At 43.8% G+C, this 56,609-nt stretch carries 60 protein-coding genes (1 of these 60 cut by a window edge); 23 read left to right on the top strand and 37 right to left on the bottom strand.

Annotated elements, in window-relative coordinates; translation table 11 throughout:
- The first annotated feature begins 8 nt into the window (after positions 1-8).
- The 4 genes from O3627_RS01445 to lysS all read left to right on the top strand — a co-directional run bounded on the left by O3627_RS01445 (position 9) and on the right by lysS (position 3,625).
- Positions 9-857: a DUF368 domain-containing protein gene (locus O3627_RS01445; RefSeq protein WP_023916480.1), complete on the top strand. Its 849-nt coding sequence runs from the start codon at positions 9-11 to the stop codon at positions 855-857.
- On the top strand, positions 850-1,335 hold the full coding sequence (locus tag O3627_RS01440) for an aminoacyl-tRNA deacylase (protein ID WP_111675581.1): 486 nt from the start codon (positions 850-852) through the stop codon (positions 1,333-1,335). Before O3627_RS01445 ends, O3627_RS01440 begins: the two co-directional genes overlap by 8 nt.
- A gap of 63 nt (positions 1,336-1,398) precedes the next feature.
- Positions 1,399-2,034, top strand: coding sequence for a histidine phosphatase family protein (locus O3627_RS01435; protein ID WP_111675580.1), 636 nt, complete (start codon positions 1,399-1,401; stop codon positions 2,032-2,034).
- A gap of 100 nt (positions 2,035-2,134) precedes the next feature.
- Positions 2,135-3,625, top strand: coding sequence for a lysine--tRNA ligase (gene lysS / locus O3627_RS01430; protein ID WP_111675579.1), 1,491 nt, complete (start codon positions 2,135-2,137; stop codon positions 3,623-3,625).
- Between the two features lie 97 nt (positions 3,626-3,722).
- On the opposite strand, the gene O3627_RS01425 is transcribed toward lysS, so the two are convergent.
- From O3627_RS01425 to O3627_RS01415, 3 genes are read right to left on the bottom strand one after another with little or no spacing between them, the layout of a single operon-like run.
- Entirely contained in the window at positions 3,723-4,991 is a 1,269-nt protein-coding gene (locus tag O3627_RS01425; RefSeq protein ID WP_061592583.1) for an ABC transporter permease, read from the bottom strand.
- Positions 4,991-5,689, bottom strand: a complete 699-nt coding sequence (locus O3627_RS01420; RefSeq protein ID WP_002897232.1) for an ABC transporter ATP-binding protein — start codon at positions 5,687-5,689, stop codon at positions 4,991-4,993. The genes O3627_RS01425 and O3627_RS01420 overlap by 1 nt, the downstream gene beginning before the upstream one ends.
- On the bottom strand, positions 5,673-6,836 hold the full coding sequence (locus O3627_RS01415) for an efflux RND transporter periplasmic adaptor subunit (RefSeq protein WP_343091917.1): 1,164 nt from the start codon (positions 6,834-6,836) through the stop codon (positions 5,673-5,675). Before O3627_RS01415 ends, O3627_RS01420 begins: the two co-directional genes overlap by 17 nt.
- 209 nt (positions 6,837-7,045) lie before the next feature.
- Here O3627_RS01415 and gorA point away from each other — a divergent pair, with 209 nt between their 5' ends.
- On the top strand, positions 7,046-8,395 hold the full coding sequence (gene gorA, locus O3627_RS01410) for a glutathione-disulfide reductase (RefSeq protein WP_343091918.1): 1,350 nt from the start codon (positions 7,046-7,048) through the stop codon (positions 8,393-8,395).
- Positions 8,396-8,748: 353 nt separating this feature from the next.
- Here gorA and O3627_RS01405 read toward each other — a convergent pair whose 3' ends face one another.
- The gene (locus tag O3627_RS01405) at positions 8,749-9,480 is read right to left on the bottom strand and encodes a cyclase family protein (RefSeq protein ID WP_268701757.1); all 732 of its coding nucleotides are present in this window, start codon (positions 9,478-9,480) and stop codon (positions 8,749-8,751) included.
- A 470-nt stretch (positions 9,481-9,950) separates the two neighbouring features.
- Here O3627_RS01405 and O3627_RS01400 point away from each other — a divergent pair, with 470 nt between their 5' ends.
- Complete coding sequence (locus O3627_RS01400; RefSeq protein ID WP_125382722.1) at positions 9,951-10,496, top strand: biotin transporter BioY; 546 nt, start codon at positions 9,951-9,953, stop codon at positions 10,494-10,496.
- 24 nt (positions 10,497-10,520) lie between these two features.
- On the opposite strand, the gene O3627_RS01395 is transcribed toward O3627_RS01400, so the two are convergent.
- The gene (locus tag O3627_RS01395) at positions 10,521-10,733 is read right to left on the bottom strand and encodes a YdbC family protein (RefSeq protein WP_002897227.1); all 213 of its coding nucleotides are present in this window, start codon (positions 10,731-10,733) and stop codon (positions 10,521-10,523) included.
- A 90-nt stretch (positions 10,734-10,823) separates the two neighbouring features.
- Here O3627_RS01395 and O3627_RS01390 point away from each other — a divergent pair, with 90 nt between their 5' ends.
- On the top strand, positions 10,824-11,180 hold the full coding sequence (locus O3627_RS01390) for a hypothetical protein (RefSeq protein ID WP_002899965.1): 357 nt from the start codon (positions 10,824-10,826) through the stop codon (positions 11,178-11,180).
- A gap of 26 nt (positions 11,181-11,206) precedes the next feature.
- On the opposite strand, the gene O3627_RS01385 is transcribed toward O3627_RS01390, so the two are convergent.
- From O3627_RS01385 to O3627_RS01375, 3 genes are all read right to left on the bottom strand, one after another.
- Entirely contained in the window at positions 11,207-11,530 is a 324-nt protein-coding gene (locus tag O3627_RS01385) for a CHY zinc finger protein (protein ID WP_002923994.1), read from the bottom strand.
- Between the two features lie 72 nt (positions 11,531-11,602).
- Complete coding sequence (locus O3627_RS01380; protein WP_125382723.1) at positions 11,603-12,889, bottom strand: U32 family peptidase; 1,287 nt, start codon at positions 12,887-12,889, stop codon at positions 11,603-11,605.
- 167 nt (positions 12,890-13,056) lie between these two features.
- Entirely contained in the window at positions 13,057-13,986 is a 930-nt protein-coding gene (locus O3627_RS01375) for a peptidase U32 family protein (protein WP_176798671.1), read from the bottom strand.
- Between the two features lie 130 nt (positions 13,987-14,116).
- Between O3627_RS01375 and O3627_RS01370 the strand changes: the two genes are divergently transcribed.
- A complete protein-coding gene (locus O3627_RS01370) occupies positions 14,117-14,419 on the top strand; it encodes a DUF3270 family protein (RefSeq protein WP_002894977.1) in 303 nt (100 codons plus the stop codon).
- Positions 14,420-14,546: 127 nt separating this feature from the next.
- Here the strand turns inward: O3627_RS01370 and O3627_RS01365 are convergent, their stop codons facing one another.
- From O3627_RS01365 to O3627_RS01330, 8 genes are all read right to left on the bottom strand, one after another.
- Positions 14,547-15,026 (bottom strand): YtxH domain-containing protein, encoded by a 480-nt coding sequence (locus O3627_RS01365; RefSeq protein ID WP_371621245.1) that lies wholly within the window; start codon positions 15,024-15,026, stop codon positions 14,547-14,549.
- 15 nt (positions 15,027-15,041) lie between these two features.
- A complete protein-coding gene (locus O3627_RS01360) occupies positions 15,042-15,440 on the bottom strand; it encodes a DUF948 domain-containing protein (protein WP_002897219.1) in 399 nt (132 codons plus the stop codon).
- A 57-nt stretch (positions 15,441-15,497) separates the two neighbouring features.
- Positions 15,498-16,283, bottom strand: coding sequence for a prolipoprotein diacylglyceryl transferase (lgt, locus tag O3627_RS01355; RefSeq protein WP_002909314.1), 786 nt, complete (start codon positions 16,281-16,283; stop codon positions 15,498-15,500).
- Entirely contained in the window at positions 16,276-17,211 is a 936-nt protein-coding gene (gene hprK / locus O3627_RS01350) for an HPr(Ser) kinase/phosphatase (RefSeq protein ID WP_002894971.1), read from the bottom strand. The genes lgt and hprK overlap by 8 nt, the downstream gene beginning before the upstream one ends.
- Positions 17,212-17,349: 138 nt before the next feature.
- Entirely contained in the window at positions 17,350-17,841 is a 492-nt protein-coding gene (locus O3627_RS01345) for an NUDIX domain-containing protein (protein WP_002906107.1), read from the bottom strand.
- Between the two features lie 205 nt (positions 17,842-18,046).
- Complete coding sequence (locus O3627_RS01340; protein WP_032907817.1) at positions 18,047-18,322, bottom strand: PspC domain-containing protein; 276 nt, start codon at positions 18,320-18,322, stop codon at positions 18,047-18,049.
- A gap of 137 nt (positions 18,323-18,459) precedes the next feature.
- The gene (locus O3627_RS01335; protein WP_371621244.1) at positions 18,460-18,897 is read right to left on the bottom strand and encodes a SprT family protein; all 438 of its coding nucleotides are present in this window, start codon (positions 18,895-18,897) and stop codon (positions 18,460-18,462) included.
- Complete coding sequence (locus O3627_RS01330; protein WP_371621243.1) at positions 18,884-21,016, bottom strand: Tex family protein; 2,133 nt, start codon at positions 21,014-21,016, stop codon at positions 18,884-18,886. Before O3627_RS01330 ends, O3627_RS01335 begins: the two co-directional genes overlap by 14 nt.
- A 178-nt stretch (positions 21,017-21,194) precedes the next feature.
- Between O3627_RS01330 and O3627_RS01325 the strand changes: the two genes are divergently transcribed.
- The 4 genes from O3627_RS01325 (at position 21,195) to zwf (ending at position 24,684) form a co-directional block, all read left to right on the top strand.
- Positions 21,195-21,332 carry an SPJ_0845 family protein gene (locus O3627_RS01325; RefSeq protein WP_002897213.1) on the top strand — a complete coding sequence of 46 codons (138 nt, stop codon included), beginning with the start codon at positions 21,195-21,197 and terminating at the stop codon, positions 21,330-21,332.
- On the top strand, positions 21,329-22,234 hold the full coding sequence (locus O3627_RS01320) for a permease (protein ID WP_002897212.1): 906 nt from the start codon (positions 21,329-21,331) through the stop codon (positions 22,232-22,234). Before O3627_RS01325 ends, O3627_RS01320 begins: the two co-directional genes overlap by 4 nt.
- On the top strand, positions 22,231-23,049 hold the full coding sequence (locus O3627_RS01315) for a TIGR03943 family protein (protein ID WP_227963741.1): 819 nt from the start codon (positions 22,231-22,233) through the stop codon (positions 23,047-23,049). The genes O3627_RS01320 and O3627_RS01315 overlap by 4 nt, the downstream gene beginning before the upstream one ends.
- A gap of 174 nt (positions 23,050-23,223) precedes the next feature.
- Complete coding sequence (gene zwf, locus O3627_RS01310; protein ID WP_371601528.1) at positions 23,224-24,684, top strand: glucose-6-phosphate dehydrogenase; 1,461 nt, start codon at positions 23,224-23,226, stop codon at positions 24,682-24,684.
- A gap of 51 nt (positions 24,685-24,735) precedes the next feature.
- Here zwf and ftsY read toward each other — a convergent pair whose 3' ends face one another.
- The 9 genes from ftsY to yycF all read right to left on the bottom strand — a co-directional run bounded on the left by ftsY (position 24,736) and on the right by yycF (position 35,498).
- On the bottom strand, positions 24,736-26,232 hold the full coding sequence (ftsY, locus tag O3627_RS01305; RefSeq protein ID WP_371621242.1) for a signal recognition particle-docking protein FtsY: 1,497 nt from the start codon (positions 26,230-26,232) through the stop codon (positions 24,736-24,738).
- A gap of 3 nt (positions 26,233-26,235) precedes the next feature.
- Entirely contained in the window at positions 26,236-27,054 is an 819-nt protein-coding gene (locus O3627_RS01300; RefSeq protein WP_371621241.1) for a Cof-type HAD-IIB family hydrolase, read from the bottom strand.
- Positions 27,054-27,848, bottom strand: coding sequence for a Cof-type HAD-IIB family hydrolase (locus tag O3627_RS01295; protein ID WP_371621240.1), 795 nt, complete (start codon positions 27,846-27,848; stop codon positions 27,054-27,056). The genes O3627_RS01300 and O3627_RS01295 overlap by 1 nt, the downstream gene beginning before the upstream one ends.
- A gap of 1 nt (position 27,849) precedes the next feature.
- Positions 27,850-31,386: a chromosome segregation protein SMC gene (gene smc / locus O3627_RS01290; protein WP_371621239.1), complete on the bottom strand. Its 3,537-nt coding sequence runs from the start codon at positions 31,384-31,386 to the stop codon at positions 27,850-27,852.
- Positions 31,377-32,075, bottom strand: coding sequence for a ribonuclease III (rnc, locus tag O3627_RS01285; RefSeq protein ID WP_002899941.1), 699 nt, complete (start codon positions 32,073-32,075; stop codon positions 31,377-31,379). The genes smc and rnc overlap by 10 nt, the downstream gene beginning before the upstream one ends.
- Positions 32,076-32,196: 121 nt before the next feature.
- On the bottom strand, positions 32,197-32,556 hold the full coding sequence (locus O3627_RS01280) for a YbaN family protein (protein ID WP_002906095.1): 360 nt from the start codon (positions 32,554-32,556) through the stop codon (positions 32,197-32,199).
- Between the two features lie 91 nt (positions 32,557-32,647).
- Complete coding sequence (locus O3627_RS01275) at positions 32,648-33,448, bottom strand: MBL fold metallo-hydrolase (RefSeq protein ID WP_002906094.1); 801 nt, start codon at positions 33,446-33,448, stop codon at positions 32,648-32,650.
- Positions 33,449-33,457: 9 nt separating this feature from the next.
- Complete coding sequence (gene vicK, locus O3627_RS01270; RefSeq protein WP_002894938.1) at positions 33,458-34,804, bottom strand: cell wall metabolism sensor histidine kinase VicK; 1,347 nt, start codon at positions 34,802-34,804, stop codon at positions 33,458-33,460.
- Positions 34,797-35,498, bottom strand: coding sequence for a response regulator YycF (yycF, locus tag O3627_RS01265; RefSeq protein WP_002894937.1), 702 nt, complete (start codon positions 35,496-35,498; stop codon positions 34,797-34,799). The genes vicK and yycF overlap by 8 nt, the downstream gene beginning before the upstream one ends.
- Positions 35,499-35,838: 340 nt before the next feature.
- On the opposite strand from yycF, the gene O3627_RS01260 reads away from it, so the two are divergent.
- From O3627_RS01260 to O3627_RS01240, 5 genes are all read left to right on the top strand, one after another.
- Positions 35,839-36,600 carry an amino acid ABC transporter ATP-binding protein gene (locus tag O3627_RS01260; protein WP_032913415.1) on the top strand — a complete coding sequence of 254 codons (762 nt, stop codon included), beginning with the start codon at positions 35,839-35,841 and terminating at the stop codon, positions 36,598-36,600.
- A 14-nt stretch (positions 36,601-36,614) separates the two neighbouring features.
- Complete coding sequence (locus tag O3627_RS01255) at positions 36,615-37,427, top strand: transporter substrate-binding domain-containing protein (RefSeq protein WP_002906091.1); 813 nt, start codon at positions 36,615-36,617, stop codon at positions 37,425-37,427.
- Positions 37,428-37,439: 12 nt separating this feature from the next.
- Positions 37,440-38,120: an amino acid ABC transporter permease gene (locus tag O3627_RS01250; RefSeq protein ID WP_002906090.1), complete on the top strand. Its 681-nt coding sequence runs from the start codon at positions 37,440-37,442 to the stop codon at positions 38,118-38,120.
- Positions 38,121-38,130: 10 nt separating this feature from the next.
- Positions 38,131-38,790, top strand: coding sequence for an amino acid ABC transporter permease (locus O3627_RS01245; RefSeq protein ID WP_002912899.1), 660 nt, complete (start codon positions 38,131-38,133; stop codon positions 38,788-38,790).
- 108 nt (positions 38,791-38,898) lie between these two features.
- Positions 38,899-39,297: a hypothetical protein gene (locus O3627_RS01240; protein WP_125382742.1), complete on the top strand. Its 399-nt coding sequence runs from the start codon at positions 38,899-38,901 to the stop codon at positions 39,295-39,297.
- Between the two features lie 38 nt (positions 39,298-39,335).
- On the opposite strand, the gene O3627_RS01235 is transcribed toward O3627_RS01240, so the two are convergent.
- Entirely contained in the window at positions 39,336-39,713 is a 378-nt protein-coding gene (locus O3627_RS01235; RefSeq protein WP_004186112.1) for a carboxymuconolactone decarboxylase family protein, read from the bottom strand.
- A 77-nt stretch (positions 39,714-39,790) separates the two neighbouring features.
- Between O3627_RS01235 and O3627_RS01230 the strand changes: the two genes are divergently transcribed.
- Positions 39,791-40,153 carry a MerR family transcriptional regulator gene (locus O3627_RS01230; protein WP_004186110.1) on the top strand — a complete coding sequence of 121 codons (363 nt, stop codon included), beginning with the start codon at positions 39,791-39,793 and terminating at the stop codon, positions 40,151-40,153.
- Between the two features lie 54 nt (positions 40,154-40,207).
- On the opposite strand, the gene thrS is transcribed toward O3627_RS01230, so the two are convergent.
- The 6 genes from thrS to ccpA form a co-directional block, all read right to left on the bottom strand.
- Positions 40,208-42,151: a threonine--tRNA ligase gene (gene thrS, locus O3627_RS01225; protein ID WP_125382744.1), complete on the bottom strand. Its 1,944-nt coding sequence runs from the start codon at positions 42,149-42,151 to the stop codon at positions 40,208-40,210.
- Complete coding sequence (locus O3627_RS01220) at positions 42,148-42,840, bottom strand: AAA family ATPase (protein ID WP_185756138.1); 693 nt, start codon at positions 42,838-42,840, stop codon at positions 42,148-42,150. The genes thrS and O3627_RS01220 overlap by 4 nt, the downstream gene beginning before the upstream one ends.
- A gap of 211 nt (positions 42,841-43,051) precedes the next feature.
- Positions 43,052-43,534, bottom strand: coding sequence for a hypothetical protein (locus tag O3627_RS01215; protein ID WP_125382746.1), 483 nt, complete (start codon positions 43,532-43,534; stop codon positions 43,052-43,054).
- A 71-nt stretch (positions 43,535-43,605) separates the two neighbouring features.
- Entirely contained in the window at positions 43,606-44,928 is a 1,323-nt protein-coding gene (locus O3627_RS01210) for a glycosyltransferase family 4 protein (protein WP_002894916.1), read from the bottom strand.
- A gap of 1 nt (position 44,929) precedes the next feature.
- Positions 44,930-45,928 (bottom strand): glycosyltransferase family 4 protein, encoded by a 999-nt coding sequence (locus tag O3627_RS01205; RefSeq protein ID WP_125382748.1) that lies wholly within the window; start codon positions 45,926-45,928, stop codon positions 44,930-44,932.
- A 246-nt stretch (positions 45,929-46,174) separates the two neighbouring features.
- A complete protein-coding gene (gene ccpA / locus O3627_RS01200) occupies positions 46,175-47,179 on the bottom strand; it encodes a catabolite control protein A (protein WP_002894913.1) in 1,005 nt (334 codons plus the stop codon).
- A 162-nt stretch (positions 47,180-47,341) separates the two neighbouring features.
- On the opposite strand from ccpA, the gene O3627_RS01195 reads away from it, so the two are divergent.
- From O3627_RS01195 to O3627_RS01175, 5 genes are all read left to right on the top strand, one after another.
- Complete coding sequence (locus tag O3627_RS01195) at positions 47,342-48,424, top strand: Xaa-Pro peptidase family protein (protein WP_125382750.1); 1,083 nt, start codon at positions 47,342-47,344, stop codon at positions 48,422-48,424.
- 426 nt (positions 48,425-48,850) lie between these two features.
- A complete protein-coding gene (locus tag O3627_RS01190) occupies positions 48,851-49,897 on the top strand; it encodes an iron ABC transporter permease (protein WP_125382751.1) in 1,047 nt (348 codons plus the stop codon).
- Position 49,898: 1 nt separating this feature from the next.
- Positions 49,899-50,654, top strand: coding sequence for an ABC transporter ATP-binding protein (locus O3627_RS01185; RefSeq protein WP_125382753.1), 756 nt, complete (start codon positions 49,899-49,901; stop codon positions 50,652-50,654).
- Between the two features lie 55 nt (positions 50,655-50,709).
- Positions 50,710-51,738, top strand: coding sequence for an ABC transporter substrate-binding protein (locus O3627_RS01180; protein WP_125382754.1), 1,029 nt, complete (start codon positions 50,710-50,712; stop codon positions 51,736-51,738).
- A complete protein-coding gene (locus O3627_RS01175) occupies positions 51,719-52,411 on the top strand; it encodes an alpha/beta hydrolase-fold protein (protein WP_125382755.1) in 693 nt (230 codons plus the stop codon). The genes O3627_RS01180 and O3627_RS01175 overlap by 20 nt, the downstream gene beginning before the upstream one ends.
- Before the next feature lie 108 nt (positions 52,412-52,519).
- Here O3627_RS01175 and O3627_RS01170 read toward each other — a convergent pair whose 3' ends face one another.
- The 5 genes from O3627_RS01170 to O3627_RS01150 all read right to left on the bottom strand — a co-directional run.
- Entirely contained in the window at positions 52,520-53,023 is a 504-nt protein-coding gene (locus O3627_RS01170) for a methylated-DNA--[protein]-cysteine S-methyltransferase (protein WP_125382757.1), read from the bottom strand.
- A gap of 35 nt (positions 53,024-53,058) precedes the next feature.
- The gene (locus O3627_RS01165) at positions 53,059-53,916 is read right to left on the bottom strand and encodes a VOC family protein (RefSeq protein WP_185756139.1); all 858 of its coding nucleotides are present in this window, start codon (positions 53,914-53,916) and stop codon (positions 53,059-53,061) included.
- Positions 53,917-54,141: 225 nt separating this feature from the next.
- Positions 54,142-54,594 (bottom strand): Rrf2 family transcriptional regulator, encoded by a 453-nt coding sequence (locus O3627_RS01160; protein ID WP_002931101.1) that lies wholly within the window; start codon positions 54,592-54,594, stop codon positions 54,142-54,144.
- A gap of 56 nt (positions 54,595-54,650) precedes the next feature.
- Positions 54,651-55,499, bottom strand: a complete 849-nt coding sequence (locus O3627_RS01155) for a metallophosphoesterase (protein WP_125382759.1) — start codon at positions 55,497-55,499, stop codon at positions 54,651-54,653.
- A 97-nt stretch (positions 55,500-55,596) separates the two neighbouring features.
- Positions 55,597-56,609 carry the 3' portion of an ABC transporter permease gene (locus tag O3627_RS01150; protein WP_125382760.1) on the bottom strand. 1,711 nt of this gene lie beyond the right edge of the window, so the window shows 1,013 of its 2,724 coding nt (coding positions 1,712-2,724); its start codon lies beyond the right edge, outside the window; its stop codon occupies positions 55,597-55,599.

The following is a 56,609-nucleotide window of genomic DNA, read 5'->3' as shown; positions in this document are numbered from 1 at the left end:
AAAATACAATGATTTCTTGGTTGAATAGAATTTTCAAAGGAATGGTCATTGCACTTGGCTTTATTTTGCCGGGAGTTTCAGGCGGTGTTTTAGCAGCTATCTTAGGTATTTACGAGCGCCTGATTCATTTTTTAGCACATTTAAAAGAAAACTTCGTCGAAAATGTTCTCTATTTCATACCAGTTGGAATCGGAATGATTTTAGGAATAGCTGCCTTCTCCTATCCTGTCAATCTGCTGCTGGACAACTACAAAGTGATTGTCCTTTGGGGATTTGCTGGAGCCATTATTGGGACTGTTCCCAGCCTCATTAAAGAGTCTGTCGCTAAAAGTGAGCGTGATCGGACTGATATTCTCGTTTTCTGGGTCAGCCTCATCCTTTCAGGAATCTTTCTTTATTCCCTAAATGGGATGGTCGGCACCTTGCCAGCCAACTTTCTCTCTTTCATCCTAGCAGGAGCCTTGATCGCACTGGGCATTTTAATTCCCGGACTCAGTCCGTCCAACCTTCTCCTGATTTTAGGACTCTATACCCCTATGCTGAATGGCTTTCGCAAACTGGATCTCTTGGGCACCTTTCTTCCAATCGGAATCGGAGGAGCTTTGGCACTGATTCTCTTCTCTAAGCTCATGGATCATATTTTGAAAAACTACTACTCTCGTGTCTATCACTTTATCATTGGCATTGTCCTATCCAGTACACTTCTCATTGTAGTGCCTCAAGCAGGAAACAGTGAAAGCATCAGCTATCATGGAGTTTCTATATTGACACTTGTTCTTGCAGCCTTTTTCTTCGGTCTAGGAACCTGGCTGGGACTCTGGATGTCACAATTAGAAGAGAGATATACTAATGGTTAAAAAAACAAAAATCAAAAAAACACTGGTCGAGCAAATTTTAAGCAAGTCTAAGATTGAACATCGAGGCCTGCAGCTAAATGCCTTAGCAGAACAGCCAGCCGAAGGCTTGGATCGTTCGCAGATTTATAAAACTTTGGCCTTGACAGGAGACAAGACCGGCACACTAATCGGTATCCTACCTATCACAGAACATCTGTCCGAAAAGAAAATGGCCAAGATTTCCGGCAATAAAAAAGTCAGTATGATTCCCCAGAAAGATTTGGAAAAGACAACGGGCTATATCCACGGAGCCAACAATCCTGTCGGTATCCGGCAAAAGCACAACTTTCCAATCTATATCGACCAGTCGGCTCTAGAGCGAGACAGCATCATCGTGTCTGCTGGCGAAGTCGGCCGCAGTATCGAAATCAAAGCTCAAGATTTGGCGGATTTTGTTCAAGCTGACTTTGCAGACCTCAAGGAAAATCCTAGCTCATAATTCTTCAATATTGCACCTAATATTCTCAATAAACCCTAAATAAGAAAGAAACAATCAACCACTATGAAATTATACTTTGTCCGACACGGAAGAACGGAATGGAATCAGGAAGGCCGATTTCAGGGAGCCAGCGGTGATTCGCCACTGCTGCCAACCGCCGTTGAAGAACTGCAAACCCTAGGAAAACATCTGTCTCAGACACAATTTGACAAGATTTACAGCAGCGATCTCCCACGTGCCGTTCGCTCTGCTGAAATTATTCAAGAAGAAAGCCAGTTTCCGACTGAAATCGTATCAATACCTGAACTGCGAGAATGGCAGTTGGGAAAACTAGAAGGCGCAAAAATTTCTACCATTGAAGCCATCTATCCACATCAGATGGCTGCCTTCCGCCACAACCTTTCGCAATTTAATCATACGTTTTTTGACGCTGAGTCGGTTTACCATACAACCCACCGGACCATTTCCTTTATCAAGACCTTAAAGGACAAGGACTATGAGCAAGTACTCATTGTCGGACACGGAGCCAACTTAACCGCCAGTATTCGAACCATGCTGGGCTATGACACACCCCTCCTACGCAAGAATGGCGGTCTGACCAATGCCAGCATCACCATCCTTGAAACAGAAGACTTTGAGAATTTTGAGCTGATCACTTGGAATAATACGGATTATTTAGTTGAAAAGGCAGAAAATTAAGGCTGGATTTCTAGCTTTTTTTCTTACTTTATAGCCAAATATAGATGAATTTCCCTATCTTTTGTGATAAAATAGGTAGGAAAACTTTTGGAGGAAAAACATGACTACTGAACATATCGAGGAATTAAACGACCAGCAGATTATCCGCCGTGAAAAAATGGCTGCGCTGGCTGAGCAGGGAATTGACCCTTTTGGCAAACGCTTCGAGCGGACTGCTAACTCTGCTCAACTAAAAGAAAAATACAATGATAAAGATAAAGAAGAATTAAACGAACTCAATGAAACAGCTATTATCGCTGGCCGTCTCATGACCAAGCGTGGCAAAGGAAAGGTTGGCTTTGCCCACATCCAAGACCGTGAAGGCCAAATTCAGATTTATGTGCGTAAAGATGCTGTTGGTGAAGAAAATTATGAAATCTTCAAAAAGGCAGACTTAGGGGATTTCCTCGGTATCGAAGGTGAGATTATGCGGACGGATATGGGGGAGCTTTCTATCAAGGCAACCCACCTTACTCATTTGTCTAAGGCTCTGCGTCCCCTTCCTGAAAAATTCCACGGCCTGACAGATGTTGAAACCATCTACCGCAAACGTTATTTGGATTTGATTTCCAACCGCGAAAGCTTTGAACGCTTTGTAACTCGTTCAAAAATCATCTCAGAAATCCGTCGTTACTTGGATGGACAAGGCTTCCTTGAAGTTGAAACTCCTGTTCTTCACAATGAAGCAGGTGGTGCTGCTGCTCGTCCATTTATCACCCACCACAATGCTCAAAACATTGATATGGTGCTTCGGATTGCAACTGAGCTTCACCTTAAACGTCTCATCGTCGGTGGTATGGAGCGAGTTTATGAGATTGGCCGTATCTTCCGTAACGAAGGGATGGATGCTACTCACAATCCAGAATTCACTTCCATCGAGGTTTACCAAGCCTATGCAGATTTCCAAGATATCATGGACTTGACTGAAGGTATTATCCAACATGCAGCCGTCTCTGTAAATGGAGATGGACCAGTCAACTACCAAGGAACTGAAATCAAGATCAATGAACCATTTAAACGCGTTCACATGGTTGACGCCATCAAGGAAATTACTGGAGTTGATTTCTGGCAAGATATGAGTTTTGAAGAAGCTACTGCCTTGGCTCAGGAAAAGAAAGTTCCGCTTGAAAAGCACTTCACCGAAGTTGGCCATGTTATCAATGCTTTCTTTGAAGAATTTGTGGAAGAAACCTTGATTCAGCCAACCTTTGTCTACGGTCACCCTGTAGCAGTATCACCTCTGGCTAAGAAAAATCCAGAAGATCCACGCTTCACGGACCGTTTCGAGCTTTTCATCATGACCAAAGAATATGCCAATGCCTTCACCGAGTTGAACGATCCAATCGATCAATTATCTCGTTTTGAAGCACAGGCAAAAGCCAAAGAACTGGGGGATGACGAAGCAACTGGCATTGACTATGACTTTGTCGAAGCTCTGGAATACGGTATGCCACCAACTGGAGGTCTAGGAATCGGTATCGACCGGCTGGTTATGTTACTAACAGACGTGACTACCATTCGTGATGTCCTGCTCTTCCCAACGATGAAATAATCTGTATTTTATAGGATATTAAGAAAACAAATCCTGTTGGAATTCCAGCAGGATTTTTACATCACAAAAAAGTCTGGTTTCCCAGACTTTTATTATATTATTCATACCTCAGTGCTTCAATTGGATCTAGTTTAGAGGCCTTGTTGGCTGGCAAGATACCGAAGAGAACACCGATGGTTGCTGAGAAGAGAAGGCTGACGATGCTGACTGGCAGGGATACCGTTACTGGAGTTCCTTCCAGCATTTGACTCATGGCTGAGCCTAGCACAGACGCAAGTCCCGCAGCTAGAACCAGTCCAATCAACCCACCAATCAGTGTCAAAATCATAGACTCAATCAAAAATTGCATCAGTATGTTGCCACGTGTTGCTCCTAGAGCTTTTCGCAGACCGATTTCACGAGTCCGCTCAGTGACCGATACCAACATGATATTCATAACGCCGATACCACCAACAAAGAGAGAGATTCCGGCGATGGCACCGATAACTCCTGTCATGGCACCATAAATATTTTGTACTTCCTGATAGAGGGCACTATCATCTGTCACTTGATATTCGCCCTGTTGGAGGCCAGCAATTTCTGTTAATTTCTTGGCAACCTTAGGGCCAAGTTCTGGAACTAAGCTAGTATCATTCACTCGAAGAACAATCTCTGAAATTTCATCTACTCCAAAGTTAGCAGCTATAAGAGTGTTGGTCGTAATGGCATTACCACCATAGACCTGCATGGAGCCAGATGCAGCAGCAGTTTCAGGATCTCTATAAACCCCAATCACTCGATAGTTACTGGCACCCACTGTCACAATTTTATTGATTGCCTCTTCAGCGGAAGAAAAGAGGTTCGCAGCCAGATCTTCGTCCAGCAGCACAACACTTGCAAAGCCTTGATAGTCTTGCTGCCTCAAAGCACGACCAGCAATGATTTTGTATTTTTTTACCTGGATATAGGTCATGTTTGCGCCGACAAAGTTGACGCGCTCAGCCTGCTTATTTTCGTAGCTAAAGGTTTCCATAGCAGAGTTGGTCACATAGTAGCCATCCACTCCCTTGATATGGGTCAATTCCTTAACCCATGCTTCCTGGGCCTTGGGGGGCTCCACCACTTCTTCGCTTTCATCTTCCACATTTACTGAATAGAGATCAGCTGTTTGTGTGTAGGAGCCGTCCTTGCTCTTTTTAGGAGAAAAAACGAGGCGCATGTTTTTCTGACTTTTGGTAAAACTCTCATTGACCCGCCGGGTAATGGAATCTCCTAAAGCCATGATAACCACAACCGAAGCCACTCCGATAATAATCCCAATCATGGTCAGGAAAGACCGCATCTTGTGTCCAAGAATGGAGCTAATGGCAAATTTCCAGTTTTGCATTAGGCTAGTCCTCCTTCCTTAGCGCTATCAGATGAGATGACGCCGTCACGAATGACAATTTGCCGTTTGGCATAGGCAGCAATCTCAGGCTCGTGGGTTACCATGATAATGGTTTTCCCTTCTCGATTGAGCTCAGTCAAGAGCTCCATAATCTGCTCACCAGTCTTAGTATCCAAGGCTCCTGTTGGTTCGTCAGCCAGAATCAAAGAAGGATTATTGACCAAAGCACGCGCAATAGCTACCCGCTGCTTCTGTCCTCCGGAAAGCTCTGAAGGCAGGTGATGCATCCGCGTGTCCAGCTCCACCTTGGTCAGAAACTGCTCGGCCAAGGACTTACGTTTAGATAGACCGACACCTGCATAGATTAAGGGCAGTTCCACATTTTGCAAGGCATTAAGCTTAGACAAGAGAAAGAACTGCTGAAAGACAAAGCCGATTTGCTTATTTCGAACCTTGGCCAGCTTCTTATCACCTAGCTTAGCGACTTCTTCGCTTCCTAGATGATATTCACCAGTGGTCGGACGATCCAGCATCCCAATGATATTCATCAAAGTAGACTTACCAGATCCAGACGGTCCCATGATGGCAACAAACTCGCCCTCTTCAACCTCCAGACTGATGTCTTTTAATACCTGCAGTTCCTGGTCTCCATTGCGATAGCTCTTATTAATATTTTTTAACTCAATTAGCTTCTTCATAAGATTTCACCTCTTGACCGTCTTTCAAGCTATCTGTCGGATTGATGATAACTTTACTATCCTTTGTCAAACCAGATGAGATTTCTTGATTTTCAGCATCAGCATTTCCGAGCGTTACTTCTGTCTTCTTAGCAATTCCTTTTTCCAGAACCCAAACATAGTTCTTGTCTCCGTCCATTACCACACTGCTGACTGGCACAATGAGTCCCTGAGTATTGTTTTTAACTTCAATGTTGACAGAGAAACCTTGCTTGAGCTCACCAATCTCGCTGGTAATGTCAATTGTAAATGGATATTTAGAGCCTGAAGCTGTTCCGCTGCCACCTGTTCCAGATGGCTGAGCTGCTGCTTGCTGGCCGTCTTTTGGATAGTTGGAAATGTAGCTGATTTTACCAGTCCATTTCTTGTCTGGGTAAACTTTTGATGTAATGGTCACTTCTTGACCTACAGACAAGTTAGCCAGATTGTATTCGGATAATTCACCCTTAATCTGCAGATTTCCATTGCTGACGATGTGAACTAAGGTTTGAGTAGCACCTGTTGTTGATTTTGAAACATCGCGGTTGACTTCTACGACTGTACCATCTGCTGTGCTGGTCACTGTCAAGGCATTGAGAGTAGCTTGTGCTTTGTTCATATTATCCACTGCATCAGCTCGAGCATCGCGCAGGTCAGCTGCCTGAGACTCCACAGAACGCTGAGCCTGAGCTTCAGACGCACCATCTGCTTCTTCGTCGCCAGTCGTATTTACAGTCACACCATTGGTTTGCAAGTCATGCAATTGACGATCAGCTTTGCTAACCGCCCGAGCAGCCGCATCATAAGCAGCCTGAGCCTCTGCACTTTTATAAGTAACCAATGCTTGACCGGCAGTCACCTGGTCGCCTACATTGACCAGTACATTTTCCAAGTCACCCTTGGTGCTGTCATAGTAGATGTACTGCTCATTGCTGGCTGTGACATTTCCTGTCAGCAAGACTGAAGAAGCTACTGAGCCTTCCTTGGCCTTCTGAACCAGCGGAGTCGTATCGACAGGCATCTCAGAAGGATTCCCTCCGTTTAAAAACATGAAGAGAATTGCTCCTGCAACAACTGCAATCGTAGCTCCAATAATGCTAAATAATTGCCATTTCTTTAACTTTTTCATCTTTTTTCCTCCTCTTGATGAAAACGATTTTCTTTTGTTATATTATATCACAAGGCTATCATAATTCTTCTAAAAAAATTTACAGTTTTTCACAAATGGTTGCTATTTTATCTCAAATAGTCACTCCGCTAAAATCCGTAGCAGATTTTTGCATTCACCTGCTAAAAAAGGTACAATTACCTCATATAATAGAAGGAGATTCTAACAAGATGAAAGAATTTGATATGATTGCTATTGGCGGTGGCAGCGGGGGGATTGCTACCATGAATCGGGCCGGCGAATACGGTGCTAAGGTTGCCGTTATTGAAGAAAAGAAACTAGGTGGCACCTGTGTCAATGTCGGCTGTGTCCCAAAGAAGATTATGTGGTACGGAGCTCAAATAGCTGAAGCTATCCATCATTATGGACCAGACTACGGATTTACCTCTGATAATCATGTTTTTGATTTTGCTACTCTTCGGAAAAATCGCGAAGCATACATTGACCGAGCACGTTCATCTTACGACGGTAGCTTCAAGCGGAATGGGGTTGAGCTAATCGAAGGACGTGCCCGTTTTGTGGATGCAAACACTGTCCAAGTCAACGGCGAGCTTATTCGCGCCAAGCATATCGTTATCGCGACGGGTGCTCATGCTGCTATTCCAAATATCCCTGGCGCAGGCTACGGCGAGAATTCCGACGATGTCTTTGCTTGGGAAGAGTTACCTGAATCTGTAGCCATTGTCGGAGCAGGATATATAGCAGTTGAGCTAGCTGGCGTGCTCCATGCTCTAGGAGTTAAAACAGATCTTTTTGTTCGTAAGGATCGACCACTGCGCAACTTTGACAGTTATCTGATTGACGGCCTGCTCCAAGAAATGGAGAACTCTGGACTCCAGCTTCATACCCATAAGATTCCGCAAAAGCTGGAAAAACTGCCTGATGGTCAGCTCAAGCTCTACTTTGAAGATGGCAGCAGCCACACAGCCCAGCATGTTATTTGGGCAATTGGTCGTAAACCAAACGTCCAAGACCTCAATCTGGAAGCAGCTGGCGTCACTCTCAATGAACGTGGCTTCATCTCTGTAGATGAGTACCAAAACACTGTTGTACCAGGCATCTATGCTCTAGGCGATGTAACAGGTGAAAAAGAATTAACTCCTGTTGCTATCAAGGCTGGACGAACCCTGTCTGAGCGTCTTTTCAATGGTAAAACAAATGCTAAAATGGACTACTCAACTATTCCAACTGTTGTCTTCTCCCATCCTGCTATTGGGACAGTCGGCCTGACTGAGGTAGAGGCTATCAAGACTTACGGAGCAGAAAATATCCACGTTTACACATCTAGCTTCACATCCATGTACTCAGCTGTCACCCAGCACCGCCAACAGGCCAAGTTCAAGCTCATCACTGCCGGTGAGGATGAAAAAGTCGTTGGCCTTCACGGTATTGGCTACGGAGTAGATGAGATGATTCAAGGTTTCGCAGTTGCTATCAAGATGGGCGCTACCAAGGCTGACTTTGATGCTACAGTTGCTATTCACCCGACCGGTTCCGAAGAATTCGTTACCATGCGATAAAAAATTCAAAATCAGAAGAGGTTTGGTATTCCAGCCTCTTTTTGACTTCTGCTACCATTTTATAATAAAGATGTTGACCGTTCCATAACCTAATCTTTCATTTTACAGACGAATCTTACATTTTTGTAAGATTGCGATTTAAGCTATTTGAGGTTCATTTGACATTCCTTTCAAATATCAGTCTAATAGAAGAAATTCAGAATTTTTTCAGACCATAGACTACTGCATCACTATTTTAAAGGTTAAATTGTCAAATATACATCAAGAAATTCCAAAGATTATAAAAAGCAATCTATTTATTAGTTATTATATGAGACAAGGAGCCTGAAATGAAACCTCAGACTCCTTTTTCTTTATGGTAAAATAGCTACAGCCCTCACTGGTGAACCGCTGGCTTGATGCCAGTTGGGAAAGCTAATCGAGATGAGAGCACCCTTAGCCGGCAGCTGATCCAGATTGGTCATAACTTCTAGCTGATAAATGTCCTGCTCCAAAAGATAGTATTCATTGAGCAGTCCATGCTCCGCTGTGGGGATACCCGCATCTGTATCAAAAGTTTCGTGACCTACCGCCTTGACACCACGCTCATGGATAAGAAACTCTAGAGCATCTCGACCCCACCCAGGAGTATGCTGAATCTCCTGATCATCCAGATTGCGCATAGCTGATTGACTTGGCCAACGCTTGGACCAGTCTGAGCGAAAGGCAACAAATGTTCCTGCCTCAATCTTCCCGTGCTCCGCTTCAAAATCTAAAATATCCTGCTTGCCCAGAATAAAGTCTGGATTCTCTGCTACTTCCTTAGACTTATCAATAACCACCAAAGGCAGGAAAAGATCTTTTAGCTCAATCTCTTCCAACCAGCGACCACCCTCCACAAAATGAATCGGAGCATCAATATGAGTCCCGTACTGGCCAACTACAGAAAACTGCTGAACATGAAAACCATCTTTCAAAGTGAAAATGTCCTTCTTCTCCAAGGCAGGCAGAGCTGGAAAATGCGGACTATCTTCCTTGATCTGATGGGACAAGTTGACCCATTTTTTCTCCTGTAGTTCCTGATAAATTTTTAATAAATCTGTCATATGCTTCTCCAATCTAGTCAGTCTTGCTTGGGAAGATGTTGATTACGCACCCACACCTCTAGCAAAAACTCTTATTTACTTTTGCATTATTATATCAATCAAAGTGTGCTGCTGCAATTCTTTATAGCTCTTTTAGATAATCCTTTTTTATTGATAAGAATATAGTTTGAAGCTATAGCTAATTTTTCTAATGAAATCTATTCAAACATTGAAAATTTTGATATGATAGAACAAAGCAATCCAGAAACGAGGAAAATAGATGAGTAAAACGAAAAAGCTTCTTGCAGCCTTGGGCATCCTTTTCTTTAATATTTTTGGCCTCATCGCCTTCTTTGTCTTGCTTATCAGAAGCAAGAAACGGAAATGAAAATCTGTCTGTATAATTGTCTCGTCCGATTAAGAAGGACTTGACTTTTTTTTATTTAGCTTTTAAAATAGTTACCATAAAAATAAAAAGAGGTTTACTATTTATGAACAAAAACAAAGCATTTCTTCTTGCCCTCCCAGCTATAGGAGCTGCTTTCCTAGCTGTCCTATCCCAATTAACTATTTCCATTGGCCCCGTTCCCATCACGCTGCAGACTTTTGCTGTCGGTTTGATTGCGACGATTTTCAAACCTCGCGAAGCGGTTTTGTCAGTCTTTATTTATCTGCTGCTGGGAGCTATTGGCCTGCCGGTCTTTGCTGGAGGAAGCGGTGGTTTTCAGGCTCTCTTTGGCCCAAGCGCCGGATATCTCTGGTTCTACTTACTCTTTGCCCTTGTGACATCCAGTCTGAGCCACAAGGACAGTCCTTTCTATATGATTTTTATAGCCAATGTATTGGGTGATGTTCTCGTCTTTGTCGGTGGTATCCTAGGCCTCCATTTCTTAGGAGGATTTGATTTCTCTAAGTCGGTCGCGGTTGGCCTAACTCCTTTTATTCTGCCTGACTTGCTAAAAATGGTTGCCATCACCATTATCAGCATTCCTATTTTTAAGAGTCTGAAATTCCATCCCTACTTTTCAGAGAAATAGAAAAAACTGATAGAGCTTTCTCTATCAGTTTTTAAATGCATCCACGAGAACTTGGAATTCTTCATTAGAAAGTGTAATTCCCTTGCCCATCTTGCTGTGGTCTGGGCTCCAAGTCCGAATATCATACTTAGCTGGTGCTCCATTAAAGCTAACGCGATTAAGCTCCTTGGTCCAGCCCTTGTCATTTTCAGATAGGACCAGAAGTTTTTCTTCGATTTCGAATGTAAATTCTGCCATATTTCACCTCTTGTTTTATTTTCCAACTAATAATTCGTAAAAGAATTTACAATTTAGGGAATTTTGTTATATAATATATTGTAACAAGTTATGGAGATTTTAGCTATGAAAAAATATCTCGAAATGATTTTACAAAGAGCCAACGAATTTATCAGTGGCAAAAAGAATGAACAAGGACCAGAGGACAGCGGCCGCATTCTGCGTACCATCGAGCTAGCTCTGCGTAAACAATCTGGTGTCCACGTTATCTTTCTGGATAAAAGCTTCACTGGCGATATTGTCAAATACGATCGCGAGCGCCTGCAACTGATTATCAAAAATTTTAAGAAAAGTATGACTACTATTATCCGCGTGCAGGACATCAAGCGAATCAGTCTCGTACCCAATAATATCCGTGAAGCCCAAAAGAAAGACATTCGCATCACCAACCGTCGTTTCAAAAGATAACTCTTCTATCCAGCTGGATGGAAGAGTTATTTGTTTGTCTGAAAATAAATTGATCGATGCTTCTTGCATCCTGGATTAAAAGGATGAGTACAGATAGGACAAGCATCCTCACAGCCAAGATACTGTGAAATAGTCAACTCGGTCCTGCAATGACCACAAAGAACTACTCGATCTTCTGAGCGACTCACAGGATAGGCTAGAAAAGCATGGTCTTCGTAGCGGTCATGACAGAGAAAACAAGGATAGTATTTCTGACAAGCAAAGCACTTAAGAGCTATGACATCTCTCTCACTATGATAATGCTGGCAGCGAGTCTCCTCATCAAGAGTATCTCCGTAAACCTGAATCATGCTATTTCCTCTCTGATAACCTCAATTCATAAAGATGGCTTTTAGATTAAAAAGCCACCTATGAATATAAGATTAAGCTCGGACGGTCACGCTAGTGCCATCTTCCTTGTATAGATTAATCAAGCCTTCCTTTCGAGCCCGCACCATATCGCCAGCCTCTACAGGCTGCTCCAAGTGAATGGTCAGAAGCTCCATCGGATTAGGAGCTCGATCAATTTTGTTACCATCAGCATCACGAAGGTCTGTGACAAAGGTTTCAAAATGACGGAAACCCGGTCCGTAAAATTCAACCTGATCGCCTTCATGGATAACATTTCGCTGACGAATAGTCGCTGTCTGACTGTCTGCGTCATAAGCTACTACTTCAGCTACAAATTTGTATTCTGGAATCTTGCGTCGCGCTCCGAACAGCTGCTCATTCTCAGTTGGAGTATGATAGTAGAATCCTGTGGCCAATTCTCGTTGAGCAACCTTCCACATCTCATCGACCAAGTCCTGCTTGATAGCTTCAAACTTTTCAGGACTTTCTAAGTAGGCATTCACAGCTGCTTTATAGCAGTTAGTCACAGTAGAAACGTAATGAATGGACTTCATCCGTCCCTCAATCTTCAAGCTATCCACTTCATTTTCAATCATGTCTGGTATGCGGTCAATCATGGACATATCAACTGCGGACATAGAAAATTCTTCTGGAACTTCCCCCTTCAAGCTCTTACGTTCTTGTCCAAAAGGCATATCATAGAGGTCGTATTTCCAACGGCAGGATTGGGAGCAGCCACCACGATTGGCATCGCGCATACTCATGTGGTTGGACAGTGTACAGCGGCCTGAGTAGGAGATACACATGGCTCCATGAACAAAGGCTTCAATTTCAACGTCAGTCCGTCGGCGAATTTCAGCCAGCTCAGCCATAGAAACTTCGCGAGCTAGGACAACACGAGTCAGTCCTAGATTTTTCCAGAATTCCAGCGTTTCATAGTTGGTCGCACTGGCCTGAGTAGACAAGTGGATTTCCAGACCAGGTGCTTCTGATGCTGCGATAGCAATCAAAGCCGGATCTGAAACAATGACAGCTGCAATCCCGATATCCCGCAAACGGCGGAACCACTCACCAGCTCCCTCTTCATTCCCCTCGTGCATGACCATATTGGCCGCGACATAGACCTTAGCCCCATAACGAGCCGCAAACTGAACACCTTCTTCCATCTGTTCAAAGGTAAAGTTCCCAGCCCGACTGCGCAGACCATAGGCCTGTCCGCCAATAAAAACAGCATCTGCTCCATATCGAACAGCTACTTTTAGCTTTTCCAAAGTACCAGCAGGCGATAACACCTCTGGTCGTTTCAACTTTCTTGCCATCATTTTCTCCTATTTGCAATATAAAAGTGTCGATGTCTAATCCATATTATTTTATAGTAATTCATCCCTAAAAGCAAGGTTCTTTGAATTATTTTCACAATTCTAATTTTTAGATTTTTCGAATTAATTCAAAAAAGAACTCTTAAAAAGAATTCTCGTTTCTAAATTTATTTTACCATATCGGGATCATAGTCATAAAATCCTGTATCGAGAAAACGATTTTTCGGATGCAGTTTATGAATCGCCTCATCCAGTACAAATGCTTGGTCTGAGCTAAACTTGCCTGCTTCAATCAGATCTCTCGCCTCTACAAAAATCTTAGCAATCTCGACAAAGTTGTGACCAGGTGTGTAGAGACCTTCCAACTTCCAGTGGCAGAATCCATGGTCAACCAACTCTATCAGCTTGGTCATCAAATCCAAGTCATTATTGGCAAAAATATGAGTACCATGATTGTCCTCAAAAATCGAGTAATGGCTCTGCGGGTCACTAGGTTCTGCCAGAAAGAGGTCCCGTTCTCTCGTCTTCTCATCATCGATATGAGTAAAATTATAGTAATTCTGCAAAAGAGGACGCTTGGAGTGATGGATGACACTAGCCCCATAGACCAAGACTTCAGCAGGAATTTCCAGAATCTCAGGCATCTTAAAAAGCTCTGCCGAAGGAATCTCACGCGCCAAGACAGCTTCTGAAACTCCTGCGTTCTTTGCCCAAAAGTTAATCTGGCGGCTACTGGTAACCATGGTCGAGGCATCGTAAATGGTCTTTAATTTATAACCGTCGCGCTGCAGCACATAGAAAACACCAGCATCTCCAACGGTAATATAATCTGCCCCAATCTCCTGCAGAAAATCAAGATAGGGCTTAATCTTATCCATCATTTCCTGATGCATGAGAGCGTTTACTGCAACTGTCAATTCTTTCCCTGCTTGGTGAACCAAGTCAGAAATTCGAGTTAATTCGTCTAAACTAAAATTATGAGGTAAACGAAGGCCATAATTTTTCTCTCCGACATAAATTCGATCGACATTTGCCTCCAAAAGTTCCTCAACTTGCTCTATACTTTCAGCTGTTGCTGTAATAATTATCTTTTTCATAAAACCATTATAGCAAAAAAATATAAAGGAGTGGTTTTTCATTCGAATTTATTCGTTTTGTAACTTTTTTGTAATATTTTGAACTGCAAAAAAATGGTAGAATTAGAGGGTACTGTAAGGAGAGAGAATTATGCACGTAAGAAAATACCAACAATATGATGACCCAACTGACTACTACTATCAAGAAATTGAATCTGAACAAACACCGCTCTATCAAGAATACCTACCTGAAGCAGAAACATCACCAAGATTAAGCGAACTCTTTTTCTTCTTAAATATTGCTGTTTTCTGTGTCTTGACAGTTTTGTTTAGCTTTGTATTTTTGAGCTTGAAAATGAATACATTTATGTCCTTCACTTTGGCCATTGCTTCCAGCCTGATTAGCATTCAATCTTATCGTCTGTTCGCAAAGAAACGCCAAACTAGCAAATAAACCGACCCTGTGATTCTACGATTTTAAAATAAAAATATAAGAAGAAATCGAAGACGCCTTATGTCCTCGGTTCTTTTTTCGTTCTTGCAAACAAAGAAGACTAGCAATTTTGCTAATCTTCTTTGTTTTATTTTTCTTCTTGATTATCAGTTTCAGCAGTCTTTTCTTCTTGACCTTCTGTCGCTTCTGCTCCGAAGTCAATGATGATTTCTTCTGAAGGTTCCTCTTCTTTTTCGAAGAACACCGGTTCTTCCTCAGCTAAACTGCTTTCTTCCTTATCAAATTTTTCCTTGATTTCGTTAAACTTATCTTGTGAGTAGTCAACGACTGATTTTGTCGTTTCTTTGACAGATTCGATGACTGTTTCAGTTGTAATCTCGCCTTTCTCAACTTTTTCCTTGGTTTGTTGAATTGCGCTGACAGCTTGATTTGAAAAGTCTTTAGCAGACTGAACGACAGCTTCGTGAATATCATCAGGATTTTCTTGGTATTCCTTAACAAAGTCTCGAACCTTATCTGTCGTTTCCTTTCCTTTCTTACTGGTCAGAAAATAGGCAGCAGCTGCACCAGTAACAGCGCCCAATAACAGTGATGAAAATTTTCCCATAATAGACCTTCTTTCTTATTTTTTAAACAATTTTGAAGCAAAACGCAAAGCAGATAAACCAGCTGTAGTTTTGACTGTTCCCTTACCAGCAGACACCGCTTTTTTACTCAGCGTACGCGCCTGAACGTTCAAATCTGAAACGGACTCAGACAGGTCCGCAACAGCTGTAAACAAAGGATCAATGGTTGCGACTTTTTGATTGATGTCGTCAGTTAAGACATTGACCTTGGCCAGTAAATCATTGGTTTGGTGAAGGGTCACATTGACATCAGAAGTCAAGACCTTGATGGTATTTTCTGTTTCATCTAGCATTTTACCAGCTTTCTCGCCCAGATTTTTGACAGTAATCGTCAAGTAAATCACGAAGATAATGAGCGCTACCGCTAGTAATGCATAAGCAATTTCAATTATCATATTTCTCTCCTTTCATTGCAGACATCTCTTACAAGAGTCAGCGGCTCTAAGAATTTCTTATTCTTGATAATAAGGGGCTTGCTTTTTTCTTTGGTATATGATGATGCCGATTCCGACAAAAATAAGAATCAGAGATAGCCATTGGGAAACACGCAGACCAGCAAACATGAGACTGTCTGTCCGCATACCCTCAATGATCATCCGACCAAATCCATACCAAATTAGATAGAAGGCGGCGATTTCTCCCTGTCTCAGCAACTTAGGCCGACGGCGGAGAACAATAATCAAGATAAAACCAATCAGATTCCATACAGATTCATAGAGGAAGGTTGGCTGTCTATAGCTACCCTCGATATACATATTTTCCCGAATAAAGCTAGGCAGATAGTCCAAACTCTTAACTGCCGCACCATAGGCCTCATGGTTGGCAAAATTTCCCCAGCGACCAATACTCTGGGCAATCATCACACTTGGTGCTGCAATATCTAGAAAATCAACTGGATGAATCAACCTTCTCCGACAGAAAAAGTAGAGAACGATAGCACCAGCTATCAGCCCACCGTAAATGGCAATACCTGCTATTCCGCCATTCCAAAAATCAATGATTTTTATCAGATTCTTACCGTAATAATCCCATTCAAAAGCCACGTAATAAAGTCGGGCACCAACGATGGCTACAGGAAAAGCTACTAGGATAAAATCCAAAATATCATCAGGAATAATCTTCCGACGCGGAGCCTCTTTCATGGCAAGATAAACGGCTAATACTAAGCCTGTGACAATACAGATGGCATACCAGCGAATACTGATAGGACCAAGTTGGATAGCTACTGGATCAATCATGTTTCACCTCATTCCGGCTAATTAAATCGGTGAGGCGCTCTTCAAAGATCTTAGTAGCATCATAGCCCATTTGCTTAGCTCGATAGTTCATCGCTGCAGCCTCAATCACGACTGAGATATTGCGGCCAGTCTTTACAGGAATCCGAATACGTGGAATTCTGACACCGGCAACCTCCAGCTCCTCTGTATCATTACCTAGACGGTCAAAAGTCTTTTGAGTATCGTAATTCTCCAAATAGACAGCTATCTGAACTTGAGAAGAATCTTTGACTGCACTGGCTCCGTATAAGCTCATGACATCAATGATACCAACACCACGAATTTCCAATAGGTGGCGCAGTATTTCAGCCGGCTCTCCCCAAAGGGTCACTTCATCCTTGGCATAGATATCCACTCGGTCATCCGCAACCAAACGATGGCCACGCTTAACCAATTCAAGTCCTGTCTCACTTTTACCAATTCCACTGTCCCCTTGGATGAGAACACCCATGCCATAGATATCCATCAGGACCCCATGAACACTGGTTCTCTCAGCCAGCCGAGAATCAAGATAACTGGAAATTTCTCCAGACAAGCGGCTAGTAGAGGCTTTGCTTCTAAGAATAGCAACCTGCTTCTCATCAGCCGCATCAATCATTTCTTTAGGAATCTCTAAATTTCGAGCAATGATAACCACCGGCGTCTCAGGCTGGAACATTTTCAACAGTACTTGATGGCGATTATGAGAGCTCATCTTCATCAGATAAGACCACTCTTTCATCCCAATCAGCTGTATCCGCTCGGGTGTATAAAAATCAAAATATCCAGTCATTTCAAGTCCAGGCCGAGAAATATCTGAAGTTTTAATTTCTTTTTCCAGTAATACTTTATCACCGTACTCCTGAGACAGACGAGACATTTTTAAGAGGTCTTTGACCTTTACTGACATTGTCTTCTCCCTTCAAATTTGTCTGCTTCTATTATAGCAAATTTTTACCTCAAAAGAATCTTTAAGATTGATTTTAGAACGAAAAAATATTTTGATTTAAATCAACTTTTTAGTAAAAATAGAAAAACAGCCATGGTCTTAGTCAAGCAGGCTGTTAAGAATCTTCTTTTGGTTCTTAAAACAAGGATGGTTTTCTACAAAATCTGGGACCTCTTTCAGAGGCAACCAGACATGAGCATCTGTTTCGCCTTCCTGATAGCGGACTTGACTCTTATCGCCAGACACAACCACCTCATAGTAGTCGAAATGGCACTGATCATTGACAGAGCACACCTGCTCCAAAAGTCTGATGCTGTCAGGAACCAAGCCTGTTTCTTCTTCTAATTCACGTAAGGCGGCTGTCAGACTATCCTCTCCAGCCAGCACACTGCCGCCTGCTCCGAACTCATAATAGCCAGGATAAAGGCTTTTATTGGCTGACCGTCGCATAAAGAGAATATCACCATCCTGATGGCGAACCAAGACATTAACACAGAGATGAAACTGTCCTTCAGGAATTTTTTCTCCTCGAACCAGGAGATGAGGGAGTTGATTTCGATTTAAGTCATAGGCATTCCAAACTTCTGTCATATTTCCTCCTTAGATAAATTGCTAATATTTTGGTGAAGTTTTTAAGTGTCAATTTACCTGGTTTTCTATCCTGCTTCTTTTTTAGATTTTATCTAAAAGAAGCAAGCAGAAAATAAATCACGGTATAGAAATGTCTTACTAAAACATTCCCTACTTCAAGTAAAAAATCGGGAGTGCATCCCGAAATTTTCTATTTTATTAAGAATTACCAAAACCAGCCGTCTTTATCGTCTTCGATAGCTTCTGCTTCTTTTCGTTTGCGCGGGCCGGTTCCATACATTTCTTCTTCTATGTCTTCTTTATAGGGCATAACCATGGCCAGCAGGATATAGATGAGAATTCCCAAGCCGAAATTGACCACAGTAAAGATAATAAAGAGGAAGCGCACCAAGCTCAGATCAAAATCAAATTTATCACATAGACCGGACAAGACACCGGAAATCAGTCGATTCTTTTTCAACTTATAGAATTTCACGTTCATGATAGAGACCTCAATGATCATATTTACTTTATTCTACCATATTTCATGAGAAAACAATCGGGCCAAAGGCTGATTATGCCTTAGAAAGTTCATTCTTTAAAAAAGAGAGTTCTTCAAGGAACTCTCTTGCTAATCTATCAAGCTTTCTCTGACAAACGGAGCTTGCCCATACAGCGTCCGCAACGGTATTTTTGAAGATTGACTATACGTCTACGACGGATAAGTGCTCCGCAGTTCAGGCATTCATAGACGAGAAAAGATTGCGAGTTGGACAACGCGGGAGCGTAGCGCAGACCATCAACTTTCTTGAGCAGTTCTTTAAAATCTCTATCCCCATGGCGGTATCCTTTACCCTGATAATAGAGGTGATAGTGAGCCAGCTCATGGCGGACAATTTTTCGAAAGATCTCCAGCCCAAAAGTTTCATAGATTTTTGGGTTGAAATCTAGATGACCATCTTTTGGAAAGAAGCGTCCTCCTGTAGTGCGGAGGCGCTTGTTCCAATAAGCTTGGTGGCGGAATTCCCAGCCAAAATCCTCAAGCGAAACCTGCTTGACATAGTTAGTTAGATTCATTTGGTGCTATCAGAGAGAGGTTAACCTTCTCCCGCTCCACATCTAGCTTATCCACCCAGACAGTGACCAAATCACCAACAGATAGGACCTGACTAGGATGCTTGATATAGTCTGTGCTCAGCTTGGAGATATGAATAAGACCGTCTTCGTGGATACCGATATCCACAAAGACTCCGAAATCAACGACATTCCGGACGACTCCTTCTAGCTTTTGACCGATGCGCAGATCCTTGATATCCAAGACATCCTGCCGCAGAACTGGCGCGTCGAAGGAATCACGCAAATCCCGGCCAGGCTTGAGCAAATCAGCAATAATATCTTTGAGGGTTTCTTCTCCTAAGCCTAGCTCTGCAGCTAAACTAGCAGTCTGCACAGCTTTTAACTTAGCTTGGGCAGCTTCATCCAAACTGCTGATTTCCAGACGCTTAAAGAGCTCCTCCACTGCCTTATAAGACTCTGGGTGGACGCCTGTATTATCCAGCAAGTTATCACTTTCGGGAATACGCAGGAAGCCGGCTGCTTGTTCAAAAGCCTTTGCACCCAGACGCGGCACTTTCTTGATGGCCTCGCGAGACCGAATCAAGCCTTCTGTTTCCCGATATTTAACAATATTTTCTGAGATAGTCTTATTGAGACCAGCTACGTGGGCCAGCAGGGCAGGACTTGCGGTGTTGATATTGACCCCGACCTGGTTAACCACGGTATCAACGACAAAGTCCAGACTTTCAGACAGCTTTTTCTGGCTGACATCATGCTGGTACTGACCAACCCCGATAGACTTAGGATCAATCTTAACCAGCTCTGCCAAAGGATCTTGCAGACGGCGAGCTATGGAAATAGCTGAGCGCTTTTCAACGGTCAACTCTGGAAACTCATGACGAGCCAGTTCACTAGCAGAGTAGACAGACGCCCCGCTCTCATTGACGATGACATAGCTGACAGTTGGATGAGATTTCAAGACTTCTGCTACAAAGGCTTCGCTTTCTCGGCTGGCAGTTCCGTTTCCAATGGCAATGATTTCCACGCCAAACTGCTCAATCAGCTCCGATAACTCTTTCTTAGATGCTTCAATCTGAGCTGGCTTTGCTGGCGCTACTGGATAGATGACATGGGTCGTCAGCATTTTTCCTGTCGCATCAACAACAGCCAGCTTGGCTCCTGTCCGAAAGGCTGGATCAAAGCCCAGTACTACGCGACCTTTGAGAGGAGCAATCAGGAGGAGGTGACGGAGATTATCTGAGAAGAGCTGAATCGCACCATCTTCAGCGGTCTCAGTCAGCTCGGTCCGAATACGACGCTCCATGGCTGGAATGATTTTCTTTTTAACTGCTTGCTGGACAGCTTCGATAATATAGACATTTTTCACCTTGAAGCGTACTTCAAAGAAGCGCAGGATCTTCTCGAGATTGTGCTCAAAACCAACCTTGAGAATACCTAGCTTCTCACCACGATTAAGAGCCAGAGTCCTGTAGCCTTGCATAGTCGCTACTTTTTCAGAAAAATCATAATAAATTTGGAAGATCTGCTTTTCATCCAAATCACCGTCTTTGAGACTGGATACGATAGAAGAATTGGTCTGCATCTCATGGTAGGTCCAAGCCCGCAGCTTAGTATCTTCGGAAATTGCTTCAGTCAGAATATCCACTGCTCCAGCTAGAGCAGCTTCTGCTGTTGGAAAGGCTTCACTAGTAAGTTTCTCTGCCTCTTCCTGCAAGTTAGCCGCATCCTGTAGGATGAAGCGGGCCAAAGGAAAGAGACCTGCTTCACGAGCAATAGTAGCCTTGGTACGGCGCTTCTCCTTATAAGGCAGATAAAGTTCTTCCACATCAGCCAGCTTCTCAGCAGCCTCAATCTCAGAGCAAAGAGCATTCGTTAGTTTGCCCTGCTCCTCAATCTTAGCTAAGACCGTCGCTTTACGCTCTGCCAAGGCAGTCATGCTCTTATCTAAGTCAATGATTGCCTTAATTTCGACCTCATCCAGATTTCCTGTCATTTCCTTACGGTAACGAGCAATAAAAGGAATTGTATTTCCCTCAGCGGTCAGATCTAGAACCTGTGATACTTGGCTTTCTTTAAGGCCCAATTTCTGGGCAATTTTTTCAATATTTATATTTTCCATAACAATCCTATTATATCACAAGTGCTTTGAAAGATAGGCTATTTTAGAACTATTTAGTACTATTTGTACAAAAAAATTTAGGGTAAATTAACGACAAAGGGTCTCTTATGTCTCAAAATTTCATTTTTTGATAATTGGTAGTATAATAGAATTATTATTTTAGAAATGAGGTGCCTTTATGGCTGTTAAATTTACTAGATCAGATGATTTGGACAAAATGTTCGAGGAATTTGCGACCCTGCCCAAGATGGAAAAGGTAGAGTTCCCTGAGGAAGACAAGAAAAAATCTAAAAATGAGAAGGATAAGAAAGAATGAACTTCTTCTCTCAGCTACCGGCCAGTGTCCTGCAAGCTGGTGCCATTTTTCTCTCCATTATCATTGAGGCCCTGCCTTTTGTCTTAATCGGAAGTATCATTTCTGGCTTTATCGAGGTGTATGTCACGCCAGACAAGGTTTATCGTTTCCTGCCCAAGAACAAATGGACTCGGATTTTCTTTGGAAGCTTGGTTGGTTTTGTCTTCCCCTCTTGCGAGTGCGGGATCGTCCCCATTATAAATCGGTTTCTAGAAAAGAAAGTTCCCAGTTACACGGCTGTGCCCTTTCTGGTAACGGCTCCAGTCATCAACCCCATCGTGCTCTTTGCGACCTACTCAGCCTTTGGAAATTCCCTCCGAATGGCTCTGCTTCGTGCTTTAGGTTCTATGGTCGTGGCTATTCTTTTAGGGATTTTTCTGGGCTTCTTTGCGGATAGCAATATTCAAAAAGAAAATCGCAAAGCAGTCCATGAACATGACTTTTCACATCTCAGTAAGGGACAAAAGCTTTTTCAGGTCTTTGTGCAGGCCATTGACGAATTTTTCGATACAGGTCGTTATCTGGTTTTTGGCTGTCTCTTTGCCAGCCTAGTCCAGGTCTATGTGCCAACCAGAATCCTGACCTCCATCAGCTCAACACCAGCTGTTGCTATTCTTCTGCTCATGCTGCTGTCCTTCCTGCTCTCACTTTGCAGTGAAGCTGATGCTTTCATTGGAAGCTCCTTGATTGCTAGTTTCGGCTTATCGCCAGTCTTAGCTTTCTTGGTCATTGGGCCTATGCTAGATGTCAAGAATCTGCTGATGATGAAAAACTACTTTAAGACGCGCTTTATCTGGCAATTTATCAGCCTGGTTACCGTCGTCGTCTTTCTTTACTCTTGGCTTGTGGGGGTAGTGCTATGATTCGATTTTTAATCTTAGTCGGCTACTTTGAGATTACCATGTATCTGCAGCTGACAGGCAAGCTCAACCAATATATCAATCTCCACTACTCCTATCTGGCCTATCTATCTATGATTCTGTCCTTTGTCTTAGCAGTTGTGCAGCTTATCATCTGGATGAAGAGGATGGAGGTCCACAGTCATTTAAACACTCGCTGGGCCAAGTTAGGTAGCGTGCTGCTCCTTGTCATTCCACTTTTTGTGGGAATTTTCTTTCCAACTGTTACCTTGGATTCGACAACAGTTTCGGCTAAAGGATTTCATTTCCCGCTGGCTGAGGGAACTTCAACTGCTATTCAGCAGGACGAAGGCACAACCAGCCAATACCTAAAGCCGGATACCAGCACCTACTTTACCAAAGGGGCTTACGAAAAAGAAATGCGGGCAGCCGCCAAGAAATATGTCAAGCAAGATACCATTCAGGTCACAACTGAGAACTACATGGAAATCATGGAGGTCATCTATGATTATCCCGACGAGTTTGTAGGCAAAACGCTGGAGTTCACCGGCTTTGTCTACAATGACCCCAGCGACCAGAAGAGCCAATTTCTTTTTCGCTTCGGTATTATCCATTGTATCGCCGACTCAGGTGTCTATGGCCTCTTGACGACTGGAAATACCCAGCATTTCGAGAATAATACCTGGATTCATGCCAAGGGAAAAATTACCATGCACTACCATAAAAGTTTGGGGCAAAGCCTGCCAACTCTAGAAGTTGAAAGCTTTGATAAGGTAGAAAAACCGGACAATCCTTACGTTTATCGGGTATTTGAATAAAGAAAACGAGGCTGGCACAATCGTGTCTAAGCCTCATTTTTTGTATTTGAATATGTTTCAAGCAGCGGTCAATTTCTTTCTATTTGTCTCCCTTTTCAGAAACCGAATTTCTGAATACAATCTTTAGAAAAATTGTGATAAAATAGAGACATCATTTAGAAAATAGGTATCAGGATGTCTTCAAAAGTTATTGTAACAATTTTCGGAGCCAGCGGTGACTTGGCTAAAAGAAAACTCTATCCATCCCTCTTCAGGCTCTATAAGTCTGGCAATCTTTCCAAGCATTTTGCAGTCATTGGAACAGCCCGCCGGCCTTGGAGCAAGGAGTATTTTGAGTCTGTCGTTGTCGAAGCAATCGCTGATTTAGCTGACAGTCCAGAGCAAGCCCAAGAGTTTGCCAGCCACTTCTACTATCAAAGCCATGATGTGCAGGATACCGAGCACTACATTGAGCTGCGCAAGCTTCAAAGCCGACTCAATGAGCAGTACCAAGCCGAGCACAATAAACTCTTCTTCCTGTCCATGGCTCCGCAATTTTTCGGTACCATTGCCAAACACCTCAAGTCTGAAAATATCGTAGACGGCAAAGGCTTTGAACGTTTGATTGTCGAAAAACCTTTCGGGACAGACTTGGCAACTGCCAGCCAACTTAACGAAGAACTCTTAGCAGCCTTTGATGAAGAACAGATTTTCCGTATTGACCATTACCTAGGCAAGGAAATGATTCAGAGCATCTTCGCTATCCGCTTTGCCAATCTTCTCTTTGAAAACATCTGGAATCGTGACTACATTGACAATGTCCAGATTACCTTTGCAGAAAAGCTTGGTGTCGAAGAACGCGGCGGTTACTATGACCAGTCCGGTGCTCTACGGGATATGGTGCAGAATCATACCTTGCAACTCCTATCACTCTTAGCTATGGACAAGCCGAAAAGCTTCAGCAAAGAGGACATTCGGGCAGAGAAAGTCAAAGTTTTTGAACGCTTGGTACAGCCCGACAAAGATGACTTAAAACGCTTCTTTATCCGCGGTCAGTATAAGTCAGGCACGGTCAAAGGTAAGAAATACATCTCCTACCGAAGCGAGCCTAATGTTAATCCTGACTCCATGACCGAGACTTTTGCTTCAGGGGCTTTCTTTGTAAATAGCGAGCGTTTCCGTGATGTTCCATTTTTCTTCCGGACTGGTAAACGTCTCACTGAAAAAGGCACTCTTGTCAATATCGTCTTTAAGCAGATGGAGTCCATCTTTGGTGAGGAATTAGCGCCAAATGTTCTGACCATTCATATCCAGCCGACTGAGGGCTTCTCACTCAGCATGAATGGCAAGGAGGTCGGTGAACGCTTCAGCTTAGCTCCTCTCTCTCTGGACTATCGAACAGACGCAACAGCTAGCGGTGCTTCCCCTGATCCTTACGAAAAATTAATCTTTGACGTCCTTAACAATGACTCAACCAACTTCAGCCACTGGGATGAAGTGCGTTCCAGCTGGGAGCTGATTGATCAGATTGAAGAGCTATGGCGTAGCAACGAAGTGCCTCTTCATGAGTATCCTGTCGGTTCTATGGGACCAGATGCTTCCTTTGAACTCCTTAGAGAATTTGGAGCTGACTGGCAATGGTCTCCAAATAAGTAAGATTTTAAAATTTTTAATATAAAAAACCAGTACTCGTACTGGTTTTTTGTTTTATACTAAGCCTTCAAGCAGGCCTTTCATAAAGTTCTCTGAGTTAAACTCACCGATATCATCAATCTTTTCTCCAAAGCCAATCAGCTTCACCGGAATATCCAATTCCTGACGAATGGCTAACACAACCCCGCCTCGAGCAGTCCCATCGATCTTCGTCAGTACAATTCCTGTGACTGGAGTGATTTTAGAAAATTCCTTGGCCTGAACCAGAGCATTCTGACCGGTTGAAGCATCGAGAGCTAGGAAAGTTTCATGCGGTGCTTTTGGATCCACCCGCTTAATAATGCGGCCAATTTTTTCCAGCTCCGCCATGAGGTTGTCCTTATTTTGCAGGCGACCAGCCGTGTCAATCATAAGAACATCAACCTGCTCTGCCTGAGCACGCTCCATACCATCATAAACCACGCTGGCAGGATCGCTCTTCTCAGGTCCCGTTACTACTGGAACATCCACGCGCCGGCCCCATTCAGCCAACTGAGCCACCGCTCCAGCTCGGAATGTATCTGCTGCTACCAACATGACTTTCTTGCCTTGTTGTTTGTACTTATAGGCTAGTTTACCGATAGAGGTGGTCTTACCAACTCCGTTGACCCCAACAAAGAGCATGACAGTCAAACCGTTTTGGAAATTGATTTTTTCATTAAAGCGGCCATCTTTCTCATAAATGTCCACCAATTTTTCAATAATCAGCTGGCGTAGAGCAGCTGGTTTTTTAGCATTTTCCAGACGGGCTTCATAGCGTAGTTCCTCAGTCAGACTGGAAGCTACCTGCACCCCTACATCACTAGTGATGAGCAGCTCTTCCAAGTCTTCGAAGAACTCTTCATCTACTGAGCGGAAATTAGCAAAGAAGGCATTGAGCCGTGCTCCAAATCCTGTCCGAGTCTTCTTTAGGCTGCGGTCATATTTTTCCTGAGTGGATTCCTCTTGAGGAAGTTCAGCATGGTCTTCTGTAGCGGCTGCTTCTGATTCTTCAGCAACATCAGCTGCTTGAACGACCTGTTCTGATTCTGTTAGTGACTCCTCAGCTGTTTCTGGCTCGAACTCATTATTTGAATCGGTTGCCACCTCGTCATAAGAAGATGCTTCATCCGACAGCTTTGCTTGTTCAACAACTTCTTCTACCGTTTCGTCACTGCTCTCAGCATGATGCTCTTCTAGAGTTTCTTCAGTCTGACTTGCTCCTTGAGCCATTTCTTGATTTTCTGCAATAATTTCTCTTTCATGCTCTGGCTCCTTGCTTTCTTCTTGGATGGCTTGAGATGCTGGCTCTTCAACATCAGCCAAACTATCTTTTGTATCCGAAATTTGGTCATCAAGTTGCTGCTTGTCCTGATAGGACTGAACAGCTTCCGCTTCAAGATTTTCTCCTGCTTCTGGAGCAGGTGCTGTTTCTTCTCCAAGGTCATCAATGTTTTCCAATGCTTCCTTGACAACTTCTTCAATCGGCGGTTCTTGCTTTTTTCGGCCGAAAAGGCGGTCAAATAATCCCATCGGCTAATCCTCCTTTAGTACATATTCTTCAATAGCCCAAGCCACTGCATCCTCATCATTGGTCATAGGTGTCACCACATTGGCTGCTTCTTTGACGATGGTTACTGCATTCTGCATGGCCACTCCCAAACCAGCCCACTCAATCATAGACAAATCGTTGGCTTCATCACCACAGGCCATGACCTGACTTCTCTCAATGCCTAAATGGGCAATCAGTTTCTCCAAACCATTAGCCTTATAGACATTTTTAGGGGACCATTCCAGCAGCATTTCTCTAGATTTAAAAATCTCATAGCGCTCAAATAATTCCGGTGAAATTTGCTCAATAGCCGCATCCAGTGGTTCTTGAGCATAAGCAGTGACACATTTATTGTAAGTCTGCTGGCTGGATAAGTCGCTGAAATCAACAGGCTCAAAGGTCAGAGCAGGATTGAACTGAGCATAAAGCGAATCTTGATCGGATTGAATCTGATAGACAAGTCCTTCGCAGATAGCATCAAGCGGGATATGGAGCTTGTCCGCCTCCTCATAAATCCGGGCTACATCATCATAAGAAAAGACTGTTTTATCGAGGATTTCTCCAGTGTTGCGCTGAACAAGACCACCATTAAAAGTAATGGTGTACTCATCCTCTCGACCGTCTGTTCCCAGCTCATGCAGGAAAAAGTCCATGGCCTTAAGAGGGCGTCCAGTAGTCAGAACTACCTTAACTCCCTTGGCCTGAGCTGCTTTTAAAGCCGCTAAATTACGCTCAGAAATCTTCTTGTCTGAAGTCAGGAGAGTTCCATCTAAGTCCAGAGCAATCAGTTTTATATCTGACATTATAATCCCTCCATGTAAGTGATAACCGACTGAGCATCATGGTGGCCGATGACTTCCTTGGCCACTTCTAAAATCTCAGGGCGAGCATTTTCAGTCGCAATCGGATAGCCAGCCACCTGCATCATGTGCAAATCATTGAGATTATCACCAAAAACCATGACTTGAGAAAGATCTATGTCTAGCTTCTTGGCCAGCTCGACAATGGCAACCCCCTTATCCACATGGTCCAGAACGATGTCAATGGACTTGTAGCCAGTTGTCATGGCCTTGACTCCATCGATATTCTCATTGACCCAAGCTTCACCAGCTGCGACTTGGTCCTCAGCAAAATTGGTCGTAAACTTGAAAATATCATCGTCGATATCAGCCAGGCTAGCTACTTTTTGAATGTTTTCATTATAATGAGCACTGAAAGAAAGATAGGTCGGATCCACAGTCTCCAAGACATAGCAGGCACGTTTGCCCGTTAGAAGCAGCTCGTTGACATTGACATAGGGAGATTCCTGCAGCTTATCAAAAACCTTGAGGTAAAAGTCCCGAGGCATGGTTGCTTCATAGAGATCCTCGCCGTGAAATTCCACCAAACTGCCGTTTTCAGCAATAAAAATAATCTCATTGCGCACTTCCTCAAACAGCTTTTCCAGCGACAAGAGGCCGCGCCCGCTGGCTACGGCAAAATACATGCCTTTTTCTTTAAAGCGAGCCAAAACTTGCTTGAGGCGGTCCATATCAAACTGACCTTTACTGTCTAAAAAGGTGCCATCCATATCCGTTGCTACTAATTTTATACTCATGTTACATACTTTCTAAATCTTTTAACTTGACCGAGACAATCTTGGAAACCCCAGACTCCTGCATGGTAACTCCGTAAATAGAGTCTGCAGCTGACATGGTTCCCTTACGGTGAGTGACCACGATGAACTGGCTGTCCTTGTCAAATCGATTGAGATAATCCCCAAAGCGTTTAACATTAGCCTCGTCCAGCGCTGCTTCTACCTCATCCAAGATGACAAAAGGAATGGTCTTAACACGGATGATAGAGAAAAGCAGAGCCAAAGCTGACAAGGCCTTCTCGCCACCGCTCATCAGATTGAGCGACTGGATCTTCTTGCCCGGTGGCTGTACGGAGATTTCTACACCTGCCGTCAGCAAGTCTCCCTCCGTCAATATCAGGTCTGCAGAACCACCGCCAAACATCTGACGGAAAGTCACCTTAAAGCTTTCACGAATGGCTTCAAAGGTTGATTTAAAGCGTTCCTTAACTTCGTCATTCATCTCTTCAATCGTCTCTAAGAGCAGATTTTTAGCTGATAGGACGTCGTCTCGTTGCTCGTTGAGGAAGTTCAAACGGTTGCTGACTTCTTCAAACTGCTCAACTGCTTCCAGATTGACCGGACCTAAAGCTCGAATGGCTTTTTCCAAATCCTTAACCTGGCTTTCAGCAGCTGGCAAACTTTCTAACGGACGAGCCTGGCTGCTCGCTTCTTCGAAGCTCATCTGATAGTCATCTGTCAGATTGCTTGCCAGACGGCGCATGACATCCATGAGCTTATCCTTTTCTGCCTCTGCCTTGGCTTGCCGGCGAATCAATTCTTCATTTTGATGGCGGGCTTGCTCCAAACGACTGGCAATATCGTCAGACTGACCTTCTAAATCTTCAAGCTCAAATTTCAGACGAATCAGTCTTTGATCCAGCTCACTCTTTTCTTGCTTGGCGGTCTCTAATTGACCTTCCAGAATCGTAATATCCACCTTTTGCAAGCTGGACTGCTCCTTTTGCTCCATCAAAAGTTCCAAGGTCGACTGCTCTTTTGCAAGGCTGGCTTTTTCCTCGGACAGACGTTCCAAGTCATTCTTTTCAAAGCGTTGGTTGGAGGTCAGTTCTGTCCGCTGGAGCTTGAGTTCTGCTAGGCGAGAGGAAAGCTTGTCGAAACGAGCCTGAACAGCATCTTTGTTTGACTTAACCTGCTCTATTTCTGCAGTGATGTCCGTTTTTTCTTGCTCAACCTCGGTCAAGCGGGTCTGCAGTCGGTCTTTCTCTTCTGAAATATCCAAAGCAGATTGATCAGCCAACTCCTGTTCTTGTAGATTTTTCAGACTTGTGAGCTCTTCTACGCGCTTGGCTAACTGTTCATAGGCTAGATTAGCCTTTTGCTCAGCCAAGCGAGCCTGCTCACCGTCTGTCTTGATTTGTTCCAATACCTGCTTAGCCTGACTTAGCTGGTTTTGCAGAATTTGCACTGCTTCTTCCTGCTCTTTCAAGCTGACATTTTTCTGCTTAATCTCCTCAAGCAAAGCATCTAGCTCCGGCTTGATAAAGATAGTATTGTTATTGCGGTTGGCACCACCGGCATAGGAACCGCCAGTCCGAAGCTCTGTTCCATCCAAAGTCACCATACGAACCTGATAGCGCACTTGATGAGCCGCTGCTCGGGCATGCTCCACTGTATCAAAAATAGCGGTCGTTCCCAGCAGATTTTGAAAAATACTGTCTAACGATGGGTCATAACTGACTAGAGAAGAGGCTAGTCCCAGAAAACCAGCACTTTTTTCAATCGTAGCACGGTTATGGTCAGGCAGCTGACGCGGCTTGATGGTTGTTAAAGGTAGGAATGTTGCTCGGCCAGCCCGATTTTTCTTCAGAAATTCGATAGCCCGAGTCGCTGCCGCCTCATCTTCCACGATGATATTCTGACTGCTGGCTCCCAGCGCAATTTCCAGCGCTGTCTGATAGTGGGGATCGAAGCTAAGCTTTTCGCTAACAGCTCCAACAATGCCACCTAGACGGCCAGCCTCCTGCAGCACACTCTTAACCCCAGCATAGAAATTGCTGTGATTTTTAAGAATGGCCTCCAAGCTATTGGAACGTGCTTGCTTGTTTTTGAGGTCGTCCAAAAGCTCAAACATCTTAGTCTGCTGATGCTTATAATCAGCCTCTAGCTTCTCTACTAACTGGATCTGACTTTGGTAGTCTACTAGTAGATTCTTGAGGGCTTGGCGAGCAATTTCCAACTCCTCCAAACCAGCTTGCTCCTGCGCCTGACTAGCCTTCAAATCAGCCTGCAGCTTAGCATAGTCTGCCTTCTTGCTCTCAGCTAGTTTAAGCTCGCTAGCCAGCTGGCTCTCCAGAGAAGTCAAGTCATTAGAAAGATTTGCCTCTTCCTGCATGAGCTTGACATACTGCTCACGCAGATGTTCAATCAGCTGGTCTGGATCATCTGAGAAGTCTGCTAATTCTGCTTCCAAAGCAGAGATAGACTGCTCATTGTCACTCAGTTTGGCAGCTATTTGGCTCAATTCAGCCTGCTTGTCCTCTATGTTGCTTTCTATCTGAGCCAGTTTTTCTGACAAAGTGGCCAAACGCTCTTCATTTTCCCGGCGGCTCGTCGCTGCCTGGCTGGACTCCAACTTAGAAAGGTCAATCTGCCGCTCCAAATCACTGATTAAGCGGGTCAATTCCAGCAAACTAGCTTGATCATCAGACAAAGTTTGATTGAGCTCATGGCGCTTGGCCTTCAAGGTTTGGTTTTCAACTTCCAGCTCATCGCGCTTGCTGTAGTAGGCTGCCAGCTCCTGCTGGATATTCCTTAAATCTTCTTCAGCCTGAGTCAACTTTTCCTTGTTAGCTGTCAGCTGAGCGACCAAAACATCCAAGTAAAGCTCTCGGCGCTGGCCATCCAGACTCAAGAAGCGCTTAGCAGTTTCAGCCTGCTTCTCCAAGGGCTTAACCTGGCTCTCCAGCTCGTAGATAATGTCTTCCAGTCGATCCAGATTATCCTGAGTTTGACTAAGCTTGCTTTCCGTTTCCTTACGACGTGTCTTATACTTAAGCACTCCAGCAGCTTCTTCAAAGATTGCCCGACGTTCCTCTGGCTTGCTGTTGAAGATTTCCTCAACCTTCCCTTGGGAAATGATGGAGAAGGAATCTCGTCCCAGTCCAGTATCCATGAAGAGATCATGGACATCGCGCAGACGGACTTTTTTGCCGTCAATCTTATACTCACTGTCACCGCTGCGGTAAATGTGACGCTCCACCCGAATCTCATTGGCAGCATCCTTGATAAATTGGTCGCTGTTGTCCAGAACCACTACCACTGATGCGTAATTAAGGGGCTTGCGGGTTTCTGTTCCCGCAAAAATCACATCGGGCATCTTGCCGCCCCGCAGACTTTTCACACTGGACTCTCCCAAGGCCCAGCGCAGGCTCTCCGTAATATTGGACTTGCCGGAACCGTTTGGCCCAACAACCGCAGTCACTCCCTGATCAAAGACAACTTTAGTCTTATCAGCAAATGACTTGAAGCCCTGAATTTCAATTTCCTTTAAAAACATGAAGAACTTTCCTTTTCAAATGCGTTTTTAGCAGCTTCCTGCTCGGCCAGCTTTTTAGAACGCCCCTGGCCTTGACCGGACTTGCGGCCATTGATAAGAACAGCCACCTCGAAATTTTTGGCATGAGCCGGCCCTGTCTCGGAGACGACCTGATAGGTAATTTCCACATCACCATTAATCTGCAGCAACTCCTGCAGCTTGGTCTTATAGTCCGTCACCCGCTCAAAATCTCCCGCTTCCACCTTAGGAATCATGACTTGATAGAGAAAGCTTTTGACTGCTTCCACACCCTTATCTAAGAGCAAGGCACCTAAAAAGGCCTCAAACAAATCTCCTAAAATCGTATCACGATTCCGGCCGCCAGACTTCTCCTCTCCGCGTCCCAGCTTGATAAATTGATCAAACTGACAATCACGGGCAAAGCCTGCCAGGCTCTCCTCCCGAACAATCATGGAGCGCAGCTTGGACAAGTCGCCCTCTGGTCTCTTAGGATACTTGGTATAAAGATACTCCGAAATAATCAGTTGCAGAACAGCGTCTCCTAAAAATTCCAAGCGTTCATTGTGTGAAATTTTTAAGAGGCGGTGCTCATTGGCATAGCTCGTATGGGTAAAAGCTGTTTCCAACAAGGTCTCATCAGAGAAAACCAAGTCAAACTGCTCCAGCAATGCTTTTTTCAAATTTTCCATTACTATTTTACATCATGCTGACTTCAGTCAGATAAGCAGCATGATACCTTTTCCTTTCCAAAGATATACAGTCTCTATTATAACAAAAAACAGGCGCAAACGCACCTGCTGACAGTGATTTCTATTCCTTATCCGGAATTACTTTAAACAAATAATAGGTGATAAAAATGGTCAGACCCAACAGACCAATCTTGACCCAAATAATAGGCGCTAGAAAAATGGAAATGCCCATCAAGATATAGATGGAAACGATGATCTTTTTCTTACGCTCCTTGGCAATCGTTCCTGTCTCTCGAAAATCTGCCACATAGGTCTGATACATCTTTGTATGATAGAGCCAATTCTCAAAACGCTTTGAACTGCGCGAAAAGCAGGCAATGGACAATAGAAGAAATGGTGTCGTAGGCAGGAGAGGCAGAAAAATCCCCAAAACTCCTAACCCTAAAGATAAGAGACCTACCACAAAGTAAATTGGTCGCATACAAGCTCCTTTGCAAAATAAAACCGTTACTTTTTAAATATATAATGGATACCGCACTAGAGCAAGAAAACCAAACCTTTCGGTCTGGCGTTTAAATACTCGTCAAAGGCGTTGCGGTATCAGGCGAGGTATCATAGACTTGGAAGTCGTGACCGACTGCCATATCAGCTTGAGCCAGTTGATTGACCATGGTCATGTGAGCCAATTCCTTGATATTATTTTCTTTACTGAGATGTCCCAGATATATTCGCTTGGTGCGATTGCCCAGAGTCCGAATCATGGTCTCTGCTCCGTCCTCGTTGGACAAGTGGCCCATATCCGACAGAATCCGCTGCTTAAGACTCCAAGGATAGGCACCACTGCGAAGAATTTCAATATCATGGTTGCTCTCAATCAGATAGCCGTCGGCATTTTCGATAATCCCAGCCATCCGGTCACTGACATAGCCCGTATCCGTCAGCATGACAAAGCTTTTGTCATCTTTCATGAAGCGGTAAAACTGTGGACAGACTGCGTCATGACTGACACCAAAGCTCTCCACATCCAAGTCTCCAAAGGTCTTGGTCTTGCCCAATTCAAAGATATGCTTTTGACTAACATCCAGCTTGCCCAAGTCCTTTTCCATAGCCTTCCAAGTAGCCTCATTAGCATAAATATCCAGATGATACTTGCGGGCCAACACTCCAACGCCATGAATGTGGTCCTTGTGCTCATGAGTCACTAAAATAGCATCCAAATCCTCAGGCTTGCGGCCAATTTCGCCCAGCAAGCTCGTAATTTTCTTGCCTGATAAGCCAGCGTCAACCAGAATCCGCTTTTGGTCTGTTTCCAGATAGAAACAATTACCGCTTGATCCTGACGCCAGAATACTGTATTGAAATCCTTTAGTCATGTTTACTTTCTATATATCTTCATTATCCCAGTCGTCATCCCGGACGCCATCATTCTCATAAGGCAAGACAATGGTAAAGGTCGAGCCCACACCATACTCACTCTTAGCCCAGATAAAGCCCTGATGCTGCTTGATAATTTCCTTGGCAATAGCCAGCCCCAGACCCGTTCCGCCCTGTGCGCGGCTGCGTGCCTTGTCCACTCGATAAAAGCGATCAAAAATCTTAGGCAAGTCCTGCTTGGGAATTCCTAGTCCCTCGTCTGCAATAGAGAGAATCAACTGCTCATCCGTTGTCTTGATGGAAACAGTAATGGTTCCACCATCCGGCGAATACTTGATGGCATTGTTCATGATATTATCAATGACCTGGGTCAGCTTATCTGTATCAATCTCTACCCAGATCGGTGTTATAGGATAATCACGGATAATCTCATATTTCTTAGTTTCGTCTTGATTTTTTATCTTGTCAAAGCGATTGAGGATAAAGGTAATAAAGGCCGTGAAGTTCGTCAACTCCACTTCCAGATGGCTGGTCTCATTATCAATACGGGACAGACTAAGCAAGTCCGTCACCATCCGCATCATGCGGTTGGTTTCATTGAGCGATACCTTGACAAAGTCCGGTGCTACTGGCTCAGACAAAGCTCCCTCATCCAGGGCTTCCAGATAGGACTTAACACTGGTCAGCGGAGTCCGCAACTCATGGCTGACGTTGGAGACAAAGAGGCGACGCTCCCGCTCTTCCTTATCCTGCTCTGTCGTATCATGCAAGACAGCTACCAAACCAGAAATAAAGCCCGACTCCCGCCTTACCAAGGCAAAGCGAACCCGCAAACTCAAGTACTCACCATTTTCATCCTGAGAATCAATCGTCAGCTCAGGAACATTGGTAATCAGGTCCCGCAAATCATACTCGTCTGAAATCGAAAGCAGATCCAAAATACTCATATTTTGGACCTCATCTCTCTTAACTCCCAACTGCTTGGTTGCCATATCGTTGATAGTGATAATCTGCCCCCGGCGGTTAGTCGCAAGCACGCCATCTGTCATATAGGACAGGATACTGGAAAGGCGTTTTGTTTCTTGCTCAAGGTTTTCATGTGTCAGTCGAATGACCTCTGAAAGATCATTGATACTGTTGGTCATATCTGTGATTTCTGGACTCCCTTGCATGTCCAGCACTTCAGAATAGTCACCTGCAATCAAATCTTTAACCTTTTGATTAAGCTGTACAAGCTTTTGATTATCCCGGCGATTTTCCAATAAAAGCAAGGCAACAACTACAATGAAGCCGATAATAATGATTGCAAAGACAAAATCCGCAGAAATCACAAATTGTTTAATTGCTTCAATCATTATTTCTCATATAATAGCCAACTCCGCGGCGAGTCAAGATATACTCAGGTCGGCTTGGCGTATCTTCAATCTTTTCACGCAGGCGGCGAATGGTCACATCCACTGTACGGACATCGCCAAAATAGTCATAGCCCCATACTGTTTCCAGCAAGTGCTCACGTGTCATCACCTGACCGATATGTGTCGCCAAATGGTGAAGAAGTTCAAACTCGCGGTGAGTCAACTCCAGCTCCTTGCCATGCTTCTTAGCAACAAAAGCATCTGGCAAAATCTGCAGTTCCCCAATGGTCAGCTCGTTCGGGCCACTTTCTTCTACTTGGTTTTCCACAACAAGGTCTGCCCGACGAAGAAGTGCCTTGACACGCGCCTGCAGCTCACGATTTGAGAAAGGCTTAGTCACATAGTCATCTGCACCGATTTCAAGGCCGATAACCTTGTCAAACTCACTGTCCTTAGCAGACAATACAATAATCGGAACATTGCTGGTCTTACGAATAGTCCGAGCCACTTCCAATCCATCCACTTCTGGCAGCATCAAGTCCAAAATCAAGATATCTGGCTGTTCTGCTTCAAACATTTCCAAGGCTTCCTTACCATCAAAAGCAGTCAAAACCTCATAGCCTTCCTTGGCCATATTAAACTTAATAATATCTGAGATTGGCTTCTCATCATCTACAACTAATATTTTCTTCATATGTTCACCTTAACATAAGATTGGGATTGAATCAACTCCATGATAGAAAAGTTGTGACATAGTCAGCTAAGTCGTCCTGCATCAACACGTGCAAAAGGCAATCTAGTTTGCCTAGCTAGACTCCCAATCCAATTTTATTTATTTATCTAGTCTTATTATACCAAAGTTTTCTTAAAAAACACTAATTCAAGCCATTTTTATTCCACATTTGTAGAAAATGGACAATTCTCATCTAAAAAATTTTTTTCCTAAATGGAAATACTCATTTTTATTCAATTTGACAGTTTATTTATTCTATGGTAAAATCTATGTCATATTATCTAACACAAAGGAGAAAGATATGGCTTTAGTTGAATTTAAAAATGTCGAAAAGTATTACGGAGACTACCATGCTCTGCGCAATATCAATCTCAGTTTTGAAAAAGGGCAAGTAGTTGTACTGCTGGGACCATCCGGCTCAGGAAAATCTACTCTTATCCGTACAATCAACGCTTTAGAAGACATTGACCAGGGAAGCTTAATTGTCAATGGCCACGAGGTCACGAACACTGCTGCCAAAGATTTGGTCAACTTACGCAAAGAAGTCGGAATGGTCTTTCAACATTTTAATCTTTACCCCCACAAAACGGTGTTAGAAAATGTTACCTTGGCGCCTATTAAAGTTCTAGGAATGGATAAACAAGAAGCTAACAAAATCGCTCAAAAATATCTAGAATTTGTCAACATGTGGGACAAGAAAGACTCTTACCCAGGCATGTTATCCGGTGGACAAAAGCAAAGGATTGCCATTGCCCGCGGTTTAGCCATGCATCCTGAGCTCCTGCTCTTTGATGAACCGACTTCTGCCCTTGACCCTGAGACAATCGGGGATGTTCTGGCTGTTATGCAAAAACTAGCCAAAGACGGCATGAATATGATTGTGGTCACACACGAGATGGGATTTGCCCGTGAGGTAGCTGACCGCATTATCTTCATGGCAGACGGCGAGGTGCTAGTAGATACTACTGATGTTGATGCTTTCTTTGACAATCCTACCGAACCTCGTGCTAAGCAGTTTCTCAGTAAAATTATCAACCATGAGAGTGATAATGTGCTTTCTTAAAAAGGAGAAGACCTATGAAACTACAAAAAATACTCATTATCCTACTCTTACTCCTTCTGACTCTTGGCTTAATCAATGCCGCTCCCGCACAAGCCGATTCCAGTACCAGCCAACAGGTCAAGGCCATCCAGAAACGCGGAGTCCTCAATGTCGGTGTCAAGCAGGATGTACCTAACTTTGGTTACCTCAATCCTGATAGCAATACTTACAGCGGCTTAGAAATCGATATTGCAAAGAAGATTGCTAAGGAACTAGGCGTCAAAATCAACTACGTCCCAGTTACTGCACAAACCCGCGGACCACTTCTGGACAACGGACAAGTTGACATGGTCATTGCGACCTTTACCATCACAGATGAGCGTAAGGAAATCTATAATTTCACAACCCCTTACTACACTGATGCTTCTGGTTTTCTAGTTAATAAATCCAGCAAAATTACAGACGTTAAGGACTTGAATAATAAGACTATCGGCGTCGTCCAGGGCTCTATTACTCAAACCTTACTGGAAGAAATCGCCCAAGAGAAAAAACTCAACTTCAAATATGTGGAGTTAGGCTCTTACCCTGAACTTGCTGTTTCCTTGCGAGCTCACCGTATTGATGCCATTTCTGTTGACAAGTCTATCCTGACTGGCTATGTAAGCTCCAAGTCAAACATTCTGGATTACAGCTTCAAAAAAGCCGATTATGGTGTAGTAACAAAAAAATCCAATACTCAATTGAATGACTATGTAGATAGCCTAATTTCTAAATGGAAGGAAGACGGCAGTCTGCAGAAACTTTATGACAAATATAATTTAAAACCATCTGCTTCAACAGATGATTAGAAAGGAGACCCTATGAGTTTTAGTATTTCTTCTTGGCAGGCCTACTTTGCGGACTTTGGCAAGTTTTTCCAAGGATTCCTCTTTACCTTAGCTATTTCTATCGGTGCCCTGACCTTGGCTCTTCTACTAGGGATTTTCTTTGGAGCTATCAGCACAGGTAAGCATAAAGTTCTACGTGGTCTAGCTCGTGTTTTTGTTGAGTTTTATCAGAACACACCACTCTTAGTGCAATTTGTAATTGTCTTTTACGGTCTTCCGCTAGTCAGCAATTACACCATCATGCCCTCAATCTATTGGACTGCGGTTCTCTGTGTGGGACTGTACCACGGTGCTTATATCGCCGAAGTTATCCGATCAGGTATCCAGTCCATTCCTCGCGGGCAGACAGAAGCTGCACTATCTCAGGGCTTTACCTATGTCGAAACCATGCGATACATCATCCTGCCTCAAGCTTTTCGGATTATCCTGCCACCGCTAATCAATCAGGTCGTCAATCTGATAAAAAATACATCTACCGTCGCTATTATCTCTGGTATGGATCTGATGTTCGTGACCAAGTCCTGGTCTGCTCTGAACTCCAACTACATCCCAGCCTTTGCCGGAGCTGCTCTGCTCTACTTCCTCCTTTGCTTCCCAATCGCTAGCTGGGGACGTAAGGTAGAGGAAGCCAATAAACAAGCTTATAGCATCTAAGGAGGTATCTATGGAAAATATTTTAAAAGTCTTAACCGCAAACAACCTCCTCTTTATCCTTAAGGGGCTCTGGCTGACACTCCAAATTTCTTTCATTTCCATTGTCCTATCCACGATTTTTGGAACTATTCTAGCAGTAATGAGAAACGGAAAAAATAAACTGCTCAAGCTAATTGCCAGCATTTATATCGAATTTGTCCGTAATGTACCCAATCTGCTCTGGATTTTCACCATCTTTTTAGTCTTTCAGATTAAGTCAACGCCAGCCGGTATCATCAGCTTCACTGTCTTTACTTCTGCTGCTTTGGCAGAAATTATCCGGGGCGGTCTCAATGCCATTGACCCAGGTCAGACTGAAGCTGGCTTATCTCAAGGATTTACTCAGTTTCAGATTTTGCGTTATATCATCCTACCTCAGGCTATTCGGAAAATGCTGCCAGCCATCATTTCTCAGTTTGTAACAGTGATTAAGGATACCAGCCTGCTCTATTCTGTTATTGCGCTCCAAGAACTCTTTGGTTCTGCTCAAATTCTAATGGGACGCTATTTTGAAGCTGAACAGGTCTTCGCGCTCTACCTACTAGTAGCAGCCATCTATTTCCTGATTAACTTCGCCATTTCCAGCTTCTCGCGCAAGCTATCCCAACGCTGGGCTCAAGCTGCAGAATAGATAGCTCAAATAAAGATCTACTGTGCAAAAGTTGAGTTTACTAACTCAGCTTTTTTATTTTTAATATTTGTGTTAGAATAATATCAAAGGATAGACAAGGAGAACAATATGAAAAAACTAACATGGCTTTTCATCACTTTCTTAACAGCAATCTTTCTCAGCGCCTGCAGTCAGCACACTAGCTTCCAGGGAAAATGGAAGGCTCAGAAAGCAAACGGAGAGGACATTGACATTGTCTTCAATGACAAAACAGGCAAACTAGGCGATAAAGAATTTCACTATAAGATAGATAAGTCAGGCTATCAAGATAATACCAAATATTACAGTATCACTGTCAGCGATACCTATCACTACACCATCCTTTTCCCAGATGATGATATGAAAATAGCTACTCTTCTAGAACCTGATGACCCTTCAAGTGACCCTCTCTATGGGGAAATGCTCTATGCCATGAACCGAAATGAATATCCTGATTTTGATGATTATGTGGATAAATACTTGAATTAAAACTAGAAAGACCACTGATGTAGTCAGCGGCCTTTTTATTATTCTTTTTTAAATAGTTTGTCAGCTAGAAAAACGGCATTTAGTACCCTAGGAAATCCAACGTAAGGGATGCACTGCAAAAAGCATTCTATAATCTTTTCGGGGTTTAAGCCAACATTTAAAGCCGCTTGAATATGTACTTCCAGCTGTGCTTCACAACCTCCCTGTGTCAAAAGGCTAGAAAGAGTGACGATTTCTCGTTCCTGTAGATTCAGTCCCTCACGACTATAGATATCGCCAAAAGCAAATTCTACAATATAGTCTCCTAAATCGGGAGCTATTTCTTTCAGAGAGGAAATGACCTTCTCACCGCCCTCACCATCAATCTGATTGAGCCTTTCCAATCCACGTTCAAATCGTTTGTTTTTCATTTGCATTTACCTCCTTAAATGATTACAATGTCATTATAAATCTTAGACCATACTCTAAGTCAAGAAATCACAGGAGGTTTTTTATGAAAATCGGTCTATTTGCCCAAAAAGTGAATTTATCAACACATACACTCCGATATTATGAGAAACGAGGATTGATTAAAGTTGGTAGAGATCAAAGCGGTCAGCGTTTCTATGACGAGAACGATCTTGCTTGGGTTCAGTTTATTCAGCGTTTAAAAGATACGGGTATGCATTTGCAAGATATTCAGAGATATGCTGACTTGCGCTACCGGGGTGATGGCAGCCTAAAAGAACGTTTAGAAATGCTGCAGAAGCATCGCAGTTTTGTTCAAGAACAAATTAAAAATTGGCAAATGTCACTAAAAAAATTAGATAATAAAATTGAATGGTATCAAGCAGAAATCAGGAATCTTCCTAAATAATCTATAAACGAAACCCGGGCTAATTGCTCGGGTTTAATTGTTTTCTAATGAGTTCTACTTTTCAACGCGTGATTTGTTGGCAATGTCTGCTAAGATCTGCTCTACAAATTCGTCTACTGGTATTGTATGTGTTTCTTTTTGACCGTAGCGGCGGACATTGACAGTCCCGTCTTCGACTTCCTTGTCACCAACGATGAGCTGATAAGGAATCTTGCTAGTTTGTGAGGCACGAATCTTGTATTGCATTTTTTCATTACGCTCATCCACATCAGCACGGACACCCTTGTCACGCAGCTTCTTAGCCACTTGCCAAGCATAGTCAATATGGGCTTCGTTAGAAACAGGAATTAAGGTCACTTGATGCGGAGCCAGCCAGGTCGGGAAGGCACCCTTGTAATTTTCAATCAAGATGGCTGTGAAGCGCTCCATGGTTGAGATAACTCCACGGTGAATCATAACTGGGCGATGCTCTTCACCGTCAGCTCCGACATATTTGAGGTCAAAACGCTCTGGCAAGAGGAAGTCCAGCTGGATAGTTGACAGAGTTTCCTCATTTCCAAGGGCTGTTTTAACCTGGATATCGAGTTTAGGGCCGTAAAAGGCTGCTTCTCCTTCTGCTTCAAAGTAGTCCACACCCATTTCGTCCAAGGCTGCTCGCAGCATGGTTTGGGCATTTTCCCACATCTCATCGTTATCAAAATACTTATGCGTATCCTGAGGATCACGAAGAGACAGACGGAAACGATATTCTGTCAAGTTGAAGTCAGCGTAAACGTCGATAATCAACTGCAGCGCACGCTGGAATTCTTCCTGAATCTGTTCTGGCGTTACAAACAAGTGGCCATCGTTCAAGGACATTTCACGCACCCGCTGCAAACCAGTCAGGGCACCAGATTTCTCATAACGATGCATCATGCCAATCTCAGCGATACGGATTGGCAACTCGCGGTAAGAGTGAACATGGTGTTTGTAGACTTGGATGTGGTGAGGGCAGTTCATGGGACGCAGAACAAACTCTTCTCCATCACCCATATCCATGGTTGGGAACATATCCTCTTGGTAGTGCTCCCAGTGGCCAGAAGTCTTATAAAGCTCCACAGAAGCCAAAGGCGGAGTGTAGACGTGTTGGTAGCCGGAAGCCAACTCTTTGTCAACGATGTAGCGCTCCAACTCGCGACGAACCGTCGCACCGTTTGGTAGCCAGAATGGCAAACCTTGACCCACTTCTTGAGAAATCATGAAGAGATCCAGCTCTTTACCTAACTTACGGTGGTCGCGTTCTTTAGCTTCTTCCCGCATTTGCAGATATTTCTTCAGGTCTTTCTTGTCAAACCAAGCAGTACCATAAACCCGCTGCATCATAGCATTGTCGCTGTTCCCGCGCCAGTATGCACCGGCCACGTTCAAGAGGTGGAAGATCTGGATTCGACCTGTAGATGGAACGTGAGGCCCACGGCAGAGATCCACATATTCACCCTGACGGTAGATGGTCAAACCACCCTCATCTTCTGAATGCTCTTCAATCAATTCCAACTTGTAAGGATCGTTTTTGAAAATTTCACGCGCCTCATCCTTGGTCACTTCCTCACGGATGGATGGGAAGTTTTCTTTGACGATTTTCTTCATTTCCTCTTCGATACGAGGCAGATCTTCGTTCGAAATTTGCCCTGCTTCATTATCTGTATCGTAGTAGAAACCATCCTGAATGGCGGGACCAACGCCCAAGTGAATATCTGGGAAAAGACGGCGAGCTGCCTGCGCAAACAGGTGGGCTGCTGAGTGACGCAAGATATCTAAAGCATCTTCGTGGTCAGGTGTCACGATTTCAATGGCACCATCTTCAGTGATGGCACGAGTCGTATCAATCAATTTGCCGTTGAATTTACCAGCCAAGGCTTTTTTAGCTAGGGAATTGCTGATAGATTGAGCAATTTCAAAAGTTGTAACGCCAGATTCGAATTCACACACAGCGCCATCTGGGAAAGTAATCTTAATCATGAGTATTCTCCTTTAATATCTATTCTATTTATATTGGACAATTTAAAGATTCGAGCAATCTCTTCCGCAGTCTGCTTTTCTGATTGACGACCATCTGTCATGAGACTAGAATAACCTAATTTCATCGCTTCCTTACGGACCATTTGAGCAAAAAGAATGTCTCGCTGCATCCAGTTTTCAAAAGCTTGCTCAGGATTGGTTGTTCCCTCTAAGACATAAGGAACCCATTCTCTCTGTCTATAATGCTTTTTCTGAAAATCAGCTGTCGGAGTCAAGCATAGATAGGAAGACGATGGCCATTCAAGCTCCTTTACCAAGTGAGGCAAAAGTCCTGCCCCCTCCACCAAGAGAGGTCTATCTTGATTTTTTATCAAGTAAGATTTTACATAAGGAAAAATCTCTTCATAAAAGCGCCATTCTTCATCTGCCATCTCTTCTGGATTTCTCATCCAGATTTGTTCCGGATTTCTGTCCTGTCTAAGAAGGCAAATCGGCTGTGAGTCTGCACTTGCTTGACTCATCATCTCGTCTACCAAATCATCCAGTTTGATATGAAGCAGCTGATACTGTCTAGCAAGAAGTGAAGCAATTGTTGACTTCCCACTACAAGGTGATCCGCCAATCATATAAAGCACCATTCTCCCTCCTTCTGACAAAAGAAAAACGACATCCTCGAAAGGACGTCGCAACGTGGTTCCACCTTCATTTATGCAAGCCAAAAGACTTACACCTCGAATCGGCTCTAACGTAGCCACCGTTTTATGTTTGCATAAAAGCTGATAGAGTAGTCCCAACTGCATCCTCTACGCGATTTCCAGCTCCACGCGCTCTCTATAAGATTTCCTGCAGGTGATTTGTCTCTAGAAAACATTATAACACGATTGGAGAAATTTGCAAGAGCTATTGAACATCAAAACCAGAAAAACGATTTAGAGCCTCTTGACTCAAAGTGGCAGCTTGACGTTTTTTACGGTATTGCTCTGCCAACAGCATTCCTCCCAAAGAAAGGAATAACAAGACATGAATATCCCTAGCATTATAAAGCGTGGAAGTGATTGGATTATAAATCTTGTCTCCTGAGTAAAAAAGTCCGTCAAAAAAGTTTTTGAATAGATAATAATACTGAACCCCTGGAATCAAAAGAAGAAAGGGCAGTGAAAAACCTTGCATCCGAGTATTTATATAAACAATCACTGCACCAATCAAAGGAAGCAGCACAGCATAATAAAATAAATTAAGATTAGAAAGCCAGTTCAAATCGCTTCCCATACTTTCTGTATTATTTATAAAATATTGCCAAATTTGTTCCCAAATCAAGCCCGAACCAACGACAATGCCATAGAACAAAAGCAACAAAGGCAGCTGTTTGAGATATTTTTTCATAAGATTTCTCCTCTATTTCTAAATAAAACCTTGCATAAATAGCTATTGCCGCAATGATGCAAGGCATGTTTCTATTCTAATAATTTAGTAATATTCCTGATTTTTTTCACTTGCTTACTCGAAGCTTTGAGGATACGAACAGAGCCATTGATGGGTAGAGAGATGACCTTGCCAGGCAGATAGGCCACTGTCTTGGCCAGACGCTTGGCAGCACTTTCCTCTGGGCTAAGCTCGTTGTGGAAGTCCTTGGAAATAGTTAAATCCAGATAAAACTCATAGACTCTGCGACCAAAATTCTCCGCTGAAATTTCGTAGAGCTTGTCTGCTAACTTCTGTTCATCCATATCAGGTGTCGCAATAATTGCCTCTAAAATAGCGCCTGATAAATCACGCTCTTGGTAATAAAGGGTTCCAAAAATTTTGTCACTGATAACATTATCCAGATAAGGATTGCCATGAGCAATAATCGGCGTACCGCTGGCTAAGCTTTCCAGATAAGTCAGACCTTGAGTCTCACTGGTTGAGGCAGAGATAAAGAAATCCGCAGCTTTATAGTAAAGGGCCGTATCACTAGGAGCAATCATCCCCGTAAAAATGACAGCTTCTTCAATCTGAAGCTTGGCAACCAGTTCTTTCAAGTCTTCCGCATAGGGACCATCGCCGACAATGACTAGCTTGACTTTGTCATTTTCTTCAAGGACAGCAGGCATCGCCTCAACGATAGCCTGGATATTCTTTTCATAAGAAATACGGGACAGACTGAGCAGCATAATCTCATCTTCAGCCAGTCCTAGCTTGAAACGGAGTTTCTTGATATCCTCACGCGAAATTTCCGGCCGCTCAAACTTCGCCAACTCAATCCCTGTCGGAATCACCCGTTTTTCTGCTTCGATTTTATAATCAACCAAAAGGTCATAAACAATCTCGCTAGGGCAGATAACCCCATCCAAGTCACTCATAAAACCACGGACGATATATTTGACCATGCTAGGACGGATGACCATCCCCTTGGCAATATAGTGCACATAATCTTCATACTGGGTATGGTAGGTATGTACTACCGGAATCCGCAGCTCTTTGGCAATCCAAATCCCCAGCAGCCCTAGTGAAAACTCAGTCTGGGTATGGATAATGTCCAGCTGGTACTGACGGGCAATTTCTAAGGCATGAGAAAATCCTCGATAAGCCACTCTTCGATCCTTAAAGGCAAAGAAAGGTACGCTGGGAATCCGAATAATTTGCCAATCCTCATAACGATTGACATCCTTGTCCGTCGTCGTAAAAATAAATACCGTGTGACCTAATTTTTCCAGCTCCGTCTTCAAAGTCCGAATGCTGGTAGCAACCCCAGAAACCTGAGGAAAATAGGTATCTGTAAAAAGACCAATACGCATCTTACATCTCCAAAACTGTTTGATAAGCCTTGACTAACTGATCTGCAACATCGTCAATAGACCGGCTTTTAGCCACCTGATAGCCTGCTTCGCGCTTGTCCACCTTTTTATCTAAGACATTTCTCAGAGACCGGACAAACTCATCTACATTATGACAGAGCTCGGCTGAACGCTCATCCACCCAGCCATGATAAACCGGGATATCACGCAGAACAACATTCTGCTCACTGGCCAAGGCTTCCAGGACAACAATTCCTTCAGTTTCCTCATAGGACGGGAAAAAGAAGGCATCTGCTCCAGACATGGCTCCCTGAAATACCGCTCCCTTAAAATAGCCGGGAAATTCAACATTATCAGGATGGTCAAAAAGAACCAGCCGGCGAATCTTGCGCGGAATCAACCAGAGATTGATAGAGCCCAGCCAGATAAAGCGCACATCAGGCATCCTGCGGGCAACCTCTACAAAATCCTCAATCCCCTTGCGGCGGAAATAAAGTCCAGCACAGACGACCACCTTCTGCCCTTCTTCAATCTTAAAATACTTTTTAAAAACTTCTTCCTTGCGAGCATCTTTCTTATACTTAGGCAGGTCAATACCGTTTGACACAGCCACCATAGGCGTAGTGACCCCATAAGACTGGATAAGCTGCTTGGAATACTCCGATGGCGTGATAATGAAATCCGCCTTTTTATACATATGCGTCAGATATTTACCAAAGAGCGGAGCAAAAAGATTGGAACCAATAAAGGAATTTTCAAAGTCCTCCTTAGTTGAATGCCCATGCATAATCACTTTTTTATTGCCCCTCTTGGCAGCATGAAGGAGAAGCAAGCTACGGGGGCCATAGGTATTGATGTGGACCACATCATAATCTCCTAAAACGTCCGTCGTATAAGGAATCCCAGCCAAATCCAAGGCATGCATCTGATGCTGTAGGGCTCGGCCGATTCCTGATTTCTCCAAAACGGACTTTCCTTCAAGATACAGTAATACTTTCATACTTCCTATTATACCGAAAATCAAATAAAAAGGAAAACCACAAGGGCAAATGAGGTAAAAAATCCATCCAAAGCCTGATAGCATATAGAAAACTGCTCTAACTGAATGGAAACAAAAAAAGGCTGAGGTACTACGCCTCAGCCTCACTCAATAATAGTGAAAATTTCTTAAAGCAGTCATTGACTTAGTCTCTTCACTCACTTTTCGAGTTCAGAGAAGTTCCTAATCAGACTTGCGGCTCACCGCTTATTTCCGAGTTGATTTACGCTCGCTAATACTGTGAGCCAGGAGAACTTCGCGTTCTTCCAATTCTTCCTTATGCATAATCTTAGTCAGCATGCGCATACTGATAGCGCCGATGTCATAGAGGGGCTGACCGATTGTGGAAAGGTTAGGACGAGTGAAACGAGCTACTTGCGAATCATCACTGGTAATGATTTCAAAATCTTCTGGAACCTTGATGCCTTGATCAGACAGACCATTTAAGAGGCCTGCTGCCAATTCATCTCCTGTGACAAAAGCAGCTGTTGCTTTGGAAGCAATGACACGCTCTGCCAAATGGTAGCCATCATCATAAGAATATTTAGATTCAAAAACCAAGCCTTCGCTGTATGAAAGTTTCTTGTTCTTCAAGCCATCTTTATAGCCTGATAGACGGATTTTCCCGTTGATATCATCTACAAGCGGTCCGCTGACAAAGGCAATTTTCTTATTGCGCTTAGCCAGTAATTCTACAGCATCAACTGTTGCTTGCTTGTAGTCAATATTGACGCTCGGAAGCTGATGCTCCACATCGACAGTACCCGCCAAAACGACCGGTGTGCGTGAACGTGAAAACTCTGAGCGAATTTTCTCCGTCAGATGATAGCCCATGAAAATAATGCCATCCACCTGCTTAGAGAAGAGCGTATTGACAACGGATACTTCCTTATCGTCGTCCTCATCACTGTTAGCCAAGACAATATTGTATTTATACATTTCAGCAATATCGTCAATCCCTTTTGCCAAGGTTGAGAAATAGCTATTGGTAATATTTGGAATAACAACGCCGACTGTTGTAGTCTTCTTGCTGGCTAGTCCACGTGCCACTGCATTTGGACGATAGTCAAGACGATCAATGACCTCTAAAACTTTTTTACGTGTGTTTTCTTTGACGTTCTTGTTTCCATTCACTACTCGACTGACTGTCGCCATCGAAACTCCCGCTTCACGGGCGACATCATAAATCGTTACTGTGTCGTCTGTGTTCATATAGTTTCCTTTCTTCTATTGAAAATATCGTTTTCACTTTCCTACATTCACCATTTTATCACTTCTTGTAAACACTTTCAAGTATTTTGATAAGTTTTTGAAAAGTCTTGCTTTTTTTGACATTTTTTGCCAAAATAGAGGCATAGAAAGAAGGTTGTGACCATGACAAAAATTCAACAAATCACCCACTATCTCGATAATGAGAAGCTAGATGCTGCTGTCCTGTCTGATCCAGTCACTATCAATTATCTGACTGGTTTTTACAGCGACCCGCATGAGCGGCAGATGTTTTTGTTTGTCTATCCTGACCATGAACCCCTGCTCTTCGTGCCTGCTCTAGAGGTTGAGCGTGCTTCAGGTTCTGTTCCCTTTTCAGTCCTTGGCTATATGGACTCGGAAAATCCTTGGCAGAAGATTAAAGCAGCCCTTCCGGCTCACTCCTTCAAGACTGTTGCTCTTGAGTTTGATAACTTGATTTTGACCAAATATCATGGATTGAAAACTGTCTTTGAAACTGCAGAATTTGCCAACCTGACACCTTACGTCAACCGCTTGCGCCTGATTAAGTCTGCCGATGAAATCCAGAAAATGCTGGTAGCTGGCCAATATGCTGACAAGGCTGTCAATATCGGTTTTGACAATATTTCACTGGAAAATACCGAAACAGATATCATCGCTCAGATTGACTTTGCCATCAAGCGCGAAGGTTATGAGATGAGCTTTGAAACTATGGTGCTGACGGGAAATAATGCAGCTAATCCGCACGGCATTCCCGGTGCCAATAAAGTTGAAAATAACGCCCTCCTCCTTTTTGACCTTGGCTGCATGGTCAATGGCTATGCCAGCGATATGACACGGACCGTTGCTGTCGGCCAGCCGGATCAGTTCAAAAAAGATATCTACCATCTGACATTGGAAGCCCAGCAAGCTGCTCTTGACTTTATCAAGCCAGGCGTCACAGCTCATGAAGTAGACCGCGCCGCTCGGCAAGTCATCGAAAAAGCGGGCTATGGTGAGTATTTCAATCACCGCCTCGGCCACGGTATCGGTATGGATGTTCACGAATTCCCATCCATCATGGAGGGCAACGACATGGTCATTGAGGAAGGCATGTGCTTCTCTGTTGAGCCTGGCATCTATATCCCTGGCAAGGTCGGTGTCCGTATCGAAGACTGCGGCCATGTCACTAAGAATGGTTTTGAACTCTTCACCGAGACTAGCAAGGACTTGCTGTATTTTGAATAGAATTTTATCAGCTTATATTATGTCTTGAATGATTATTGGCTTGGTAAAGACCTTCTGGTTATTTGAGCTATCATTATTGGACATCGTTATAGCTCCCTCAGTTCTTACGCATTTATAATTTCAAAAAAACGATAGAAAAGTTTCTGTCGTTTTTTCTTGTTTCCTAGTAATTATACTAAGTCATTTAGATTTACCTGCTTTTTCTCTAATGAAGTCGTCTCTCGAGACGTTCCAAAGAACTCAATTACTCAGCTCTAACCAGTTCTTACACCAGAAAGATGATTCATCACTGAAAAGATAAAGCGTCATTAAACCTTGTCATATCAGAGGTTTTTATCCCATCTTGCCCTTCTGATTTAAAAATGTTATAATTTTTTATGAAAAAATTGTCTAAAAATTCTAATCTTTGCTGTTAAGGAGGTCTGGATGCTATTTAAAAAGTCAGAAAATCACGGATTTTCTCGCTATGTCTGCCTGCTCTTGCTTCTCGTCATTTTTCTGGCTTGTTCTCTCTTTTTAGCTGTCTCCTTGGGATCGGTCACTATTGACATACAAGACACTTACCAGATTATTTTCAGCAAGCTTGGTTTTCCCCTTGGCACAAGCAAACTATCTCCGTCCACAATCGCGATTGTTTGGAACATGCGGGTTCCAAGAGTGCTCTTGGGAATCCTGGCCGGCGCTGGCCTGTCTGTCTGTGGCAGCGTCATGCAATCTACTGTCAATAATCCTATCGCAGAGCCTTATATCCTAGGAATTTCAGCCGGTGCAACCTTCGGAGCCACACTAAGCATTATCTTAGGCCTCAAATCCATTACTGGCGCAGGCGCCTTTATAGGAGCCATTCTGGCATCGGCTGTGGTCCTTTTTATCGCATCCATGCAGGGAAAAATGACGACAAGCAGTCTGATTTTATCAGGAACAGTTGTAAATGCCCTCTTTATCGCCTTTTCCAACTTTATCATTTCTGTCGGTGCCAATGCTGACAGCCTTATGACCATCAAGTTCTGGACTATGGGCTCACTGGCTGGAACTTCTTGGTCAGACCTTGCCTTGCCGGCTCTTGTTGTTGATCTTTCCTTTTTGTTTTTCTGTTTCCAGTATCGTATTTTTAATACTATGATGATGGGGGACGAAGCAGCTTTGACACTGGGGGTACCTCTGCGTTTTTACTGGTTCCTCTATATCACAGTTGTCGCAATAATGACTGCGGTGCTGGTTGCCTGCTGCGGCATTATCGGCTTTGTCGGACTAATCACTCCGCACATTGCTCGCAGATTAGTTGGTACCAACTACAAAAGGCTCTTTCCTATCGCTACCCTGCTCGGCTCACTCTTTCTTGTCTGGGCAGATGTTTTGGCTCGAATTTTGGTCAAAAATGCCGAACTGCCGATTGGGATCTTCACCGCTTTGGTCGGCGCCCCCTTCTTTATCTACATTGTAGCCAAAAGCCGAAAGGAGGTAAGCAGCTGATATGGATCTAACTTGCCAAAATATCCACTATTCTGTCGGCCAAAAAGAGATCTTAAAAGGAATTTCGCTCAAGGTTGAGGAAAATCAGTTTCACACCATTTTAGGACCCAATGGAAGCGGCAAAACTAGTCTGCTCAAAACCATCTACCGCCAAATCAAACCTGACAGCGGGAACATTTATCTAGACGGAAGGCCGCTTGAACAGGTCAGCATAAAAAAAGCAGCCCAGAAAATAGCCGTTGTAACTCAGTTTAACCATCTTCAGTTTGACTGCACTGTCCAAGAAATCGTCATGCTGGGCAGGACGCCGCATCTCTCTTTTTTTCAAAAAGAGAGCGAAAAAGACTATGCCCTCGTCCGTCATGCCTTGAGGCAGGTGGACATGCTAGACAAGGGAGAGCGAACCTATCTATCCTTGTCTGGTGGTGAGAAGCAAAGAGTCCTGCTGGCACGCGCTTTAGCCCAGCAGCCAAGCCTACTGCTCCTAGACGAGCCAACCAATCATCTGGATATCAAATACCAGCTGGATATGCTGCGTATCGTCAAAGACCTGAACATCAATGTTTTGGCTGTGTTACACGATATCCAACTGGCTTGTCGGTATTCAGACTATTTGTACCTCATGAAGGGAGGTGAGATTGCATACCAAGGCGCTCCAAAGGAGGCCATCACTCATGATTCACTGCAAGCCGTTTACGGTATTCAGAGTAAAGTGATCTGGACCAAGGATCGACAGGCCATGATTCAGTATCTATAAGAGCCTGTTTTCAGCTTTATCTATACAAGCTCCAAGCCCAAGAAAGGAAGGCAATATGAAAAAAACACTCAGTATCTTACTCGTCGCAACTGCTGCACTGACAATGGCAGCCTGCAATTCTTCATCTAAGGAAAGTACGAAAGAAAGCTCAACTTCACAATCTTCCTCCAAAACAGAGAGCGCGAAAAAGAGCACAGCAGAGACAAAATATCCAGTAACAATCAAAACTTACGATGCCGAAGGCAAGGAGATTGATCAGGTCTTTGAAAAGGCACCGGAAAAGGTCATCACCAACAACCTTTCAACGACCGAAATCATGATTGAACTAGGATTGAAAGACAAGATCGCCGGTATGCTCAATCCAGACAACAATGTCACAGATAAATACAAGGCTGATATTGCCACCATTCCGCAAGTCGGCGACAAGAAAACCGTATCACAGGAAACTGTGCTATCCTATGAGCCAGATGCTCTTCTTGGCCGAAACATGATGTTTTCCGAGAAATCTCTGGGGACAGTCAGTGCCTGGAATGAAAACAAAATCCCTGTCTATACACAGAAGGCTTCCCTGTCCAATACCAAGCAAGACCTAGGAAATATCGTTGAAGATGTCAAGAATATAGGAACCATCTTTAATGTCCAAGACAAGGCCACTCAGTATGCTGACCAGCTGCAGACAAGAATTGACACTGTCAAGAAAGCTAATAAGGCTAGCCAAGGTGAAAAGAAAAAAGCGCTCATCATGTGTGCCTACAACGATGAGACTTTCGGTGCTTATAAATCTGCCCTGCAGGAGAGCTTGCTCAACCAGCTCGGCTATACCAATGTAGCGACTGGAATCTCTGACCTAACCTTGGAAAATCTGGTCTCTATGGATCCAGAAGTCATCATCTATGTAACCAGCGACCGCAACAAGTCCATTGATGAACAAGCAGTTGATCTAATGAAAGCTAATCCAGTTCTGGAAGATGTTCCAGCGGTCAAAAATCAGAAAATCATGACCATCTCCTATGATGAGTTCATGGATTACGGTCCTTCTGTAATCGACTCACTCGAGAAAATCAATGACTTTGTCAATAAATAAGACTTTTGTCTGGGAGGGTATCACTGTCAACATTGCCCTGCCCCAAGATTATGACGGTTCGAGACCTTATCCAGCAATCTTGCTAAATGATGGCCAGATAAACTACTTGAGCAGGCTTTCTTCATCAGTAATCTTGATCGGACTGATATCGAACAACAGGCTGGACGATTATACACCCTGGAAAGCCAATGCTCTAAAGCCTGACAATCCCGATTTTGGCGGCAGAGCAGATAGCTACCACCAGAAACTATTCAACGATATATTAGCAGAAATCAGACAGCACTACCGACTGGATGACAAGAGAATTGCCTATGGTGGCTACTCACTCGGTGGACTAGCGGCTGTTTACAGTCTCTATAGCGGCTGCGAAGTTCCCTGTGTCTTTTCTATCTGCGGTTCCTTTTGGTACCCAGGTTTCACCGACCATTGCCGAACTCAGGACTTGAAAAACAAGGACTGTCTAGTCTATTTGCAGAATGGAAAGACTGAAGGCGCGAATCACTCGAACCGACTTTCCAAAGCTCCTTTTTATGCTGCAGAAATTCATCGCTTGATTCAGAAAGAAATCCTTGCCACATACTCCGTCTTTGATCCTTATGGGCATCATGAAGCCATCGAAGAGCGCTATGGTGGCTTTGCCGATTGGCTGGCCACACAATGGCATATCGACTAACGAAAAACCCCTTTGTCACTCACAGCAGCTGACAAAGGGGTTTTTAGTTTATTAATGCAAGCAAAAGACTCTTACCAGTAAAATGGTAAAAGTCTTGAGTGGAAAGATTTATTCCGTTTTCTCTCCCGCCTCTAGTTTCAACAAGAAAGCTTTTTTATCAAGACCGCCGGCATAGCCGGTCAGCTTGCCGTTGCTTCCGACAATCCGATGACAGGGAATCAGAAGGGAAATGGGATTGTGGCCGATGGCACCACCGACTGCTCTGGCCGAGCCAATTTTTCCATACTCAGCCTGCAACTCCCGCAAAATATCTGAATAGGTAGCCGTTTGCCCATAGGGAATCTTCTGCAGCACTGTCAGAACCTTGCTTCTGAACTCAGTCACTTGGGGTGCCAATGGAATCTCATCTGTCGCAGGATTTTCTCCCTTAAAATAAGCATCCAGCCAAGCAGAGACGCGTCGGCTGATTTCTGTCTCCTCCTGCTGCGCTTGCTCCAGATCATAGCCTGCCCCAAAATATTTCTGACCCTTAAGCCAAAGTCCCAACAAGGCATTTGCGTCTGTCAAGATGAGAATCTGGCCAATCAGCGATGTATAATAAGTCTTGTACATATTTTTTCTTTCTTTTAGCTTCTTGATATGCCTTATTATACCACTCTTGTCTTAACTTTTGCCACAATCCCATCTGGGTCTGTGACTTCTAGCTCTTGGGAGCTAATCCATCGGACTGGCGCCTGCAAATCCAGAGCATTTTCATAAATAGCTACTAGATCTTCTTTTCCTTCTACTTGCGCCTCAAAATAGGCTAGTCCTAGTTGCTTAGGTTGGCGATGATTCAAGTGAGAACCTCCCCATTCATTGACTGCTAAATGATGATGGTAGTTTCCGGATGCCAGCCAGCTAGCAGAAGGTACAGAAAATTTATCCGCCAAGCCTAGAAGCTTTTGGTAAAAATGACTGGCTGCTCTGCTATTTTTCACAGACAGGTGGACATGGCCCATACGAGTTCCTTCGGCAATACTAAAAGGTTGGATTTCCTGACCTAGTTCATAGATTTCTTGAGCCGCTAGCACTTCCGTCACTCCGATAATGCGGCCATCTTCTCGAATATCCCAATCAGCCTGAGGCTTGTCCCGATAAAGCTCAATGCCATTGCCTTCTGGATCCTCCAGATAAATGGCTTCACTATAGCCGTGGTCGGCTCCTCCAACCATAGGAACTTTATTTTCTGATAAATGCTTAAGGATATCTGCCAAAGCTTGACGGCTTGGAAGCAAGAGTGCCAGATGATAAAGACCGTAAGACGACTTAACGGACTGCCGGTCACTGGTTGCTAAAAGCCTCACCAGCACTTGTCCATCCCTGCCCAAAGCCACCTGTCCGTCCTGCTCTTCCAAAAGTTCCAGCCCTAAAACGCGCTGATAAAAATCCTTTTGTCTTGCTAAATCGGCCACATAAAGTGCCACCTCTCCTAGATAAATCTTGCTTTGATATTCAAAAGTCATGTTTTTCTCCTCTCTTAAATTTAAAATTTCAGCAGTGCTCCTGCCAAATCTTTTTTTATTTTCCCAAAACAGAAATACGTTTCTTGATGTGGTTGCCTGCCTTTCCATTTGCTCCGAAGTCTTATTTAAATTGTAATCATTTTTGTTACATCTATTAGTATAGCACATCTTAATGTAATGTCAACAATTACATCTCAGAATATTATTCACCAAAAAACAATCTGCTCACTGGGAAACAGATTGTTCTTTAATTTCTTTTTCGGTTGCTGCGACGACTTCGTCAAGGCTGGTCTGAGCCAATTCAGCTTCCATGGCTGCTTGAATAGCTGCCAAGCGATCGTCTAAGACATTGTGAATGTTCTTGCCGATAGGACAGTCTGGATTGGGCTTGTCATGAAAGCTAAAGAGCTGGCCGCTCTTGCCCAGACATTCAACCGCACTATAGACATCCAACAGGCTAATGTCTTTCAAATCTTTGGCAATCTCTGCTCCTCCAGTCCCACGAGCAACGGTAATCATCCCGGCATTCTTGAGCTGGGACAGGGTCTTGCGAATAATAACTGGATTGACGCCGACACTGCCAGCAAGGATATCACTTGTCAGTTTTTGTTTTTTTCCCTCCAAAGCCAGGACAATCAGCATATGAGTGGCAATGGTAAAACGGCTAGAAATCTGCATTTTTTCTCCTCCCTCATCATCTTCTCTCACTATTATATCTCAAAAATGGTGTAACTTCAAGAGTTACGACTGGACTTTAAGAAAGCTGCGATCTCATCCGCATATCCTTCCCGCTCACTGATTTCCCGAAGCAGGTCGTGGTTGTGGGTATGGTGGATACCATTGACCAAGCTCTCCCGATAAATCTCATAGTAAGGCAAGTGGAGCTCCCGAGCCAATCGTAGCTCCTGTTCCACATCGTAGGCCACGCGCCGAAGGTCGACATCAGCCAGACCCGTCTCATCAATCTCTAAAATGGCATACTGGGCTCGCAAGTCCTGACGCAAAGCCGAATCTAGAAAGAATGGCTGACCAATAGAGCCGGGATTGATAATCAGCTGGCCCTTAGTCCCGTAGCGGAGAAACTGCTGGTGAATATGACCATAAACAGCGACAGCACAGTCATTCCCCTCAAAAAGTTGATCGAAATCGTTCTGCGCGCCAATATGAATCAGCTCCCGCCCCCAATTCTTATCTGGCAGATGGTGGCTGACCGCAATCTTCAAGCCTTTTACTTCTGTCAGGAGCTGAAGAGGGAGTTCCTGCATGCGGTCAATCTCTTCTGGACTGATTTCCTCTAGGACAAAATGGCAGAGCCGGGTCAGGTAGAGATGGCTGGGACGTGTCAAGTCTAACTTTTGGTGCAGAGCATGCCAGAGACTGTCCTCCCAATTCCCCCTGACCTGGAGGCTAATAGACAGCTGTTCCATCCTATCTAAAATATTTCTGCGACCGGTGCCTGGCAGGAGCAAATCCCCCAAAAACCAATAATCTGTCACCTGCTGGCTTTCCGCATCCGCCAGTACTGCTTCCAAGGCTGTGCTATTCCCATGCACATCGGATAATAAGGCAATTTTTCGTGTCATCGTATGTCTTTCTCTTTCTTTACAAGGAATATTATATCAAAGTTCAAAAAAACTTCCACCCATCAAGTGAGTGAAAGTTTTGAAATGTTTTTATAAATTAATCAACAGACTTGAGCGCTTCCAGCATATCCACCCGTCTGAGGCGGTAATTGACAAAGAAGCCAAGCAAGGTCAGAATAAGAGTCACTGCTGTTAGAGGAAACAGATAGACTGAGGGACTTACTTGAGGGGTTAAGCTGATAATGCTAGGCGCAACCTTCTCAATCAAAAAACGATGCAGGAAGAAGCCGCCTAGAAGCCCAACTGCCATCCCAATCACTGAAAGAATAATGGTCTCTCGATAGATATAGAGGGTCACTTCCTTATTATGGAAGCCCAAAACCTTGATGGTGGACAGCTCGCGAATCCGCTCGGCCACATTGATATTTGTCAAATTGTAGAGAATGACGACTGCTAAAAGAATGGAAATCAGGACCAAAATTAGCATCGTATTATTAAGAGAATCAGCTAGAACGTTGAACTGCTTCACCATGCTAGCATTTTGGGAGACACTCTTGACAGATTTGAGGCTCATAAATTCATTGGCCTTATCCACAATATTTTTGCTAGAAGAGTCCTTGAGCCGCACTAGATAAGCATTTTTCTCGGGCTTTTTGCCGTAAATCTTCTGGTAGTCAGTTGCCTTCATAAAGGCAAAATGGCCAAAATGATTCTCATTGACTGCTGCGAGCTTGACAGGCTTGCCACCCAGCTCTATACGGCCACCGGGGCTAACTCCAGCTATGCGGGCCAATTTATCCGAAACAACTACACCGTCCTTGAGAGTCAGCTTTTGCTGGTTGTCAGGACTTTCCATAGAAATAAAAGGTTCAAAATTTTCCTTGTCCGTAACCATTAAAGTGACTGACTCTGTCTCTTTTTTTCCTTTGTATTTCTCTGTCAAGGTTTCACTGTAGATCTCCTGATAATCAGCAATCGAGTCATCTGCCAACATCTTTTTCAGCTTGTCTTGCTCAGCTTGATTCTCCCCAGGATTGACAGCGACAATCAAGTCGTAGCGCAGAATCTCCTCAAACTGACGTTTGGGAATACCACCAATAGAAGACTGGA

Source organism: Streptococcus sp. 27098_8_82, from assembly GCF_041431615.1.
Taxonomy (GTDB): Bacteria; Bacillota; Bacilli; order Lactobacillales; family Streptococcaceae; genus Streptococcus; species Streptococcus sanguinis_K.
Note: the sequence above shows the minus strand (reverse complement) of the source record. Positions and strands in the feature narration are given on the sequence as shown.

Excerpts from the sequence above, each read along its gene's own strand:
- lgt (WP_002909314.1), bottom strand. The coding sequence starts at position 16,283 with ATGATTGATCCAGTAGCTATCCAACTTGGTCCTATCAGTATTCGCTGG.
- O3627_RS01345 (WP_002906107.1), bottom strand. The coding sequence starts at position 17,841 with ATGACAGAAGTTTGGAATGCCTATGACTTAAATCGAAATCAACTCCCT.
- O3627_RS01275 (WP_002906094.1), bottom strand. The coding sequence starts at position 33,448 with ATGACTAAAGGATTTCAATACAGTATTCTGGCGTCAGGATCAAGCGGT.
- O3627_RS01205 (WP_125382748.1), bottom strand. The coding sequence starts at position 45,928 with ATGAAAGTATTACTGTATCTTGAAGGAAAGTCCGTTTTGGAGAAATCA.
- O3627_RS01360 (WP_002897219.1), bottom strand. The coding sequence starts at position 15,440 with ATGATAATTGAAATTGCTTATGCATTACTAGCGGTAGCGCTCATTATC.
- gorA (WP_343091918.1), top strand. The coding sequence starts at position 7,046 with ATGAAAGAATTTGATATGATTGCTATTGGCGGTGGCAGCGGGGGGATT.
- ccpA (WP_002894913.1), bottom strand. The coding sequence starts at position 47,179 with ATGAACACAGACGACACAGTAACGATTTATGATGTCGCCCGTGAAGCG.
- O3627_RS01260 (WP_032913415.1), top strand. The coding sequence starts at position 35,839 with ATGGCTTTAGTTGAATTTAAAAATGTCGAAAAGTATTACGGAGACTAC.
- hprK (WP_002894971.1), bottom strand. The coding sequence starts at position 17,211 with ATGTCAGTAAAGGTCAAAGACCTCTTAAAAATGTCTCGTCTGTCTCAG.
- O3627_RS01390 (WP_002899965.1), top strand. The coding sequence starts at position 10,824 with ATGGAGATTTTAGCTATGAAAAAATATCTCGAAATGATTTTACAAAGA.
- thrS (WP_125382744.1), bottom strand. The coding sequence starts at position 42,151 with ATGATTAAGATTACTTTCCCAGATGGCGCTGTGTGTGAATTCGAATCT.
- O3627_RS01370 (WP_002894977.1), top strand. The coding sequence starts at position 14,117 with ATGCACGTAAGAAAATACCAACAATATGATGACCCAACTGACTACTAC.
- O3627_RS01185 (WP_125382753.1), top strand. The coding sequence starts at position 49,899 with ATGGATCTAACTTGCCAAAATATCCACTATTCTGTCGGCCAAAAAGAG.
- O3627_RS01330 (WP_371621243.1), bottom strand. The coding sequence starts at position 21,016 with ATGGAAAATATAAATATTGAAAAAATTGCCCAGAAATTGGGCCTTAAA.
- smc (WP_371621239.1), bottom strand. The coding sequence starts at position 31,386 with ATGTTTTTAAAGGAAATTGAAATTCAGGGCTTCAAGTCATTTGCTGAT.
- O3627_RS01340 (WP_032907817.1), bottom strand. The coding sequence starts at position 18,322 with ATGAACGTGAAATTCTATAAGTTGAAAAAGAATCGACTGATTTCCGGT.
- O3627_RS01190 (WP_125382751.1), top strand. The coding sequence starts at position 48,851 with ATGCTATTTAAAAAGTCAGAAAATCACGGATTTTCTCGCTATGTCTGC.
- O3627_RS01435 (WP_111675580.1), top strand. The coding sequence starts at position 1,399 with ATGAAATTATACTTTGTCCGACACGGAAGAACGGAATGGAATCAGGAA.
- O3627_RS01380 (WP_125382723.1), bottom strand. The coding sequence starts at position 12,889 with ATGGCAAGAAAGTTGAAACGACCAGAGGTGTTATCGCCTGCTGGTACT.
- yycF (WP_002894937.1), bottom strand. The coding sequence starts at position 35,498 with ATGAAGAAAATATTAGTTGTAGATGATGAGAAGCCAATCTCAGATATT.
- O3627_RS01165 (WP_185756139.1), bottom strand. The coding sequence starts at position 53,916 with ATGACTTTTGAATATCAAAGCAAGATTTATCTAGGAGAGGTGGCACTT.
- O3627_RS01385 (WP_002923994.1), bottom strand. The coding sequence starts at position 11,530 with ATGATTCAGGTTTACGGAGATACTCTTGATGAGGAGACTCGCTGCCAG.
- O3627_RS01160 (WP_002931101.1), bottom strand. The coding sequence starts at position 54,594 with ATGCAGATTTCTAGCCGTTTTACCATTGCCACTCATATGCTGATTGTC.
- O3627_RS01415 (WP_343091917.1), bottom strand. The coding sequence starts at position 6,836 with ATGAAAAAGTTAAAGAAATGGCAATTATTTAGCATTATTGGAGCTACG.
- O3627_RS01195 (WP_125382750.1), top strand. The coding sequence starts at position 47,342 with ATGACAAAAATTCAACAAATCACCCACTATCTCGATAATGAGAAGCTA.
- O3627_RS01315 (WP_227963741.1), top strand. The coding sequence starts at position 22,231 with ATGATTCGATTTTTAATCTTAGTCGGCTACTTTGAGATTACCATGTAT.
- ftsY (WP_371621242.1), bottom strand. The coding sequence starts at position 26,232 with ATGGGATTATTTGACCGCCTTTTCGGCCGAAAAAAGCAAGAACCGCCG.
- O3627_RS01245 (WP_002912899.1), top strand. The coding sequence starts at position 38,131 with ATGGAAAATATTTTAAAAGTCTTAACCGCAAACAACCTCCTCTTTATC.
- O3627_RS01335 (WP_371621244.1), bottom strand. The coding sequence starts at position 18,897 with ATGAATCTAACTAACTATGTCAAGCAGGTTTCGCTTGAGGATTTTGGC.
- O3627_RS01320 (WP_002897212.1), top strand. The coding sequence starts at position 21,329 with ATGAACTTCTTCTCTCAGCTACCGGCCAGTGTCCTGCAAGCTGGTGCC.
- O3627_RS01215 (WP_125382746.1), bottom strand. The coding sequence starts at position 43,534 with ATGAAAAAATATCTCAAACAGCTGCCTTTGTTGCTTTTGTTCTATGGC.
- O3627_RS01325 (WP_002897213.1), top strand. The coding sequence starts at position 21,195 with ATGGCTGTTAAATTTACTAGATCAGATGATTTGGACAAAATGTTCGAG.
- O3627_RS01235 (WP_004186112.1), bottom strand. The coding sequence starts at position 39,713 with ATGCAAATGAAAAACAAACGATTTGAACGTGGATTGGAAAGGCTCAAT.
- O3627_RS01255 (WP_002906091.1), top strand. The coding sequence starts at position 36,615 with ATGAAACTACAAAAAATACTCATTATCCTACTCTTACTCCTTCTGACT.
- O3627_RS01420 (WP_002897232.1), bottom strand. The coding sequence starts at position 5,689 with ATGAAGAAGCTAATTGAGTTAAAAAATATTAATAAGAGCTATCGCAAT.
- O3627_RS01425 (WP_061592583.1), bottom strand. The coding sequence starts at position 4,991 with ATGCAAAACTGGAAATTTGCCATTAGCTCCATTCTTGGACACAAGATG.
- O3627_RS01240 (WP_125382742.1), top strand. The coding sequence starts at position 38,899 with ATGAAAAAACTAACATGGCTTTTCATCACTTTCTTAACAGCAATCTTT.
- O3627_RS01395 (WP_002897227.1), bottom strand. The coding sequence starts at position 10,733 with ATGGCAGAATTTACATTCGAAATCGAAGAAAAACTTCTGGTCCTATCT.
- O3627_RS01365 (WP_371621245.1), bottom strand. The coding sequence starts at position 15,026 with ATGGGAAAATTTTCATCACTGTTATTGGGCGCTGTTACTGGTGCAGCT.
- O3627_RS01400 (WP_125382722.1), top strand. The coding sequence starts at position 9,951 with ATGAACAAAAACAAAGCATTTCTTCTTGCCCTCCCAGCTATAGGAGCT.
- rnc (WP_002899941.1), bottom strand. The coding sequence starts at position 32,075 with ATGGAAAATTTGAAAAAAGCATTGCTGGAGCAGTTTGACTTGGTTTTC.
- O3627_RS01295 (WP_371621240.1), bottom strand. The coding sequence starts at position 27,848 with ATGAGTATAAAATTAGTAGCAACGGATATGGATGGCACCTTTTTAGAC.
- O3627_RS01250 (WP_002906090.1), top strand. The coding sequence starts at position 37,440 with ATGAGTTTTAGTATTTCTTCTTGGCAGGCCTACTTTGCGGACTTTGGC.
- O3627_RS01175 (WP_125382755.1), top strand. The coding sequence starts at position 51,719 with ATGACTTTGTCAATAAATAAGACTTTTGTCTGGGAGGGTATCACTGTC.
- O3627_RS01210 (WP_002894916.1), bottom strand. The coding sequence starts at position 44,928 with ATGCGTATTGGTCTTTTTACAGATACCTATTTTCCTCAGGTTTCTGGG.
- O3627_RS01230 (WP_004186110.1), top strand. The coding sequence starts at position 39,791 with ATGAAAATCGGTCTATTTGCCCAAAAAGTGAATTTATCAACACATACA.
- vicK (WP_002894938.1), bottom strand. The coding sequence starts at position 34,804 with ATGATTGAAGCAATTAAACAATTTGTGATTTCTGCGGATTTTGTCTTT.
- O3627_RS01445 (WP_023916480.1), top strand. The coding sequence starts at position 9 with ATGATTTCTTGGTTGAATAGAATTTTCAAAGGAATGGTCATTGCACTT.
- O3627_RS01405 (WP_268701757.1), bottom strand. The coding sequence starts at position 9,480 with ATGACAGATTTATTAAAAATTTATCAGGAACTACAGGAGAAAAAATGG.
- O3627_RS01180 (WP_125382754.1), top strand. The coding sequence starts at position 50,710 with ATGAAAAAAACACTCAGTATCTTACTCGTCGCAACTGCTGCACTGACA.
- O3627_RS01170 (WP_125382757.1), bottom strand. The coding sequence starts at position 53,023 with ATGTACAAGACTTATTATACATCGCTGATTGGCCAGATTCTCATCTTG.
- O3627_RS01440 (WP_111675581.1), top strand. The coding sequence starts at position 850 with ATGGTTAAAAAAACAAAAATCAAAAAAACACTGGTCGAGCAAATTTTA.
- O3627_RS01155 (WP_125382759.1), bottom strand. The coding sequence starts at position 55,499 with ATGACACGAAAAATTGCCTTATTATCCGATGTGCATGGGAATAGCACA.
- O3627_RS01375 (WP_176798671.1), bottom strand. The coding sequence starts at position 13,986 with ATGAAAAAGATAATTATTACAGCAACAGCTGAAAGTATAGAGCAAGTT.
- zwf (WP_371601528.1), top strand. The coding sequence starts at position 23,224 with ATGTCTTCAAAAGTTATTGTAACAATTTTCGGAGCCAGCGGTGACTTG.
- lysS (WP_111675579.1), top strand. The coding sequence starts at position 2,135 with ATGACTACTGAACATATCGAGGAATTAAACGACCAGCAGATTATCCGC.
- O3627_RS01280 (WP_002906095.1), bottom strand. The coding sequence starts at position 32,556 with ATGCGACCAATTTACTTTGTGGTAGGTCTCTTATCTTTAGGGTTAGGA.
- O3627_RS01300 (WP_371621241.1), bottom strand. The coding sequence starts at position 27,054 with ATGTCAGATATAAAACTGATTGCTCTGGACTTAGATGGAACTCTCCTG.